This window comes from Methylobacterium sp. J-030 (assembly GCF_022829545.1).
Classification (GTDB): Bacteria; Pseudomonadota; Alphaproteobacteria; order Rhizobiales; family Beijerinckiaceae; genus Methylobacterium.
In genome coordinates, this window is record NZ_JAKSYM010000280.1 from 1 (window position 1) to 57,065 (window position 57,065).

The 57,065-nt window shown below is 70.1% G+C and carries 51 protein-coding genes and 1 pseudogene (1 of these 52 running past the window's edge); 23 read left to right on the forward strand and 29 right to left on the reverse strand.

Features of this window, described 5'->3' with window-relative positions; all coding sequences use genetic code 11:
- On the reverse strand, positions 1-323 hold a 323-nt coding region (locus MKK75_RS20310; RefSeq protein WP_244044323.1), incomplete at its 3' end, for a transglutaminase-like cysteine peptidase.
- Positions 324-575: 252 nt separating this feature from the next.
- On the opposite strand from MKK75_RS20310, the gene MKK75_RS20315 reads away from it, so the two are divergent.
- The 5 genes from MKK75_RS20315 (at position 576) to MKK75_RS20335 (ending at position 6,326) form a co-directional block, all read left to right on the forward strand.
- Positions 576-1,157: a c-type cytochrome, methanol metabolism-related gene (locus MKK75_RS20315; protein ID WP_244044324.1), complete on the forward strand. Its 582-nt coding sequence runs from the start codon at positions 576-578 to the stop codon at positions 1,155-1,157.
- A 152-nt stretch (positions 1,158-1,309) separates the two neighbouring features.
- Positions 1,310-2,515, forward strand: coding sequence for an FIST signal transduction protein (locus MKK75_RS20320; protein ID WP_244044325.1), 1,206 nt, complete (start codon positions 1,310-1,312; stop codon positions 2,513-2,515).
- On the forward strand, positions 2,512-3,858 hold the full coding sequence (locus MKK75_RS20325) for a hybrid sensor histidine kinase/response regulator (protein ID WP_244044326.1): 1,347 nt from the start codon (positions 2,512-2,514) through the stop codon (positions 3,856-3,858). The genes MKK75_RS20320 and MKK75_RS20325 overlap by 4 nt, the downstream gene beginning before the upstream one ends.
- Positions 3,859-4,058: 200 nt before the next feature.
- The gene (locus tag MKK75_RS20330; protein ID WP_244044327.1) at positions 4,059-5,462 is read left to right on the forward strand and encodes an MFS transporter; all 1,404 of its coding nucleotides are present in this window, start codon (positions 4,059-4,061) and stop codon (positions 5,460-5,462) included.
- A 66-nt stretch (positions 5,463-5,528) separates the two neighbouring features.
- Positions 5,529-6,326, forward strand: a complete 798-nt coding sequence (locus tag MKK75_RS20335) for an SDR family NAD(P)-dependent oxidoreductase (RefSeq protein WP_244044328.1) — start codon at positions 5,529-5,531, stop codon at positions 6,324-6,326.
- Between the two features lie 329 nt (positions 6,327-6,655).
- On the opposite strand, the gene MKK75_RS20340 is transcribed toward MKK75_RS20335, so the two are convergent.
- Positions 6,656-7,030 carry an SWIB/MDM2 domain-containing protein gene (locus MKK75_RS20340; RefSeq protein WP_244044329.1) on the reverse strand — a complete coding sequence of 125 codons (375 nt, stop codon included), beginning with the start codon at positions 7,028-7,030 and terminating at the stop codon, positions 6,656-6,658.
- 243 nt (positions 7,031-7,273) lie between these two features.
- On the opposite strand from MKK75_RS20340, the gene MKK75_RS35820 reads away from it, so the two are divergent.
- The 3 genes and pseudogenes from MKK75_RS35820 to MKK75_RS20350 form a co-directional block, all read left to right on the forward strand.
- Positions 7,274-7,396 carry a hypothetical protein gene (locus MKK75_RS35820; RefSeq protein WP_279594011.1) on the forward strand — a complete coding sequence of 41 codons (123 nt, stop codon included), beginning with the start codon at positions 7,274-7,276 and terminating at the stop codon, positions 7,394-7,396.
- Positions 7,397-7,444: 48 nt separating this feature from the next.
- Positions 7,445-7,942 carry a DUF2721 domain-containing protein gene (locus tag MKK75_RS20345; RefSeq protein ID WP_244044330.1) on the forward strand — a complete coding sequence of 166 codons (498 nt, stop codon included), beginning with the start codon at positions 7,445-7,447 and terminating at the stop codon, positions 7,940-7,942.
- 194 nt (positions 7,943-8,136) lie between these two features.
- Positions 8,137-8,490, forward strand: a pseudogene (locus tag MKK75_RS20350) (PRC-barrel domain-containing protein); the annotation flags it as partial.
- A 225-nt stretch (positions 8,491-8,715) separates the two neighbouring features.
- Here MKK75_RS20350 and MKK75_RS20355 read toward each other — a convergent pair.
- The gene (locus tag MKK75_RS20355; protein ID WP_244044332.1) at positions 8,716-9,126 is read right to left on the reverse strand and encodes a hypothetical protein; all 411 of its coding nucleotides are present in this window, start codon (positions 9,124-9,126) and stop codon (positions 8,716-8,718) included.
- Positions 9,127-9,435: 309 nt separating this feature from the next.
- Here MKK75_RS20355 and MKK75_RS20360 point away from each other — a divergent pair, with 309 nt between their 5' ends.
- The 5 genes from MKK75_RS20360 to MKK75_RS20380 all read left to right on the forward strand — a co-directional run bounded on the left by MKK75_RS20360 (position 9,436) and on the right by MKK75_RS20380 (position 16,135).
- Positions 9,436-10,119, forward strand: coding sequence for a PRC-barrel domain-containing protein (locus tag MKK75_RS20360; protein WP_244044428.1), 684 nt, complete (start codon positions 9,436-9,438; stop codon positions 10,117-10,119).
- Complete coding sequence (locus MKK75_RS20365) at positions 10,116-11,495, forward strand: MFS transporter (RefSeq protein ID WP_244044333.1); 1,380 nt, start codon at positions 10,116-10,118, stop codon at positions 11,493-11,495. Before MKK75_RS20360 ends, MKK75_RS20365 begins: the two co-directional genes overlap by 4 nt.
- 203 nt (positions 11,496-11,698) lie before the next feature.
- Entirely contained in the window at positions 11,699-13,468 is a 1,770-nt protein-coding gene (locus MKK75_RS20370) for an ABC transporter ATP-binding protein (protein ID WP_244044334.1), read from the forward strand.
- A gap of 249 nt (positions 13,469-13,717) precedes the next feature.
- The gene (locus MKK75_RS20375) at positions 13,718-14,647 is read left to right on the forward strand and encodes a glutaminase (protein WP_244044335.1); all 930 of its coding nucleotides are present in this window, start codon (positions 13,718-13,720) and stop codon (positions 14,645-14,647) included.
- A 78-nt stretch (positions 14,648-14,725) separates the two neighbouring features.
- Positions 14,726-16,135, forward strand: coding sequence for an MFS transporter (locus tag MKK75_RS20380; protein ID WP_244044336.1), 1,410 nt, complete (start codon positions 14,726-14,728; stop codon positions 16,133-16,135).
- 7 nt (positions 16,136-16,142) lie between these two features.
- On the opposite strand, the gene MKK75_RS20385 is transcribed toward MKK75_RS20380, so the two are convergent.
- Positions 16,143-16,592, reverse strand: coding sequence for a hypothetical protein (locus MKK75_RS20385; protein WP_244044337.1), 450 nt, complete (start codon positions 16,590-16,592; stop codon positions 16,143-16,145).
- A 79-nt stretch (positions 16,593-16,671) separates the two neighbouring features.
- Between MKK75_RS20385 and MKK75_RS20390 the strand changes: the two genes are divergently transcribed.
- From MKK75_RS20390 to MKK75_RS20400, 3 genes are all read left to right on the forward strand, one after another.
- Positions 16,672-17,202: a Uma2 family endonuclease gene (locus MKK75_RS20390; protein WP_244044338.1), complete on the forward strand. Its 531-nt coding sequence runs from the start codon at positions 16,672-16,674 to the stop codon at positions 17,200-17,202.
- A gap of 73 nt (positions 17,203-17,275) precedes the next feature.
- Entirely contained in the window at positions 17,276-17,830 is a 555-nt protein-coding gene (locus MKK75_RS20395) for a Uma2 family endonuclease (protein WP_244044339.1), read from the forward strand.
- A 52-nt stretch (positions 17,831-17,882) separates the two neighbouring features.
- On the forward strand, positions 17,883-18,896 hold the full coding sequence (locus tag MKK75_RS20400; RefSeq protein ID WP_244044340.1) for an adenosine kinase: 1,014 nt from the start codon (positions 17,883-17,885) through the stop codon (positions 18,894-18,896).
- 6 nt (positions 18,897-18,902) lie between these two features.
- On the opposite strand, the gene MKK75_RS20405 is transcribed toward MKK75_RS20400, so the two are convergent.
- The 12 genes from MKK75_RS20405 to MKK75_RS20460 form a co-directional block, all read right to left on the reverse strand.
- Complete coding sequence (locus MKK75_RS20405) at positions 18,903-20,585, reverse strand: methyl-accepting chemotaxis protein (RefSeq protein ID WP_244044341.1); 1,683 nt, start codon at positions 20,583-20,585, stop codon at positions 18,903-18,905.
- A 134-nt stretch (positions 20,586-20,719) separates the two neighbouring features.
- Positions 20,720-21,703, reverse strand: a complete 984-nt coding sequence (locus tag MKK75_RS20410; protein WP_244044342.1) for an NADPH:quinone oxidoreductase family protein — start codon at positions 21,701-21,703, stop codon at positions 20,720-20,722.
- Between the two features lie 55 nt (positions 21,704-21,758).
- The gene (locus tag MKK75_RS20415) at positions 21,759-23,846 is read right to left on the reverse strand and encodes a PAS domain-containing sensor histidine kinase (RefSeq protein ID WP_244044343.1); all 2,088 of its coding nucleotides are present in this window, start codon (positions 23,844-23,846) and stop codon (positions 21,759-21,761) included.
- Between the two features lie 463 nt (positions 23,847-24,309).
- Positions 24,310-24,888, reverse strand: coding sequence for a hypothetical protein (locus MKK75_RS20420; RefSeq protein WP_244044344.1), 579 nt, complete (start codon positions 24,886-24,888; stop codon positions 24,310-24,312).
- Between the two features lie 160 nt (positions 24,889-25,048).
- Entirely contained in the window at positions 25,049-25,489 is a 441-nt protein-coding gene (locus tag MKK75_RS20425; RefSeq protein WP_244044345.1) for a DUF421 domain-containing protein, read from the reverse strand.
- A 2-nt stretch (positions 25,490-25,491) separates the two neighbouring features.
- The gene (locus MKK75_RS20430; protein WP_244044346.1) at positions 25,492-26,013 is read right to left on the reverse strand and encodes a hypothetical protein; all 522 of its coding nucleotides are present in this window, start codon (positions 26,011-26,013) and stop codon (positions 25,492-25,494) included.
- A gap of 287 nt (positions 26,014-26,300) precedes the next feature.
- Positions 26,301-29,441, reverse strand: a complete 3,141-nt coding sequence (polA, locus tag MKK75_RS20435; RefSeq protein ID WP_244044347.1) for a DNA polymerase I — start codon at positions 29,439-29,441, stop codon at positions 26,301-26,303.
- Between the two features lie 22 nt (positions 29,442-29,463).
- Positions 29,464-29,823, reverse strand: a complete 360-nt coding sequence (locus MKK75_RS20440) for a DUF86 domain-containing protein (RefSeq protein ID WP_244044348.1) — start codon at positions 29,821-29,823, stop codon at positions 29,464-29,466.
- Complete coding sequence (locus MKK75_RS20445; RefSeq protein WP_244044349.1) at positions 29,804-30,100, reverse strand: nucleotidyltransferase family protein; 297 nt, start codon at positions 30,098-30,100, stop codon at positions 29,804-29,806. The genes MKK75_RS20440 and MKK75_RS20445 overlap by 20 nt, the downstream gene beginning before the upstream one ends.
- A 61-nt stretch (positions 30,101-30,161) precedes the next feature.
- Positions 30,162-31,574, reverse strand: coding sequence for a UdgX family uracil-DNA binding protein (locus MKK75_RS20450; RefSeq protein ID WP_244044429.1), 1,413 nt, complete (start codon positions 31,572-31,574; stop codon positions 30,162-30,164).
- A gap of 67 nt (positions 31,575-31,641) precedes the next feature.
- Positions 31,642-32,853, reverse strand: a complete 1,212-nt coding sequence (locus MKK75_RS20455; protein ID WP_244044350.1) for a putative DNA modification/repair radical SAM protein — start codon at positions 32,851-32,853, stop codon at positions 31,642-31,644.
- 76 nt (positions 32,854-32,929) lie between these two features.
- Complete coding sequence (locus tag MKK75_RS20460; RefSeq protein ID WP_244044430.1) at positions 32,930-33,460, reverse strand: regulatory protein RecX; 531 nt, start codon at positions 33,458-33,460, stop codon at positions 32,930-32,932.
- Positions 33,461-33,684: 224 nt separating this feature from the next.
- On the opposite strand from MKK75_RS20460, the gene MKK75_RS20465 reads away from it, so the two are divergent.
- The 3 genes from MKK75_RS20465 to grpE all read left to right on the forward strand — a co-directional run bounded on the left by MKK75_RS20465 (position 33,685) and on the right by grpE (position 38,679).
- Positions 33,685-35,106, forward strand: coding sequence for a TAXI family TRAP transporter solute-binding subunit (locus MKK75_RS20465; RefSeq protein ID WP_244044351.1), 1,422 nt, complete (start codon positions 33,685-33,687; stop codon positions 35,104-35,106).
- A gap of 67 nt (positions 35,107-35,173) precedes the next feature.
- Positions 35,174-37,966 (forward strand): [protein-PII] uridylyltransferase, encoded by a 2,793-nt coding sequence (locus MKK75_RS20470; protein ID WP_244044352.1) that lies wholly within the window; start codon positions 35,174-35,176, stop codon positions 37,964-37,966.
- A 101-nt stretch (positions 37,967-38,067) separates the two neighbouring features.
- Positions 38,068-38,679: a nucleotide exchange factor GrpE gene (gene grpE, locus MKK75_RS20475; protein WP_244044353.1), complete on the forward strand. Its 612-nt coding sequence runs from the start codon at positions 38,068-38,070 to the stop codon at positions 38,677-38,679.
- Positions 38,680-38,697: 18 nt separating this feature from the next.
- Here grpE and MKK75_RS20480 read toward each other — a convergent pair whose 3' ends face one another.
- The 4 genes from MKK75_RS20480 to MKK75_RS20490 form a co-directional block, all read right to left on the reverse strand.
- Complete coding sequence (locus tag MKK75_RS20480; RefSeq protein WP_244044354.1) at positions 38,698-39,075, reverse strand: hypothetical protein; 378 nt, start codon at positions 39,073-39,075, stop codon at positions 38,698-38,700.
- 178 nt (positions 39,076-39,253) lie between these two features.
- Positions 39,254-39,991, reverse strand: a complete 738-nt coding sequence (locus MKK75_RS20485; RefSeq protein ID WP_244044355.1) for an outer membrane protein — start codon at positions 39,989-39,991, stop codon at positions 39,254-39,256.
- Between the two features lie 37 nt (positions 39,992-40,028).
- Entirely contained in the window at positions 40,029-40,163 is a 135-nt protein-coding gene (locus MKK75_RS35825) for a hypothetical protein (protein WP_279594012.1), read from the reverse strand.
- Positions 40,160-40,486: a hypothetical protein gene (locus MKK75_RS20490; protein WP_244044356.1), complete on the reverse strand. Its 327-nt coding sequence runs from the start codon at positions 40,484-40,486 to the stop codon at positions 40,160-40,162. The genes MKK75_RS35825 and MKK75_RS20490 overlap by 4 nt, the downstream gene beginning before the upstream one ends.
- Positions 40,487-40,636: 150 nt before the next feature.
- On the opposite strand from MKK75_RS20490, the gene MKK75_RS20495 reads away from it, so the two are divergent.
- On the forward strand, positions 40,637-41,482 hold the full coding sequence (locus tag MKK75_RS20495; protein ID WP_244044357.1) for a DUF6502 family protein: 846 nt from the start codon (positions 40,637-40,639) through the stop codon (positions 41,480-41,482).
- Between the two features lie 11 nt (positions 41,483-41,493).
- Positions 41,494-42,795 carry a DUF5666 domain-containing protein gene (locus MKK75_RS20500; RefSeq protein WP_244044358.1) on the forward strand — a complete coding sequence of 434 codons (1,302 nt, stop codon included), beginning with the start codon at positions 41,494-41,496 and terminating at the stop codon, positions 42,793-42,795.
- A gap of 124 nt (positions 42,796-42,919) precedes the next feature.
- Here the strand turns inward: MKK75_RS20500 and ada are convergent, their stop codons facing one another.
- Complete coding sequence (ada, locus tag MKK75_RS20505) at positions 42,920-43,993, reverse strand: bifunctional DNA-binding transcriptional regulator/O6-methylguanine-DNA methyltransferase Ada (RefSeq protein ID WP_244044431.1); 1,074 nt, start codon at positions 43,991-43,993, stop codon at positions 42,920-42,922.
- 310 nt (positions 43,994-44,303) lie between these two features.
- Here ada and MKK75_RS20510 point away from each other — a divergent pair, with 310 nt between their 5' ends.
- The gene (locus MKK75_RS20510) at positions 44,304-44,921 is read left to right on the forward strand and encodes a class I SAM-dependent methyltransferase (RefSeq protein ID WP_244044359.1); all 618 of its coding nucleotides are present in this window, start codon (positions 44,304-44,306) and stop codon (positions 44,919-44,921) included.
- A 15-nt stretch (positions 44,922-44,936) separates the two neighbouring features.
- Here the strand turns inward: MKK75_RS20510 and MKK75_RS20515 are convergent, their stop codons facing one another.
- The 3 genes from MKK75_RS20515 to MKK75_RS20525 all read right to left on the reverse strand — a co-directional run bounded on the left by MKK75_RS20515 (position 44,937) and on the right by MKK75_RS20525 (position 48,929).
- Positions 44,937-46,445 (reverse strand): hypothetical protein, encoded by a 1,509-nt coding sequence (locus MKK75_RS20515; protein ID WP_244044360.1) that lies wholly within the window; start codon positions 46,443-46,445, stop codon positions 44,937-44,939.
- A 247-nt stretch (positions 46,446-46,692) separates the two neighbouring features.
- The gene (locus MKK75_RS20520) at positions 46,693-47,955 is read right to left on the reverse strand and encodes a glycosyltransferase family 2 protein (RefSeq protein WP_244044361.1); all 1,263 of its coding nucleotides are present in this window, start codon (positions 47,953-47,955) and stop codon (positions 46,693-46,695) included.
- 227 nt (positions 47,956-48,182) lie between these two features.
- Positions 48,183-48,929: a YebC/PmpR family DNA-binding transcriptional regulator gene (locus MKK75_RS20525; protein WP_244044362.1), complete on the reverse strand. Its 747-nt coding sequence runs from the start codon at positions 48,927-48,929 to the stop codon at positions 48,183-48,185.
- A gap of 204 nt (positions 48,930-49,133) precedes the next feature.
- Between MKK75_RS20525 and MKK75_RS20530 the strand changes: the two genes are divergently transcribed.
- Positions 49,134-50,192: an SDR family oxidoreductase gene (locus tag MKK75_RS20530; protein WP_244044363.1), complete on the forward strand. Its 1,059-nt coding sequence runs from the start codon at positions 49,134-49,136 to the stop codon at positions 50,190-50,192.
- Between the two features lie 12 nt (positions 50,193-50,204).
- Here the strand turns inward: MKK75_RS20530 and MKK75_RS20535 are convergent, their stop codons facing one another.
- The 5 genes from MKK75_RS20535 to MKK75_RS20555 form a co-directional block, all read right to left on the reverse strand.
- Positions 50,205-52,166, reverse strand: a complete 1,962-nt coding sequence (locus MKK75_RS20535; RefSeq protein ID WP_244044364.1) for a methyl-accepting chemotaxis protein — start codon at positions 52,164-52,166, stop codon at positions 50,205-50,207.
- 506 nt (positions 52,167-52,672) lie between these two features.
- On the reverse strand, positions 52,673-54,610 hold the full coding sequence (locus MKK75_RS20540; protein WP_244044365.1) for a methyl-accepting chemotaxis protein: 1,938 nt from the start codon (positions 54,608-54,610) through the stop codon (positions 52,673-52,675).
- A 460-nt stretch (positions 54,611-55,070) separates the two neighbouring features.
- Positions 55,071-55,853 carry an HAD-IA family hydrolase gene (locus tag MKK75_RS20545; protein WP_244044366.1) on the reverse strand — a complete coding sequence of 261 codons (783 nt, stop codon included), beginning with the start codon at positions 55,851-55,853 and terminating at the stop codon, positions 55,071-55,073.
- Positions 55,847-56,533: a ribulose-phosphate 3-epimerase gene (rpe, locus tag MKK75_RS20550; protein WP_244044367.1), complete on the reverse strand. Its 687-nt coding sequence runs from the start codon at positions 56,531-56,533 to the stop codon at positions 55,847-55,849. The genes MKK75_RS20545 and rpe overlap by 7 nt, the downstream gene beginning before the upstream one ends.
- 20 nt (positions 56,534-56,553) lie before the next feature.
- Positions 56,554-57,065, reverse strand: partial view of a phosphoribulokinase gene (locus MKK75_RS20555; protein WP_244044368.1) — the 3' portion only. The gene runs 349 nt beyond the window's last position; only the last 512 of its 861 coding nucleotides appear in the window; its start codon lies beyond the right edge, outside the window; it ends in the stop codon at positions 56,554-56,556.

The following is a 57,065-nucleotide window of genomic DNA, read 5'->3' on the forward strand; positions in this document are numbered from 1 at the left end:
ACCCGGCGGTTGACCGACACGATCGTCGCCCAGATGGCCGGCGTCAGGCTGATGCGCGCGGGCTCCGTGCGGTCGACCCCGCACTCGGCCGCGTAGCTCTGGCAGAACGTCACCCACGCCGCGATCGGCTTCGCCTCGCCCTGGATCCGGGCGCCGACCTCGGCGGGCAGGCTCGCCAGCGTCTGGGCCTCGGACGTGGCGGCGAAGCCGGTCAGGCCGAGGACCGCCAGGGCCAGGCCGCACGCGGCGCGGCGACCGCGGGAGAGCTGACGCGATGCAGAGCCGGACACCAGCCCCTGCACCTTGGTAACCGCGAACCGCATCGCCGTGTCTCAACCGTTAAGCTCTCGTTAACGAAAGCTCTCACGCCGGCGGCCCGGCGGCAATCCGCCGATTAACAAAAGGTTAACGCTGTGCGCAACGCGGATAAGGCGATCGATCCGCCGCGACCGGTCGGCCGCCCGGGCACCAGCGCGAAATCGTGATGACACCGCCGCGCGCCCGATCCGCCCGGGCGCCGTTATGTCCCCACCGCACCCGCGCGACGACGCCTGTGGGCGGAAGGAGGAACGTCGATGCGGTGTGAAGTCAAAGGGGTTGCCGGTGTCATCCTGGCCGGACTGGCAGCAGGGTCTCTCTGGACGTTTCCCGCCCACGCGGCGCCCCCGGCCGCGCCACCGGCTCCCGCCGCCGGTTCGGCGGATCTGAAGAGCGAGGGGCCGACCCAGCCCGCCAAGGTCCAGGACGGCCAGTACACCGACAAGAACGGCGACCCGACCTATCACGTGACCGACAACGGCAAGAAGGTCGATTGGTACACGATGTCGGGCTACCTCCGGTACAACGCCAACTGCATCGTGTGCCACGGACCGGACGGCATGGGCTCGACCTACGCGCCCTCCCTGGTCGATGCCCTGAAGGGCATGGACTACGCGCATTTCGCCGGCATCATCGTCGGCGGCAAGAAGGACGTGAACGCCTCCCAGGAGCTGGTCATGCCGGCCTTCGGCGATAACCGGAACGTCATGTGCTACATGCCCGACATCTACACCTACCTGCGCGCCCGCTCGGACGGCGTGGTCGGCCGCAACCGGCCATCGGAGCATGAGCCCAAGCCCGCCGCCTTCGAGAAGGCCGAGGATGCCTGCATGAAGTGACGCCCGGCGCGGCACACCCGCGATGGCTCGGCGGAACACCACCGTTGCACGAATCCATTGCGCGCGACATACTCACCGCGAGACGCTGAAGAGCGGGCGACAAGCCCGCCGAGGGGGTCCGCAGGGGGTGAGACGTGGCTCAGGGATCGGGTGTGCGCCGCCATCTGTGCGGCATCTGGACGGCCTGGACGGAGGCGGCCTCGGCCGGCGACGCGGTCGCCGATGTGACGCGGGCCATCGGTGACGCCGACCTCTCGCAGATCGTCGTGTTCTTCTCGGCCGATTACGACGCCGCGGTGCTGGCCCGGGAGCTGGAGAAGTGGTTCCCCGGCGTGCCGGTCTCCGGCTGCTCGATGTCGGGCGGCATCGCGCCGGCCGGCGGCCTCGACCGCGGTCTCGTGGTCATCGCGTTTCCGGCCGAGCGCTTCCGCATCGTCTCGACGGTGCTTGCCGCCATCGACCATCTCGACGTGGAGCGGACCGCCTCGGCGGTGCGGGCCCTGCGCCGGACCCTCGACCCGCTCGAGCCCTGCCGCGAGGGCGATCCGGCCGCGGCCGGCCGCCGCTTCGCCCTGTCGCTGATCGACGGGCTCGCCAATGCCGAGGAGACGGTGGTCTCGGCCATCGCCTGGGCCCTCGACGGCATCCCGATCGTCGGCGGCTCGGCCGGCGACGACCTGCGCTTCCGGGACGCGGTGCTGCTCCACGGCGGCCGGATCCACCGCAAGGCGGCGGTGCTGGTGCTGGTCGAGACCGATTTCCCCGTGGAGATCTTCAAGAGCGACAATTTCGAGCCGACCCAGACCAAGTTCGTGGTGACCGCCTCGGACGGCGAGCGGCGCGAGGTCCAGGAGCTGAACGCCGAGCCGGCGGCCCGGGAATACGCCATGGCGATCGGCCTCGACCCCGAGAACCTGTCGCCGATGAGCTTCGCGGCCTATCCGCTGGCCGTGAAGGTCGGCGGCGAGTATTTCTGCCGCTCGATCCGGCGGATGAACGAGGACGGCTCGCTCAGCTTCTTCTGCGCGGTCGACGAGGGCGTGGTGCTGACGCTGGCCGAGCCCCGCGACATCGTCGCCTCCACCCGGGCCGAGCTGTCCCGCCTCGACGCCCAGCTCGGCGGCGTCGACCTGATCATCGGCTTCGAATGCGTGCTGCGCCGCCTCGACGCCGAGAGCCGGCAGGTCCGCCACGGCATCACCGACCTCTACCGCCGCTACAACGTGGTCGGCTTCGAGACGTTCGGCGAGCAGTACCGGGCGATGCACCTGAACCAGACCTTCACCGGCATCGCCATCGGCAAGGGCCTCGCCGACAAGAGCTTGGCTGTCCCGGACCGGCCGCCGGTCGCGTCGTGACCCTGCATCCGAGCGGGCTGGAGACCGACGCGTCGCTGCGCCGGCGGATCGAGAAGCTCGAGCGCATCAACGCCGCGCTGATGTCCCATGTCGAGCGCAGCATGGACCAGCGGGGCAGCGCCTACTCGCTGTTCCAGACCGCGATCATGCTGGAGGGGCGCGTCCGCACCCGCACCGAGGAGCTGACCGGGCTGATGCACCGCCTGGAGCGCTCCAACGAGGCGCTGGCCGCCGCCAAGGAGGAGGCGGAGACCGCCAACCGCTCCAAGACCCGCTTCCTGGCGGCGGCGAGCCACGATCTGCTGCAGCCCGTGAACGCCGCCCGCCTGTCGATCTCGGCGCTGGCCGATCTCGACGTGCCGCCGGAGGCCCGCACCATCGCCGGCCAGGTGGAGCGGGGGCTGCAGACGATCGAGGATCTGATCAAGACGCTGCTGGACATCTCCAAGCTCGATGCCGGCATCGTCCGCCCGCAGGTGCAGCCGGTCTTCCTGCCCGATCTGCTGGCCGAGCTCGCCGAGAGCTTCAAGCCTTTCGCCGAGCGCAAGGGCCTGCGGCTCGCGGTGCGCTGCCCGGACCTGACCGTGGTCAGCGACGGGGTCCTGCTCCAGCGCATCCTGCAGAACCTCGTCTCGAACGCCGTGCGCTACACCGGCACCGGCGGCATCGTGCTCGCCGCCCGGCGGCGCGCCGGCGGGGTCCGGGTCGAGGTGACCGATACGGGCTGCGGCATCGCCGAGGAGGACCGCACCCTCGTGTTCGACGAGTTCTTCCGCGGCAGCGCCCGGTCGAGCAGCGGCGAAGAACCGGGCTTAGGGCTCGGCCTGTCGATCGTGCACCGCATGGCCCAGGCGCTGGACCATCCCCTGACCCTGGCCTCGCGGCCCGGCCACGGCACGCGGGTCACGCTCGCCCTGCCGCTGAGCGCGGTCCCGGCCGCCGCGGCGCCGCCCGCGCCGGTGGCGACCCGGCTCTCGGGGGCGCATGTTCTCGTGGTGGAGAACGATGCCTCCACGGCCGACGCCCTCGCCCGCCTCCTGCAGAACTGGGACGCCCGGGTCTCGACGTTTCGCGATCTCGCCGGGGTGCGCGCGGCCGTGGCGGCGGGGGCGGCGCCGCCGGACATCCTCGTGCTCGACTACCATCTGGATGACGGCGCCTGCGGGCTCGACGTCGCCGCCTACCTGTGCGGGCGCCGCCTCGATCCGCTCCCCGTGATCGTGACCACCGCCGACCATTCCGCCGCCGTGGAGGAGCGGGTCGCGGCGGCCGGCGCCGAGCTCGTGCGCAAGCCGATCAAGCCGGCGCAGCTGCGCTCGCTGCTGACCTACATGCTGGCTTGAGCGGCGCGAGGTTGATCGGCGGTGCCGCCGCGCAGCGGCTCCGGAACAAACCCCTCCGCGCCGTGACATAGAACACATCGCGCCCCTCGACGGTCCGCCCCGCCTGCGCGACAGGGAGCGGCGTCCGCGGCGCACCCGCACCCGGATATCCCCAGCCATCGACGTCACGGACATCCCGGACGCCGCAGGAGCGCGCGAGCATGGCGCAGGTCCCGCTCGGTTCAGGCGCCGCCAAAAGCGGCAGCCCGCAGGACGGACTGCCGCCGCGCGAGCGGATCCTCGCCATGACGGCGATCGGGCTCGCCATGACCATGGCGGTCCTCGACGGGGCCATCGTCAACGTGGCGCTGCCCGTCATGGCGAAGGACCTCGCGGTCAAGCCCGCGGATGCGATCTTCGTGGTCAACGCCTATCAGATCGCGGTGACCGCGAGCCTCCTGCCGCTGGCGGCGCTCGGCGACATCTTCGGCTTCCGGCGGGTCTACCTGCCCGGGCTCGCGGTGTTCGTGGCCGCCTCTTTGGCCTGTGCGGTGGCGCCGAGCCTGCCCCTCCTGATCGCGGCGCGGATCGTCCAGGGGCTCGGGGCTGCGGCGATCATGAGCGTCAATATCGGCTTCGTGCGCTTCATCTACCCGCACCGGATGATCGGCCAGGGGGTCGCCAACGTCGCGCTGGTGGTGGCGGTGGCCTCCGCGGCGGGCCCGACCGTGGCGGCCGCGATCCTCTCGGTGGCGACCTGGCCGTGGCTGTTCCTCGTCAACATCCCGGTGGGCCTGCTGGCGCTGACGGTGGCCTCGCGCACGCTGCCGGCGACGCCGGCGAGCGGGAGGCCCTTCGACGCCGTGAGCGCCGTCCTGAACGCCCTGACTTTCGGCCTGCTCATCATCGGCATCGACGGGCTGGGCGATCCCGGTGCGCGGGGCGTGGCGGTCGCCGAGCTGGCCGGCGCGCTGGTGATCGGGACGGTCTTCGTGCGGCGCCAGATCCGCCTGCCGGCGCCGCTGCTGCCGGTCGACCTGCTGCGGATCCCCGCCTTCGCGCTCTCGATGGCGACCTCCGTCGCCTCGTTCTGCGCCCAGATGATCTCCTACGTGGCGCTGCCCTTCTACTTCCAGGACGTGCTGCACCTCTCCAGCACCCAGACCGGCTTCCTGCTCACCCCGTGGCCGATCGCCGTGGCCGCGATGGCGCCGGTCTCCGGGCGCCTCGCCGACCGCTACCCGCCCGGGATCCTCGGTGGGATCGGGCTCGCCATGCTGGCGAGCGGCCTCGCCTGCATGACGCTCCTGCCCGCGGCGCCCGCCACCCTCGACATCGTCTGGCGCCTGACCCTGTGCGGCCTCGGCTTCGGCCTGTTCCAGTCGCCCAACAACAAGGTCATCGTCACCTCCGCGCCGCGCGATCGGGCCGGAGGGGCGAGCGGAATGCAATCGACGGCGCGGCTCACCGGCCAGTCGTTGGGCGCAGCCCTGGTGGCGGTGATCTTCGGCCTGACCCACGGGCTCGGGCCCGGCCGGGCCGTCACCCTGTCGCTGTCCTGCGCGGCGGCGCTGGCGGTGATCGGCGGCTGCGCCAGCGTCCTGCGGCGGAGTCGGGCCGGCTAGACGGCAGGGGCATGCGACCCGCGCTCGGCCTGCGCGTTGACGCGGCACCGCACACAGGAGGCATCGATGGACCTCGATCTCACCGGCCGGAAGGCCCTGGTCACCGGCTCGACCGCCGGCATCGGCTACGCCATCGCCAGGGAACTCTGCGATCTCGGGACCGAAGTCGGCATCAACGGCCGCACGCCCGAGCGGGTGGAGGCGACCCTGGCCAAGCTGCGGGGCGAGGCGAAATCCGGCCGGGCCTTCGCGGCGCCGGGGGACGTCGCCACCGCGGAGGGTGTCGCGGCCCTGGTGCGGACGCTGCCGGCTGTCGATATCCTCGTCAACAATACCGGGATCTTCGAGCCGAAGCCGTTCTTCGACATCCCGGATGCCGACTGGCAGCGCTTCTTCGACGTCAACGTGATGAGCGGCGTGCGCCTTTCGCGGGCCTACGCGCCCGGCATGGCCGAGCGCGGCTGGGGCCGGGTGATCTTCATCTCCAGCGAGTCGGGGGTGAACACGCCGACCGAGATGGTCCATTACGGGATGACCAAGACGGCGCAGCTCGCGATCTCCCGGGGCCTGGCTCAGACGGTCGCGGGCAGCGGCGTGACGGTCAACAGCGTCCTGCCGGGGCCGACCCTCTCGGAGGGCGTGGCGGAGTTCATGACGCAGATGGCCGGAGGGCGGGCCGACGCGGACCTCGACGCGATGGGGCGCGCCTTCGTGGCGGAGCACCGCCCGTCCTCGCTGATCCAGCGGCTTGCGCGGGTTGAGGAGGTGGCGAATCTCGTCGCCTATCTGTGCAGCCCCGCGGCGAGCGCCACCACGGGGGCCGCACTGCGCGTGGACGGCGGGGTCCTGCAGGGCATTGCTTAGGCCTTCGCGCGACCGAGCCACCTCTGACGCGCAGTCAGACAGCTCGAACGGCCACTTGGAACGGTCACCGGGGATTGTCCGGGACCACCGGCCGATGGCGGCACCCGTCACCCCACGCAACGCGCTGTCGACCGCCGAGAAACGCGAACTGGCCCGAACCGGCCCGGGGCAGCACGCCTCGATCCGATCGGACCTGCGGTTTCCCGATCGCGGGCATGCGTCGCCGCAACCCGGGAGATCACGGACGCCCGTCGTCTTCAGGCGGCGGCTCCAAGATGCTCCTAGAGCCGACAGTCCGGACGGGGGCCGGGCTTGGCTCTAGGGAGCGATTAGGCCTTCAGATGCGCCGCGAGGTGCTTGTTCATCTCGAACATCGAGCACTTGTCCTTGCCGAAGACCTTCTTCAGCTTGTCGTCGGCCATGATCTCGCGCTTGTTCTCGGGGTTCTGAAGGTTGTGCTTCTTGATGTAGTCCCACACCTTGCTGACCACCTCGCCGCGCGGCAGCGGGCTGGTGCCGACGATCGCGCCGAGCTCGGCCGAGGGCTTCAGCGGCTGCTGCAGGGCATTCGGCTTGGTGCTGGCGGACTTGGTCGCGGCGGGCTTGGCGGCCTTGGCCGGAGCGGCCTTCGCCGGAGCCGGCTTTTCCGCAGTCTTGGTGGTCTTGGCCGCCTTCGGTGCAGCCTTCTCGGTCTTTGTGGCCATTAACTTCCTCCGGTTCTCGGGCCGCAGGCCGGGGCATGATCGCCCCACGGCCGAGCCAGCATAGCAGCAACTAAGCGGTGCCGCTGCCGTTCCAAGGGGAAATCGCCTTCACGGGCGTCTCATCCACAAGGCACACGCGGAAATCCACATCGGAAGCGGCCGATCCGGGCCGGAGCGAAGATGATTCACCGATCCGGGTTGCGCGAAACCTGTTCTTAACAATCTTGCCGCTGATGTGCTTGCATGTTCGCCCCGGCCCTCACCCTCGCACTGCTGCTCGCCGCCGGGCTCGTCACGGCGCTTGGGGTCGGCATCCGCGCCGAGCCGGCGACCGCCGGCACCGAACCGGGCCGCGGCCTCGTCTGAGCCGCCGGGATTGCCCCGGCGCGCCGCCCGGTCCATCTGCCGGGCGCCATGACCGATCCGATCATCCCCACGAACCTCGCCACGGCCTTGGAAAGCACGGCGCACGTCGTCCAGGTCGCGCTCAGCCCCGTCTTCCTGCTGTCCGGCATCGCGACGCTGCTCAACGTGTTCGGCGCCCGGCTCGCCCGGGTGGCGGATCAGGCGGACCACATATCCGGGCTGCTCGCCGAGGCCGCGGACGCGGAGCGCCTGCGCCTGGGTCGGCGCCTTGACCGGCTGCACCAGCGCTCGCTGGCCCTGGACGCCGCCGTGTTCCTGGCGGCCCTCGGCGGCGTGGCGACCTGCGGCTCGGTGCTGACGCTGTTCGTCGGGGCGCTCCGCGACGCGACGGTGGCGACGCTGCTGTTCGGGCTGTTCGGCGCGGCGATCCTGTGCACGCTGTGCGCCCTGATCGCCTTCGGGTTCGAGATGCTGCTCGCCAGCCGAGCGGTCCGGGACCGGGTCAACGAGCGGCGAGCCCAGGCCGGCATGACGACGGATCCCTGAACCGGCTCGGCCCATCTCCTTCCGCCCCCGTACCGGGCGCGCCGCACGGGGAACCGGCCGCCCGCGTCCCGCTTGGTTCGCAGGACCCACGGGGTGCGGATCACCGCGCATCCGCCGCTCGGGTCCCTGGCCGGCCGCAGGTTTTCGTCGCAGAACCGGAGGCCGCGTTTGCGAAACCTGCTCAGGGAGCGACCATGCCGACGGACCTGCCCACCGAACGTGCCGTGAGGAAGCCCGGAACCCTGGAACTCGACCCCGCCGGCGAGGGCGTCGCCATCGACGAGACCCCCCGGCTGATCGGCTCGCACAAGGTCGAGGGGGCGGACGTCTACGACCAGACCGGCCGCCACCTCGGCGCGATCCACACCATCATGGTGGACAAGATTTCCGGACAGGTCGCCTACGTGGTGCTGGCCTTCGGCGGATTCCTGGGTCTCGGCGAGACCCATCACCCCCTGCCCTGGAAGGCCCTGAGCTACAGCACCGACCTCGGCGGCTACGTGGTCGACATCGAGCCGGGCGTGCTCGCGGGGGCGCCGACCCAAGGGGCGTGATCGGGCGCCTTCCTGCCTCGCCGGCAAAGGCTACGACGGCGTCACGCATCCCCTGGGAGACGAGCGCGACGCCGCCCTCTCCCCGCAAGCGGGGCGAGGGGTCCTCGGGGGCCCATCGTCAGCGCAGCGGACGACGTGCGACGCCGCAAGCCCGCAGAGGGGGGAGGGAGCGCGCGCGGCGGATATGACAGCCGGGACTGTCAACGGTGGCCCGCGTCCTCAGAACTTCCCGCCGAGGCCGACGCTGCCGCCGGGCGCCATCGTCGGCCCCATCGAGCCGCTGCTGCTGCCGCCGCCGCCGACCGCGCCGTTGCCGCCGTCGAGATCCTCGCGGCGGATGCGCCGCTCGCCCGCATCGGCCGAGCGCGTCGCGGCGCCGGCAGTCTTGGGGATCGCGAGTTGGCGCGTCGGCGCGGTCTGGAGCGGCTGTCCTTCGGCATCCACCGCGGCGTTGCGCGCCTCGCGGTTCGGCAGGGCGCCCCGCAGCGAGGGCGGGAGCCCGACCTCGGAGGCCGGCATCACGCCGCCGCCGCCGCCGAGCGCCTGACAGCCGGCCGTGAGGGCGGCGAGTGCGGCGCCGAGCGCAAGGCCGCGCAGGGCGGGGCACCTCGACGAGGGGAGGGTCGGCATCGTGTGGTCCTCGAAAGGGGCCGCGGTGATGTCCGCGGCTCGCGTGACTTATCGGCCGCTGTCTAATCCGGGGATGCGGCGAAAACCAGACGGCCGCGCCGCGGGTCCGGACACGGCGCCGGCCCGAACCTTGCGCCGCGGCGATCGGGATCCATAACTTCGCCCAGGTCCTGCGGCACGAGAGGCCTCCGCAGGCGAAAGCCCTGCCGGCGGCCGGCCCGGACCCGGCCGAGATGGTCGCGGTCGCACCGGCGTGCCGGCTCGGCCCAGCCCTTCCTCAGAGGACGCAGCGTGTTCAGAACCAACCGGATGATCGCGGCCGTGACGCTCGCCCTGTGGGCGTCGGGAGCCGCGGCGCAGGTCCAGGCGAGCGGGAGCGACGGCGCGTCCGGCCAAGCCTCGCCCCAGGTCCCCGCGGCAAATCCGGCCGCGCCGGCGGCCCCCGTTCCGGGTGCACCCGCCGCGACACCTCCGGCGCCCACGCCGCCGGCCGCCACGGCCGCGCAACAGCAGCAGGGCACGCCCGCCACGGTCCTCGACACGCAGGATTACGAGAGCCTGCTCGGGCGCAGCGTGCGCAGCGCCCAGGGCGACGAACTGGGACGCGTCATCGACATCATCATCGACAAGGAGGGGCACCCGCGGGCTGCGATCATCGATTTCGGCGGCTTCCTCGGGGTCGGCACCCGCAAGATCGCGGTCGACTGGCGGGCCCTGCGCTTCACGTCGGACGGCGGCAAGGAGCGCAAGCTTTCGGTCGCGCTGACGCGCAATCAGGTCCGCGTCTCGCCCGAGTACAAGTCGGGCGAGCCGATCGTGGTGCTGGGCCCCGCGAGCCCCGCCGCCCCGTCCGCCGAGGGTGATCAGGCCGCCGCGCCCGCCGCCGCGGCCGCGGCTCCACCACCGCCAGCCCCGACCCCTCCCGCCGCCCCGGTCCAGACCCCGCCCGCCGCCCCGCCCGCCGCCTCGCCCGAGAAGGCGCCGGATAAATGACGGTGGCCCGATTGAAGGTACGAACCGCCGTCTCCCCCCGCGAGCGCGAGATGCCCCGGCAGGATGTCCGCGCGCGGCCCAAGCGCCTGCAGGATCAGGTGACCGAGGTCCCGCGCGAGGCGGCGCCGGTGACCGGGGCCTCGATCGGCGAGCGTCGGATCTCGTCGGCGAGCCGCCATGGGCTCGACGCCTTCGCGTTCTTCGTCGCCAATCTGCAGACCGGCTTCGGGCCGTTCCTGGCCGTCTACTTCTCGCAGGCGAAGTGGACCCAGTCCGACATCGGCTTCGCCCTCACGGTCGGCAGCCTCGTCGCCCTGCTCGGGCAGGTGCCGGGCGGGGCCTTCGTGGACGTGGTCCGCTCGAAGCGCTTCGCCGCCGCGGTGGCGGTGACCGGCATCGCGGGCAGCGCCTTCGCGCTGGCGGTCTGGCCGAGCTTCCCGGTGGTCCTGCTCGCCATGGCGGCGCATTCGGCGGCGAGCTGCGTGCTGACGCCGGCCATCGCGGCGATCAGCATCGGTCTGGTCGGGCGCGCGCAGGCCGGCGAGCGCCTCGGGCGCAACGCCAGCTTCGCGGCGCTCGGCAACGCGCTGGGCGCCGCCGGGATGGGCGCCATCGGCTACTATCTGTCGAACGGTGCGGTCTTCTACCTGACGGCGGCGCTCGGCATCCCGGCGGTGATCGCGCTGGCGCGCATCCGCGCCCGGGACATCGACCCTTTGGTGTTCAAGGAGCCGTCGAGTCCCCAGGCACCCGCCGCCGGACAGGACGGGATCCGCACGCTGCTCACCAACCGCGGGCTCCTGTGCTTCTCGGCCTGCATGGTGCTGTTCTTCCTCGCCAACGCGGCGATGCTGCCGCTGGTCGGCAGCGTCCTGACGCTCCGGGCGAGCGAGACCGCGACCGCGCTGGTCGCGGCCTGCATCATGGTCCCGCAGGCGGTGCTGGCGGTCAGCGCTCCCGCGGTCGGGCGGGCGGCCGAGCGGTTCGGCCGCTATCCGGTGCTGCTGTTCGGCTTCGGCGCGCTGCCCGTGCGCGGCCTGATGCTCGCCTACACCACCAACCCCTACGGTCTCGTCGCCATCCAGGTGCTCGACGGGATCTCGGCCTCCGTGCTCGGCGTGATGGTGCCGCTCATCGTCTCGGATCTCACCCGCGGGACCGGACGCTTCAACCTCGCCCTTGGCGCGGTCGGCACCGCGATGGGCATCGGCGCCGCCCTCTCGACCTCGCTCGCCGGCGTGATGGCCGACCGTCTCGGCAGCCACAGCGCCTTCCTCGGGCTCGCCTGCGTGGGCTTCGCGGCCTTCATGCTGGTGGCGCTGATCATGCCGGAGACCCGCCAGTCCGAGGGCCAGCCGGCGGAGCGTGCCGCCTGAGAACCGCGGCACCAGTTTCGCTTCTCGTGTTTCCAGCCCGCTCAAGCGGTGTTCAGGTTTGACGGATAAAAGCGCACGGGAGGTGCGGACCGGTGCAACATATGGCAACGCTCTCGCGTTGCCGTCGCGGGTCAGACTGCGCCCGCGCTGCACTCCGCCTTACCCGTAAGCCAGAGCCGCGCGAATACGGAATGGTCACCGCGATGGAAGAGCTGCACCGATACGCCGAGAGGCCCTTCGCCTTCGTCGCGCGGTATCTCCGCCGTCGCTGGGTGCCGCATCTGGTCATCCTCGTCTCGGTGCTCGGCGCCGTCGGCTTCTCGGTCTCCACCGACTACGCCCTCAAGGGCGTGGTCGACGCCCTGACGAAGGGGCCCGGCGCGGGCAACACGCTGGTGTGGAGCGCCCTGACGGTCCTGATCGCCTTCATCGCCGCCGACAACATGCTCTGGCGCGTGGCCGCGCTGACGGGCGCCTTCACCTTCGTGGGCGTGACCGGCGACATCCGGCGCGACCTGTTCCGGCACATGACCGGCCACTCCCCGACCTTCTTCTCGGACCGCCAGCCCGGCACTCTGGCGTCCCGCATCACGGCGACCTCGAACGCGATCTTCACGGTCGAGAACATGTTCGTGTTCAACGTGATGCCGCCCACCGTCGCGGCCTTCGGGTCGATCGCCTACATCGCCACCGTCAGCACCACGATGGCGGGGATCCTGGCGGGCGTGTTCGCCGCGGTGGTCGTGCTGATGTTCAAGATGGCCTCGGCCGGCAAGCCCCTGCACCACGACTTCGCCGCCAAGGCGGCCTCGGTCGACGGCGAGATGGTCGACCTCGTCGGCAACATGTCGCTCGTGCGCGCGTTCTCGGCGTTCAAGCGCGAGGGCCAGCGCTTCGAGGGCACCATCGCCACCGAGATGCGGGCGCGGCGCTCCTCGCTGCTCTACCTCGAGAAGCTGCGGATCGTGCACGCGGTGCTCACCGTGCTCGCGGTGTTCGGCCTGCTCTACTGGGCGATCCAGATGTGGGAGGCCAAGGAGGCCACCAACGGTCAGGTCGTGCTGGTCTGCACGCTGGGCATCCGCATCCTGGCCGCCACCCGCGACCTCGCGGTGGCTCTGGTCGACGCGACGCAGCACACCGCCCGCCTGTCCGAGGCGCTGCACACGCTGCTCCAGCCCCACGACCTCGTGGACCACCCGGAGGCCCAGCCGCTCACCGGCCAGGGCGCCAAGATCGAGTTCGACCACCTCGCCTTCAACTACCCGGACGGGCGCCCGGTCTTCACGGATTTCGACCTCGTGATCGAGCCGGGCCAGCGGGTGGGGCTCGTGGGCAAGTCGGGCGGCGGAAAGTCGACCCTGTTCTCGCTGCTCCAGCGCTTCTACGACGTGCAGAACGGGGCGATCCGGATCAACGGCCAGGACATCCAGCGGGTGACGCAGGAATCCCTGCGCGAGGCTATCACGGTGGTCCCGCAGGACGTCTCGATGTTCCATCGCTCCCTGCGCGAGAACATCCGCTACGGACGGCCCGACGCCACCGACGAGGAGGTCTGGCAGGCGGCCGGGGCGGCCCATTGCACGGACTTCATCAAGGCGCTGCCGGAGGGGTTCGACACGATCGTGGGCGACCGCGGCGTGAAACTCTCGGGCGGCCAGCGCCAGCGGATCGCCATCGCGCGGGCGATTCTGAAGAACTCGCCGATCCTCCTCCTCGACGAGGCGACCTCGGCGCTCGACGCGGAGTCCGAGCAGGCGATCCGGCACGCGCTCGCCAACCTGATGAAGGGCCGGACCGTGATCGCCATCGCGCACCGGCTCTCGACGCTGCAGGATTTCGACCGGATCGTCGTGCTGGAGGGCGGCCGGATCGCCCAGGACGGCTCGCCCGACAAGCTGACCCACCTGGACGGTTTCTTCCGCGAGCTGATGAAGAAGGAATCCATGGCGGGGGCGCTGGCCGCCGCGTGACGCATCTCCCTCAAGCCCGCACGCCGTCATCGCGAGCGCAGCGAAGCGATCCAGGGCGGCGCGAGGCCGCCGAACGCGGTTCCGCTGGATGGCTTCGCTCCCCTCGCGAAGACGGTGGCGGACCGGTCGGCCCTGTTTCCACGCCCGACCCGCGCTGCTAGATCGGCCGGCGGCCGGACCGGACCTTGCATCGCCTGAGACGTCGCCAGCCGGTCCGGTTCCGACGCTTCTCGACGCCCGAGCCTCACCGTGCCCGATCTCGCCCACGTCATCCGGGAGATCTCCGAGGAGATGGCCCAGCGCTCCGACCGGGGCACGGTGGCCGACTACATCCCCGAACTCGCCCGCATCGACCCGAAACGATTCGGCATCGCGGTGATCGACGCCGGGGGGCAGGTCCATACCGGCGGCGACAGCGAGACGCCGTTCTCGATCCAGAGCGTCTCGAAGGTGTTCACGCTGACCCTGGCGCTCGGCATGGTCGGCGACCGGCTGTGGAAGCGGGTCGGCCGCGAGCCGTCCGGCAACCCGTTCAACTCCATCGTCCAGCTGGAACGGGAACGCGGGGTGCCGCGCAACCCCTTCATCAACGCTGGCGCCATCGCGGTGACCGACGTGATCCTCTCCGGCCACGAGCCCCGCGAGGCCCTCGGCGAGATCCTGCGCTTCATGCAGTTCCTGGCCCAGGATGCCGCCATCGCCATCGACGAGCGGGTGGCGGCCTCGGAGAAGCGCACGGGCTTCCGCAACACCGCGCTCGCCAACTACATGAAATCCTTCGGGGTCATCGACAATCCGGTGGACTACACCCTCGGCGTCTACTTCCATCACTGCGCCATCGCGATGACCTGCCGCCAGCTCGCCACCGCCGGGCGGTTCCTGGCCCATAACGGCCGCGACCCGTCGACCGGCTATTCGGTGGTCTCGGTGGAGCGGGCGCGCCGCATCAACGCGATCATGCTGACCTGCGGCCACTACGACGGTTCCGGCGAGTTCGCCTATCGGGTCGGCCTGCCCGGCAAGAGCGGCGTCGGCGGCGGCATCCTGGCGGTGGCACCGGGCAAGGCCTCGATCGCGGTCTGGTCGCCCGGCCTCGACGCCGCCGGCAACTCCCATCTCGGCCGCGTCGCCCTGGAGCGGCTGACCCAGCGGATGGGCTGGTCGGTGTTCGGGGCGTGACGGTCCGCTTGCGCCGTGGGATTTTCCGCGGCACTGCGCCGGGGCGCCGATCCGGCGCCTGAGGGGAAACGCGGCAGCATGGCGACGCTCACGGCGGCACGGGTCCCGGCCGACGCCCTCGATCCCGGCAGCCTCCTCGCCCGCCTCGACCGGTTGCCCGCCACGCGCACGATCTGGCGGCTCGTGGCCCTCCTCGGCCTCGGCTTCTTCTTCGAACTCTACGACCTGCTGTTCACCGGCTATGTCGCCCCGGGCCTCGTCAAGGCGGGCATCCTAACGCCGACGACACCAGGCCTGTTCGGGGCGAGCGGCGTCGCGAGCTTCGTGGCCGCCCTGTTCACCGGGCTGTTCATCGGCACCCTGCTGTGCGGCTGGCTCGCGGACCGGTTCGGGCGCCGGGCGATCTTCACGGGGTCGCTGCTGGCCTACACGGCGGCCAACCTCGTGATGGCCTGCCAGCACGAGGCCTTCGGCCTCAACCTCTGGCGGCTCGTCGCCGGGATCGGCCTCGGGCTGGAGATGGTGACGATCGGCAGCTACCTCTCGGAGCTTGTGCCGAAGGCGGTGCGCGGCCGCGCCTTCGCCCTGTGTCAGGGCATCGGCTTCACCGCGGTGCCCGTGGTGGCATTCCTGTCCTACCTGCTGATCCCGACCGCCCCGCTCGGGATCGACGGCTGGCGGTGGATCGTGCTGATCGGAGCCTCGGCGGCCCTCGTGGTCTGGTGGCTGCGCGCGGGCCTGCCCGAGAGCCCGCGCTGGCTCGTGGCGCGCGGACGGCTCGCGGAGGCGGACGCCGTGCTGCGGCGGCTCGAAGCGCAGGTCGCCGCGGAATCCGGGCACCCACTGCCCTCGCCCGCCGCGCCGGATCCGGTGGCGCCGCGCGGCGCGTTCCGCGATCTCTGGGTCCCGCCCTATCGGCGCCGGGCGCTGATGATGGCCGGCTTCAACGTGTTCCAGACCGTGGGCTTCTACGGCTTCGCCAACTGGGTGCCGACCCTGCTGGTGGCACAGGGCATCACGGTGACGTCGAGCCTCGCCTACACGGCGCTGATCGCGCTCGCCGCCCCGGTCGGGCCGCTGATCGGGCTCCTCATCGCCGACCGGTTCGAGCGCAAGCACGTCATCGTGGCCGCCGCCCTCGTGTACATCGCCTGCGGGCTCGCCTTCGCGCGCACCACCGGGGTCGAGGCCATCGTGGCGCTGGGGATCGGGCTGACGCTCGCCTCCAACGTCATGTCGTACAGCTTCCACGCCTATCAGGCCGAGCTGTTCCCCACCGGCATCCGAGCCCGGGCGGTGGGCTTCGTGTATGCGTGGAGCCGGTTCTCGGCGATCTTCACCGGCTTCGTGATCGCCTTCGTGCTGCGCGAGGCGGGCACCCCGGGGGTGTTCCTGTTCATCTCCGCGGCGATGCTGGCGGCGGGGCTGCTCGTCGGGCTCCTCGGCCCAAGGACGCGGGACGTGGCGCTGGAGAAGATCGCGGGTTGAGGATGGCTCACTCGGGCGGCGGGCCGAAGCGGTCGCGGTAGCGGCGCGCCCGCGGCAGGGCATCGTGGAGGAACTGGCCCGGCTCGCGCAGCCACAGGCCCGCGTGACACCGGGAGCGTTCCTCCGAGACCAGGACATCCGGCGGCAGCGCGATCAGCTCGGCCTCCCAGCCGGGCCACCAGTGCCGTGCGCGGGCGAAGCTGTGGGCGATGTAGCGCTCCCGGGCGCTATAGCCGTGATAGTCGAACACCCAGGCCTCGGTCGCCACCACGATGTGGTTGCCCGTGAAACCGGGCGCCGGCTTGAACCAGAGGACGGTCATATCCGGCCTGCCGTAGCGTTCGAGGAAGGCGTGGGCCAGGATGTAACAGGCGCCGCAGGCGAAGAAGACGCGGTCGGGCAGGTTCCAGCGCTTGAGCAGGTCGCGCTTCGCACCGGGGGTTCTGGGCCGATACATAGGCTCTCCGACCAACTCGACTTGGCCCAAAGCCGAATCGTGCTAGCCTGACGCCATGGTCGCACAGCCGAAGCCTCGGATGACGGTCGATGAGTTCCTCGTGTGGGCCGAAGGCCGACCGGGGCGCTACGAGCTCGTCGATGGCGAGATCTTCGCAATGTCACCCGAGCGGGCGCGGCACGGCCTCGTGAAGTATGCGGCTCAGACTGCCCTGCACCGGGCGATTGGGCAGGCCGGGCTCGCTTGTCACATGCTGCCGGACGGGATGACGGTCCGCATCGATGCGACGACGACATTCGAGCCGGACGCGCTGGTCTATTGCGGGCCGTTGATCGACCTCGACGCCGTGGAGGTGCCGAACCCGGTGATCGTGGTGGAGGTGCTCTCGCCCGGGACCAAGTCCGTTGATACCGGGACCAAGCTGATCGGCTATTTCAAAGTCGCGAGCTTATGCCACTATCTAATCCTCGATCCCGTTGACCACATCGTCATTCATCATCGTCGTGGAGCGGTGAAAGGCGTCGAGACCGACATCGTCTCGGAAGGCATCCTCCATCTCTCTCCACCGGGTCTGCAGATCGCCGTGGCCGAGCTGTTTATCGAGGTCTGATGCCGACGCTCGGCCGGCCGACACAATCGAATTGGGCTGATGGGCCATCATGATCGCACAGCCGAAGCCTCGGATGACGGTCGATGAGTTCCTGGTCTGGGCCGAAGGCCGACCGGGGCGTTATGAACTCGTCGATGGCGAGGTCTTCGCGATGTCGCCCGAGCGCGTCCGGCATGCCGAAGTCAAGGCGTCCGCCTATCTGGCGCTTCGGTCCGCCCTGACCCTCACAAACCTCCCGTGCCGCGCGCTGCCTGACGGCATGAGCCTGCGCATCGATCGCACGACCATCTTCGAGCCGGACGCCCTGGTCTATTGCGGCGCGCGCGCCGACCCGGACGCGATCGAGATCACCAATGCCGTCATCGTGGTCGAAGTGGTCTCGCCCAGCACGGCCTCCGTTGATTCAGGCCGCAAGCTCGCGGGCTATTTCAGTCTCGCGAGCGTGGCGCACTACCTGATGATCGATCCGGTCAAGCGCGTGGTCATCCATCATAGGCGCGGCACCGAAGGCCAGATCATGACCCGCATCGCCACCGAGGGCACCCTCGACCTGGCCCCGCCCGGCCTCACCCTGCCCGTCGCCGACCTGTTCGCCGATCTGCCGCCCCCCGCCGATCCCGCGGCTTGATCCGATCCGAGGCGGATGCCACAGCGGCGCGAACCCGAATCAGGACGCCCGGATGACAGATTCCCTCGATCTCCTCGTACTCGGCAACGCGATCGTCGACGTGATCGCCCGCGCGGACGACGCTTTCCTGGCCGCGCAGGACGTCACCAAGGGCGCCATGCAGCTCATCGACGAGCCCCGGGCGGAGTCGCTGTTCCAGGCCATGGGGCAGACGACGATCGTGTCGGGCGGCTCGGGGGCGAACACAGCCGTGGGCGCGGCGCTCCTCGGCGCGAAGACCGGCTTCGTCGGCAAGGTGCGGGACGACGAACTCGGCGGCCTGTTCGGCCACGACCTGAAGGCCACCGGCGTCGGCTTCACGGTTCCGGCCGCGACCGCGGGGCCGGCCACGGCCCGCTGCCTGATCCTGGTGACGCCGGACGGCGAGCGCACCATGAGCACCTATCTCGGCGCCTGCCAGGGCCTCTCGCCCGACGACGTCGACAAGGCCCTCGTGAGCGCCGCCAGGGTCGTCTACCTCGAAGGCTACCTGTGGGATCCGCCGGCCGCCAAGGACGCGTTCCGCAAGGCCGCCGAGATCGCCCACCAAGCCGGCAACGCCGTGGCGCTGACCCTGTCGGACGCCTTCTGCGTCGGGCGATACCGCGACGAGTTCCTGGGCCTGATCCGCGATGGCAGCATCGACATCCTGTTCGCCAACATGGGTGAGCTTCAGAGCCTCTACCAGACCGACGATCCCGAGGCCGCCGTCGCGGCGCTCCGCGACGAGCGCAACGCCCGAGGCCGGCATCTGCTCGGCCTCGTCACCCGCTCGGCCGACGGCGCCCTGGTGGTGCAGGGCGGCGAGGTCCGCGCCGTCGCGGCGAGCCCGGTGGGCGCGGTGGTCGACACGACCGGGGCGGGTGACCTGTTCGCGGCCGGGTTCCTGGCCGGCCACGCAAAGGGCCTCGACAACGTCACCAGCGCCCGGCTCGGCACGCTGGCGGCCGCCGAGGTGATCCAGCACATCGGCGCCCGCCCGCAGACGGATCTGGTCGGCCTCGCCAGGGCGCGCAGGCTGCTCTGAGCCCGCTCAGGCCGCCCGCACGGTCGCGAGGAAGTGCGTGACCTCGCGGCCGAGATGCTCGGAATGCTGCGTAAGTTCGGACGCCGCAGCGAGGACCTGATCGGCCGCCGTCCCGGTCTCCCGCGCGGCCTCGGCGACGCCCGTAATGGTGCCGGTCACCTCGCCCGCCCCCTGCGCCGCCTGCGCGACGTTGCGGACGATCTCCTGCGTGGCCACACCCTGCTGCTCCACCGCGGCGGCGATCTGGGTCGTGACCGCGCGGATCTCCTGGATCCGTCCGCCGATCCGGCCGATCGCCGACACGGCCTCGCCGGTCGATCCCTGGATCCGGGCGATGTGTTCGCTGATCTCGTCGGTCGCCTTGGCGGTCTGCCCGGCCAGCTCCTTCACCTCCGCGGCCACCACCGCGAAACCGCGGCCCGCCTCCCCGGCCCGGGCGGCCTCGATCGTCGCGTTGAGCGCGAGAAGGTTCGTCTGCGCGGCGATGGTGGTGATCATCGTCACCACGTCGCCGATCCGCGCCGCAGCCCCGCTCAGATCCTGCACCAGATGGCCGGTGGCGTCGGCCTCCGCGACGGCCGCCTGGGTCAGCGCGGTGGAGTTCGACACCTGCCGGCCGATCTCGTGGACCGACGAGCCCAGTTCCTCGGCCGCGGAGGCCGCGGTGTTGACGTTGCCGGCGGCGGTCTCGGCCGCGCTGGCGACCCGCTTGGACCGGTCGGCCGTCCCGGACGCCGTGGTGGTCATGGCCGCGGCGGTGCGCTGGAGTGCCGAGGCCGCCGCCGAAACCGTGCCGATGATGCCGCCGACCGCATTCTGGAACGCGTCCGCCATCTGGTGCATGCCCGCCCGGCGCTGCGCATCGGCACCGGCGCGGGCCTGCGCGGCTTCCGCCTCCAGGGCGCGGGCCCGGATCAGCCCATCCTTGAACACCTGGACGGAGGCCGCCATGACGCCGATCTCGTCGCGTCGCCCGGTGCCGGTGACCGCCACGGCGAGATCGTCCGCCGCGAGGCGACCCATGATGTCCGACAGGGATCGAATCGGCCGCGCGACCAGGTACCAGACCGCCCAGAGCCCCGCGCCGGTGACCAGCAGGCCGGCCAGCAGCAGACCGATCGACGCGGTCCAGGCGGTCCGATAGGCCGCGTCGGCCCGTTCCGCGGACAGCCTCGTGCCCTCGGCGTTGACCCGCGCAAGCTCCGCGAGCGCCTTGAACGTATCGACCAGCGGTTGGCGCGCCGGGGCGATGGCGGCGCGGGCCGCATCGCGGTCCCCATGCTGGAGGGCGGCGACGATCGGGGCGCGGGCCGCGAGATAGCCTTGCCAGCGCTTCTCGAACACGTCCCAGAGTGCCGCCTCGCGGGGGGAGCCGATCAGGGTGCGATACCGCCGGAACGCCTCGGGGATCGTCGCGTCTATCTCGACGAGTTCCTGATCGAGATCCTTGTTTTCGCCCGCCTCGACGGCCACGACCTTACGTATGGTCGTCGTGTGATAGCGAAGGACCAGGAATTGAAGCGCGTTCAGTTCGGTATCTTTCCGCATCCACGTCTGACGGATCTCCGCGGCGGACGATTCGACGGATGCGATCTGTGATAAATTCTCGCAGGCCGTCGCGATCAGCAACAGAAAACCGATTAAAGATGGCAACGCCAATTTGAAAGTTACGCCCCGAAGCCAAGTCATCGCTCTTTCTCCAACGCATCCGCGCCGAAGCCTCGGCATAAGACGATGACAGCGAGCCGTAAACTGTACGTTTGCTGCGCGGCGGTCGATGCAGGGCTGCCCCTCGATTTCGCCGGCCGTCCGCGCCCGGCCGATCAGGGCCGCAGCAGCACTTTCCCCATCGCCGCCCGGCGGGTCAGCAGTCCGAACGCCTCCGGAAACTCCGCCAGGGGAAAGGTGCCGTGCACCTGTGCGGTGAGCTTGCCCGCGGCGACCCAGTCGAGCAGCCGACGCTTGTCGGCCCGGTGCGCCTCCGGCTCGCGCTCCAGGAAGGCGCCCCAGTGGACGCCCTGCACGTCGAGTTCCTTCAGGAGGATCAGGTTCAGCGGCAGCCGCGGGATGGCGCCGGCGGCGAAGCCGACCACGAGGTAGCGCCCGCGCCAGCCGAGCGCCCGCAGGGCCGGCTCCGCGAAGGCATCGCCGACCGCGTCGTAGACCACGTCGACCCCGCCGCCGGAGATCCGGCGCAGCTCGTCCTTGAGGGTCGCCGGATCGTAGACCAGGCCCGCCTCGGCCCCGTGTTCACGGGCGACCGCGAGCTTCTCCTCGGACGACGCGCAGGCGATCACCCGGGCGCCCATCAGCCGGCCGAGTTCCACGGCGGCGAGGCCCACGCCCCCGGAGGCGCCCAGCACCGCAAGCCACTCGCCCGGCTGGAGGCGTGCCCGGTTGGCGAGCGCGTGGAGCGAGGTGCCGTACGTGATGGTGAGCCCGGCCGCCTGCTCGTCCGGCACCGCGTCCGGCACGGGCGTGAGCCGGCGGGCGTCGATGGCGATCCGCTCGGCGCAGCAGCCGTGCCCGGCATGGACGATGACCCGGTCGCCGACCGCGACACCCGAAGCCCCCTCCCCCGCCCCTTCGCCCAGCGCCTCGACCACGCCGACGCCCTCGCCCCCCGGTGAGAACGGCAGGGGCGGCTTCACCTGATAGCGGCCGGCCACGATCAGCGTGTCGAAGAAGTTGAGCGCCGCCAGCCGCATCCGCACAAGGGCCTGGCCCGGCCCCGGGACCGGATCGGGCCGCTCGGCGATCTCCAGATGGTCCGGCCCGTCGAGCCGCGTGCACAGCAGCGCCTTCATGGCGTCTCGTCCTCCCTCGCGTAGTGCGCCGATGAGGCCCGAACCGGCGCCGCGGTCAAGCCGTCCCGATCATTTCCCGGATGCGGGCGCCCAGCACCTCGACCACGAACGGCTTGGTCATCACCTGCATGCCGGGGGCGAGCTGGCCGTGGCCCAGCACCGTCGCCTCCGCGTAGCCGGTGATGAACAGCACCTTGAGCCCCGGCCGCGTCTCGCTGCCCGCCTCGGCCATCTGGCGCCCGTTCAGGCCGCCCGGCAGCCCGACATCGGTCACCAGCAGGTCGATGCGCACGTCGGATTGCAGCACCTTGAGCCCGGCGACGCCGTCCGACGCCTCGATCGCCGTGTAGCCGAGATCCTCCAGTACCTCGCTCACCAGCATCCGCACGGTCGGCTCGTCATCGACCACCAGCACGGTCTCCCCCGGGGCGGCCCGGGGCGGCGCGCCGAGCGCGGCCTGCGGATCCTCCTCCGGCGCCGCGCCGCCGTGCCGGGGCAGGTAGAGGCAGACATCGGTGCCCCGGCCGACCTCCGAGTGGATCCGGACCTGCCCGCCCGATTGCTGGGCGAAGCCGTAGATCATCGACAGGCCGAGGCCGGTGCCCTGACCCAGCGGCTTGGTGGTGAAGAACGGCTCGAACACCCGCGCGACGATCTCCGGCGGCATGCCGGTGCCGGTGTCGGAGACGCAGAGGGCGAGATACTGCCCCGGCGGCAGGTCGCGGCGCCGGGCGGCGTCCGAATCGAGCGACGCGTTGGCGGTCGCGATGGCGATCCGCCCGCCCTCCGGCATCGCGTCCCGGGCGTTGATGCACAGGTTGAGCAGCGCGTTCTCAAGCTGCGGCGGGTCGACCAGGGCCGGCCAGAGGCCGGGCTCGCCCGTGACCTCGACCGCGATGGCCGGCCCCACGGTGCGGCGGATCAGCTCCTCCAGGCCGGCGACCAGCCGGTTCACGTCGGTGGGCTTCGGATCCAGGGTCTGGCGGCGCGAGAAGGCGAGCAGGCGGTGCGTGAGGGCGGCGGCGCGCCGGGTCGCGCCCTGGGCGGCGTTGATGTAGCGGTCGACATCCATCATCCGGTTCTGGCTCAGCCGGGTCTGGATCAGCTCCAGCGAGCCGGAGATGCCGGCGAGCAGGTTGTTGAAGTCGTGGGCGAGGCCGCCGGTGAGCTGGCCCACCGCCTCCATCTTCTGCGACTGGCGCAGGGCCTCCTCGGCGGCCGCCAGGGCGTCGGCGCGCTCGCGTTCGGCGGTGAAATCGCGCCCGACCGCGTTGACGATCCCCTCCCCCGGGCGGGCCGCCCAGCTGATCCAGCGGTAGCTGCCGTCCCGGTGGCGATAGCGGTTGTCGAACCGCGCGAGGCGCTCGCCCGCGGCGAGCTGCCCGGCCCCCGCGGCGGTGCGCGCCAGATCGTCCGGATGGACGAAATCCATCAGGTTGGTGCCGATCAGCTCGTCCGCCTGCCAGCCCAGCACCTCGGTCCAGGCCGGGTTCACCGCGGTGATGGTCCCGTCGAACAGGCAGCGCAGCATCATGTCGGAGGAGAGGGTCCACAGGGCGTTGCGGTCGGCGGTGCGCTCCGCGACCTGCTGCGCCAGGGTGGCGTTGAGGCTGCCGAGTTCCGTGAGCGCGGTCTCGAGCTGGGCCCGGCTCTCGGTGAGCGCGGCGTCGGCCAGCACCCGTCCGGTGGTCTCGTTGGTGAGGATGAACAGCCCGGCGACCCCGCCCGCGGCATCCAGCACCCGGGAGTACGAGAAGGTCCACCACGTTTCCTGGGCGCCCCGGTCGGTGTCGAGCCGCCACGGCAGGTCGACGAAGCGCTCCGGCTGTCCCGCCAGGGCGGCGTCGATGATGGGCTTGGCCTGATCCCAGGCATCGGCCCAGACCGCGTCGAACCGCGCCCCCATGGCCCAGGGGAGCCGCGGCCCCAGCAGCGGAAAGTAGGTGTCGTTGAAGAAGAAGTGGAGATCGGGCCCCCAGGCCAGGATCATCGATTCCGGCGAGTTGAGCACGAGCGACAGGGCGGAGCGGAACTCCGCCGGCCAGGTCTCCGGGGGGCCGAGGGGATGGCCGGTCCAGTCGCGCGCGCGGATCATGCGCGCGGCTTCGCCGCCGCCGGCGAGGAAGGCGAGGGGGTCGGTCACAAGTGATGAGCGGTACACGTCATGGGCGTATGGCGTATGACTGCCTTTGGCGGCATCTCCAAGATGCTGCTCGCGGTTCAAGGATGTCGTTGCCGGGCGCCATCTTTGCGAGCCGAGCGAAGCAACCCGGGGCAGCGGGACATTCGTGAGTGTGGCGCCGACTGGATGGCTTCGCTCCGCTCGCAAAGTCGGTCGGGCGCAGCTTCGATCCAAGCCGCTTCCCAGAGCCTGAATCCAATCAGCTGAAGCGTGCGATCACTGCTCGCGACCCGACCCAGTCGCGGGGAGCGCCGTTTGCGTTTCTCCAAAGCGGTCGTTCGTCGGACCTACGGCAACTTCGGCTCGGGGTGGATTTCTGCCAGTCCGCTTTCGCGGGCAGATGCATTGAAGCAGACCTAGCTGCGGGGACCACTCACAAGCCATGGCGGCCATTCGGCGCTAAAGCTTATTGGAGTGAACCTTATCAGCGATCCGCTGACACGCTGGCATTGCGCTCGGCCCATGACCGAAACCGGCCGAACCCCCGCGTCGAAATGGAATTGATGCCCTCGGCTTGATCTGAACTGAACTGATCCGTGATCCGCTTCTGCTCGTTCACGGAGGCATCAAACATAGCCTTTAGATCAACCGTGTATTGGATGTTCACCCCGTCTGCCTCGTGTTCGCTGCGCGAGATGAGGCCATTCCAGCCACCTGGGCTGATGGACAGTCGATCAGTCCCAATCCATCGCACAAGAGGCTCATCGTCCTCTTGTCTGAATATAATGACTTCATCATTTGTATGTCGGTCATTCCCGCGTAGGGCTACACGATAGCTGTTCGATGCTCCACCTGGAGGTCCACAGAAAGAATGATAGATGCGCGCCAAGTGCCGCTTGTCCGGTGACGCTATATCCGAAGCGATGGCTCCTGGTTCGCACCACTTATCATCACAGACAATCAATGAGCAGGTACCGCGCACTATGACGTAGAGAAATGCGGCGAAGAATAGCGCTCCTGCGAGTGTTGCGAGCGCCAGGGTCCTGATAGCCGCTTTCAGCACCCGCAAATCCCTAGCGTGTGGCCTTCGCCTCCCGCCCCGAGCCAACTTTGCCGGACAGTTGATTAAGGGCGGCTTTCGGGATGCGCCAGTTGCGCTCCGCGCGGCCGACAAGGGTCGGTAGCAGGCCGTCCGCTCCGCCGGCGGGGCAGCTTCGAGGTAGTCAGTCCTTCTCGATGACGGACACCTTGCCGTCCCGCTCCACGATGGCGACGGCGACCTTCTCCAGGTCGTCCAGTCCCTGCTGGCGCGCCGCAGTGCGAACGTCAGCCTGCTGCATCCGCAAGCGTCGCATGTTGGTCTCGTCCCAATCGCCGTCGCGGTAGACCACGATAGGGGTGCCGTCGACGATTCGTTCGAACCAGACGAAGCGCAGCTTCAGCCACGACACCGAGACGTGCATTAGCCCCACGGCGAACAGTGCACTCATTGCCCCAGTGAACGAGTGGTCATCACCCAGGATGGCGCTGACGCTCAGGCCGCCGAACAAGAATAGCACAACCATGTCGATGGGTGCCTGCTGGCTGGCAGTGCGCCGCCCAATCAGCCGGATGACGAACAGGACGATAAGGTAGGCGATCGCAGCCTTCAGGACGGTGTTCATGGCTACGGCACCGCGTACTGAGACCAAGACAGCATCTCGCCGGCATCGAGGCGGGCGGTGAGGTTCACCCCGCCGCGAAAGGCCGGCGAACCGGTGAACCGAATGAGCGCGTGGCTCTGGCCGGCCTGCACCGGGAACACCAGGCGAATGCCACCGCCAGCGACCTCCCAGGTCGCCGGCCGGGGCGTGATGCTCTCTAGGCCGAACTGGTCGACAAGATCCTTGGCAATGGTGACCGCGACCTTGTCGCCGCCCGGCGGAACCCGGGTATCGAAGCGGATGATCGTCGGCGCCCCGAAACGTACCACTGGCTCATAGCGGATGCTGATAGACCCATCGGCATTGGTGAGGCTCCGCTCGCTGAACGGTCCGTGCCCTAGCAGGCCGGCGGCGCAGACCAGCACGAAGCCGAGCATGGCGAAACGCCCTGCCAACTCGGCCTTCCGCCACCGCTCCTCGAAGGCCGGGTAGAACCCATTCGCGATCTCCTGCGACATCGGCGGGTCGTCGTGGATGACTTCCAAGGCGGTCTCACTTCCTTCCCGCCAATTAGGCCCCAGAGCCAGTTGCGCTGTCGAGACTCCAAGAGTGTTGGCTAGGTCGGGTTCCACCCCAGCAGCCGCTCGGCTGCGAAAAGCATCTGAACGAATGGCCGCTTTCGGGAAGCGCCGAACACGGTCTGCCCGGCCGGGTTGGGTCGTAAGCGTGCACTGGGGCGATATCCACTTCCGTCGATTACTGCCCGGAAGGAGACCGGCGGAAAACCACCCATCTCGGACATCGCATTGCCCAAGCAGATTAAATTCCAACCCTAATGCGCCTCCTGCCAGTTCCCCGCCGCCTTGGCCTCCACCACCAGCGGCACCCGTAAAGTCAGCGCCGGCGCCGGCGCCTGCTCCATCACACCGGCGATCACCGGGATCGCCGCGTCCACTTCGTCCTCGGAGACCTCGAACACCAGCTCGTCGTGCACCTGCAGCAGCATCTGCGCCCGGAGCTTCTTGGCTGCCAGCGCCGCCTCCATCCGCGTCATGGCCCGGCGGATGATGTCGGCGGCCGAGCCCTGGATCGGCGCGTTGATCGCCTGCCGCTCGACGCTGGCGCGCTCGGACGGGTTGTTGGAGCGGATCTGCGGATAGTGGCACACCCGGCCGAACAGGGTCGTGACGTAGCCCTTGTCGCGGCAGCTCCGCTTGGTCGTATCGATGTAGTCGCGGATCCCCGGGAACTGCTCGAAATACTGCTTGATGAACGCCGAGGCCTCCTCGCGGCCGATGCCGAGCCGGTCGGCGAGGCCGAAGGCCGAGATGCCGTAGATGATGCCGAAATTGATCGTCTTGGCCCGGCGCCGCAGGTCGGGGGTCATCTCCTTGAGCGGCACGCCGAACATCGCGCTGGCCGTCGCCGCGTGGATGTCGATCCCGTCCGCGAACGCCTTCCGCAGCTCCGGGATGTCGGCCATGTGGGCGAGCAGCCGCAGCTCGATCTGCGAGTAGTCGGCCGAGATCAACCGGTTGCCGGGCGCGGCCACGAAGGCGCGGCGGATGCGCCGGCCCTCCTCGGTGCGGATCGGGATGTTCTGGAGGTTCGGCTCGGAGGAGGACAGCCGCCCCGTCGTGGTCGCCGCCAGCGAGAACGAGGTGTGGACCCGGGCGGTCTCGCGGTCGGCGTGGGTCTGGAGCGAGTCAGTGTAGGTGGATTTCAGCTTCGAGAGCTGCCGCCACTCCAGGATCTTCTTGGGCAGCTCGTGGCCGGCCTGGGCCAGTTCCTCCAGCAGGGTCGCGGGCGTGGCCCACTGGCCCGAAGGCGTCTTCTTGGCGCCCGGCAGGCCCATCTTGCCGAACAGGATGTCGCCGATCTGCTTCGGCGAGCCGACGGAAAACTTCTCGCCGGCATCGTCCTGGATCTCCTCCTCCAGGCGCACGAGGATCTGCGAGAAGTCGCCCGAGAGGCGGCTCAGCATCTCCCGGTCGACCCGGATGCCGCGCTGCTCCATCCGGGCGATCACCGGCAGCAGCGGCCGTTCCAGGGTCTCGTAGACGGCGACCCGGCGCTCGGCGACGAGGCGCGGCTTCATCATCCGCCACAGGCGCAGCGTCACGTCCGCGTCCTCGGCCGCGTAGGCGGTGGCCTTGTCGATGGCGACCCGGTCGAACGTCACCTTGTTGCGGCCGGTGCCGGCCACGTCCGAGAAGGTGATCGGCTGATGGCCGAGATGGCGGCGGGCGAGCTCGTCCATGCCGTGGCCGCCCTTGCCGGCGTCGAGCACGTAGGAGATCAGCATCGTGTCGTCGAACGGCGCGATCTCGATGCCGTAGCGGGCCAGCACGACCCAATCGTATTTCAGGTTCTGGCCGACCTTCAGGACGCCCGGATTCTCCAGGAGCGGCTTCAGCCGACTGAGCGCCGCCTTCAGCGGGATCTGGCCCGGCACCGGCTCGGCCACGTCGGAGGAGGTCGCGCCCTCGCCGAACAGGTCGGTGGCGTCGGCCTGGACCTTCGCGGCCTGGATGTGGGCCAGCGGGATGTAGCAGGCGCGGCCGGTGGCGGTGGCCAGCGAGACGCCGACGAGGCCGGCCTTGTGGGCATCGAGGGCGTCGGTCTCGGTGTCGACCGCGATCACCCCGGCTTCTCCCGCCTCGGCAATCCAGGCGTCGAGCTGCTCCAGGCTGGCGACCGTCTCGTAGGCGGCGGTGTCGAACGGCGCCACGGCTTCCGCGGCGCGGGCCGCCACCACGTTGCCGGGTGTCGCCTCCACGGGGGCCCGGGGCTTGGCGGGGGCGTCCGGCAGGTCGAGATCGGCGAAGGGGTCGACCTCGCCGCCCTCGGGGGGAGCCGCGCCCGGCGGGCGCTCCGAACCGGCCGCCGCGGTCTCGGGGTCCGGCGGCACGGAATCGCCGAAGAACGGCACCGGATCGCCATTGCCGGAGGATCGCGCGCCGGGCAGGAGGCGCGGATCGGGCTTCACCGCTTCGGGATCGACGTGCAGCATCTGGGCGATGCGCCGCGTCAGCGTATTGAACTCCATCGCCTTCAGGAAGCCGACGAGCTTTTCCGGATCGGGCGCGGGCACGCCGAGATCGTCGAGCGCCACTGGAACCGGCACGTCCTCGATCAGCGCCACGAGTTTTCGCGAGAGCTTGGCTTGCTCGACATTGGCGAGCAGCATCTCCCGGCGCTTGGGCTGCTTGATCTCGCCCGCCCGCTCCAGCAGGGACTCCAGGCTGCCGTACTCCTTGATCAGCGCCGCGGCGGTCTTCAGGCCGATGCCGGGCACGCCCGGCACGTTGTCGGAGGTATCGCCGATCAGCGCCAGCGCGTCGCCGATCTGGTTCGGCTGCAGGCCCTCCCACTTGGCGATGATCGCCTCGACATCGAGGTTGCGCTCGGGCCGGTAGCCGGGCTTGCCCTTGGCGCCCGATTCGAAATCGTAGAACCGCACCTGCGGCCCGACGAGCTGCATCAGGTCCTTGTCGGAGGAGACGATGATCACGCCCGCCCCCCGTGCCTCGGCCTGGCGGGTGTAGGTGGCGATCAGGTCGTCGGCCTCGTAGCGCTCCAGTTCGACCGCGTGGAGGCCGAAGGCCCGCACCGCGTCGCGCATCAGCGGCATCTGGCGCTTGAGGTCGTCCGGCGCGTCCGGGCGGTGGCCCTTGTAGTCCGGGAACATCTCCTTGCGGAACGAGCCCTCGGACTTGTCGAAGACGATGCCGAGATGGGTCGGCATCGTGCCGGCGGCGCCGTCCTGCAGGAACTGCGCGATCTTGGTGCAGAACAGCCGCACGGCGCCGGTGGGCAGCCCGTCGGAGGGGCGCGAATTGTACTTCTGATCCTGGTTGATCGACTGGAAATAGGCCCGGAAGATGAACGACGAGCCGTCGACCAGGATCACCTGATCGCCGGGGCCGACCGGTTTGGTCTCGGGGCTCGCGTCGGGCTTCGCGTCGGTCATGGGCTCAGGCGGCTCGGGGCGATCAGGGGTCGGGCGCGCGGTCCAGCTCAACGCGGCAGGCCGCGACGAGAACGGGCAAGCGCTCGTGGACGGTCCGCCAGACGATGTCCAGCTTGACCCCATGATAGCCGTGACGAAAGACATTCCCGATGGTGGCGATGTCGCGCCAGGGCACATCCGGATGGCGCTCGCGCATCGCGTCGGTGAGGCGCCGGCTCGCCTCCGAGACGATCTCCAGGCAGCGCACCACGGCGTAATTGGTCCGCAGGTCCGCCACGAAGGCCTCGAACGTCATGCCGGCGATAAAGCGCTGGGCGGCATCGGCGTTGTCGATGATGTCCTCGCAGGCGGCCAGCGCCCGTTCAGAAGGCGGAAACGGCATCGACCTCGGCCTTCTGACGCACGCGCGGCTTCAGGCTTTCCCGATCGGCCACGTCGACCGGAACCGGGAACAGATCGTCGATGAAGCGGCACAGGCCCGCATACGCGAAGAGGTCGCGGACGCGCTCCGGGTCGATCTCGATCATCACGTCGAGATCGCTATCCGCCTGTGCCTCGCCACGGGCGACGGAGCCGAACAATGCCGCGTGCAGCACCCCGCGGCGGCGCAGCTCCGCCTCGTTGGCGCGCAGGATGTCGAGGGCAGCGAGCTTGTCCATTGTGGTGGGACCACAGAGAATCGGCTCCGATCAGCATAGCAGAACCGAGCGCCGTAAAGGATCACGCCGCCAATTCCTGCCCCAGCGCCTCCACCCGGCGCAGGTCGTCCACGAAGGCGGCGTAAGCCTCCGCCTTCGCCTCATCGGGCAGGCGCAGCAGGTAGGAGGGGTGGACGGTGATGAACCCCTGGAAACGGTTGTCGTGGCGCTCGAACCGGAACGGGCCGCGCGCCCGGGTGATCGGCACCGCCTTGCCGGTCAGCGCCAGCACCGCGGTCGCGCCGAGCGCCACCACGAGCTTCGGGGCGACGAATTCGAGTTCCCGATCGAGCCACCAGCGATAGTGGCTGACCTCGCCGGCCGTCGGTTTCTGGTGGATGCGCCGCTTGCCGCGCTCCTCGAACTTGAAGTGCTTGACCGCATTCGTGAGGTAGCTCGCCCCCCGGTCGATCCCGGCCTCCGCCATGGCGCGGGAGAGGAGCTGGCCGGCGGGCCCGACGAAGGGCCGGCCCTGCCGGTCCTCTTGGTCGCCCGGCTGCTCGCCCACGAAGGCGACCGTTGCACCGACCGGCCCCTCGCCGAGCACCGCCTGCGTGGCGCCCGGCACCAGCGGCTCGGTGCGGCGGATGATGGCATTCAGCGCGTCGAGGGTCTTGGGATCCTGGTCGGCCATCGCGGCGACGGCGCGGGTGGGTTCGCGGCGTGTGGGCAAGGTCGGCTCCCTCTCGATCATCGCGTCGGTGCGCCCGGCCGCCGCCCGGACCAGGGCCGGGATCGCGGCGGTCTCCGGCATGTTGTGCCAGTACTTCTTCGGCATCTCGGCCCGCATGGCCTTCAGGTTGGTGCGGGCCGGGTTGAACGTGCTCTCGTAATAGGTCTGCCAGCCGGCCTCGAACCCGTCGCCCTCGGGGAGTTTTCCGCGGTCGCCCGGAGGCCCGAAGGTGAGAAGCTCGGTGTCCCAGTGCGCCGAGCCCTCCGGCGTCAAGATCGACCAGCGCATGCCGCGGAAGCGCGCGACGAAGAAGGGCGCGGCCGCCTCCAGGATGTGATGGTCGGGTTCGAACCACGCCACGTAGTGCTCGCCGCCGCTGTCCACGGCCCGGCGGAAGCGCAGGAAGGCGTGCATCTTGTGAAGGTCGCGCCCGATCGCCTTCGCCATCCGGTGCAGGCGGTGGATCAGCGGATCGCTGCCGACCTCCATCAGGTGCCGCTCGCCGTGGCAGACGCGCCAGATCAGGGCGTAGAGCAGGCCGTAGCGCTCCGGATCCCGATGGGGAATCACCTGCGGGATCAGGGCGGCGACTTGCTTGGGCAGGACGAGTGGCGCGGCGGGAGCGGCGTCCGCGTCGGTGCCGAACAGGCCGGGCGCGTCCGTCACCGACCACGTTACGGCCTCCGGTGGGACGCCCTGCGCGACGAGGCTTCGGACCGCGCGGCGGAAGCCGTCGAGATCGGCGCCGGGGCGTAAGCTGATCGCGCGCGGCGCGTGCGCCTCCCCTCCCTCCTCTGCGGGGGAGGGAGGGGTGTGGTTCCGAGCTTCATCAGAATAAACTCAGCTGCGCCGCCGGCTCGACCAGCCGCGTGCGCAGGTCGAGCCGGTCGGTCAGCCCCACCGGCCGATGATCGGCGGCGACGAGAAACGGCCGCGCCCGCTTCAGTCCCGAGGTCAGCCGCGCCACGTCGTCGAGGCGCAGGGTCGCGTGGCGGCGGGCGGTGATGATCTTGTCGACCGCCCGCGCGCCGAGGCCCGGCACACGCAGCAGCCATTCCCGGTCGGCCTTGTTCACGTCAACCGGGAATTTCTCGCGGTGCTTCAGCGCCCAGGCGAGCTTCGGATCGATGTCGAGGGCGAGCATGCCGCCCTCCGAGGCATCGGCGACCTCATCGGGGGTGAATTCGTAGTACCGCAGCAGCCAGTCGGCTTGGTACAGCCGGTGCTCGCGCTGGAGCGGCGGCGGCTTCGGCGGCAGGATCGCGGACCCGTCCGGGATCGGGCTGAAGGCTGAGTAATAGACCCGCTTCAGGCCGACGCTGCCGTAGAGCAGCGCGCTCTTGCGGATCAGCGCCTCGTCGGTGGTGGCGTCCGCACCGACGATCACCTGCGTCGAATGCCCGGCCGGCGAGAAGCGCCGCTTCTCGGCCTTGGCCTGAACGATGCGCTCGCCGATCTGCGCCATCGCGCCCTGGATCGCAGCGCCATCCTTCTCGGGGGCCAGACGCTCCAGGCTCGCCTCAGTGGGCAGTTCCACGTTGATCGAGAGGCGGTCGGCATAGAGGCCGGCCTCCTCGATCAGCCAGGGGCTCGCCTCGGGAATCGACTTGAGGTGTATATAGCCCGCAAAGCCGTGGTCGCGCCGGAGCGACTTCGCCACTCGGGTCAGCAACTCCATCGTGTGGTCGGGCGACTTGATGATGCCCGAAGACAGGAACAGGCCCTCGATATAGTTACGCTTGTAGAAATTGAGCGTGAGGTTGACGACCTCCTCGACCGAGAACTTCGCCCGCGGCACGTTCGAGGAGCGCCGGTTGATGCAGTAGGCGCAGTCGAACAGGCACCAGTTGGTCAGCAGGATCTTGAGCAGCGAAACGCAGCGGCCGTCCGGCGTGTAGGCGTGGCAGATCCCGGCACCGGTGGTCGAGCCGAGCCCGTCCTTGCCGGCGGCCCGCTTCGGCGCGGCCGAGGAGGCGCAGGAGGCGTCGTACTTCGCGGCATCGGCCAGGATGCGCAGCTTCTTGGCGAGGGTCTCGTCCATCGAACAGACAATGAACGAGCGCCCTAAAGGTGCAAGGCGGACCGGTGCGCTGCCCCTGTCCGCGATGCCGCACCCATCAGCGCGGATCCATCGGATCCTTAATGTCCCCATCGACCACCCGGCGGGCAAGATCATAGGAAAAGCCGGCGCGCGCCAGGGCGGCGAGGTCCCGGTCGCGGTAGGTCGCCCGCAGGTCCGGCCGGCGATACGGCCCGAGGCGCCGCCGCTTGGCGTAGGCCCGGGCGGCCTGATCGTCGATCGCTTCTCCGTCGGGCAACGCCTCGCGCTCGGCCTGCAGGGCGGCCTCGACCACGTTGCGGGGGATGCCCTTGGCGGCGAGCTTGGCGGAGGCGCCCCGACTCGACGTCCCGCGGCGGCGCAGCGTGGCGAGGCGGGTATCGGTGAAGCGGGCATCATCCACGAGGCCGGCCGAGACCGCCCGCGCCACCGTGGCGGCGATCAACTCGGCGAAGGGCGCCGGATCCTCGCCGCGCAGCCGCGCCCGCTTCTCCACCCGCCGCGCCAGGGTCCGGCGCAGCATCTCGGTGGAGGCGCTGTAGCGTTCGAGGTAGTGCAGCGCCGCGCGTTCGAGCCAGGCCGGGCTGATCGGCTTCGGGGGCGGGGCTGCGGCGTCCCGGCCCTCCGGCCCGGATCCTGCAACGATTGTTCGTTTCACTGGTTCTTCACGATCTCGACAGGTTTGCGTTTCATGACTCGGGTATGGAACGCGCGCAACGCGACAGGCTCGGCCATGGCCGGAACCACCGTCCTTCGCCCGACCGCCCGGGACCCTGGTGGCGGACACGGCTCCATGCCGCGGCGGCGACACTGATGCGCCGCGAGTGGCTCCTGGTCCTGGTGGCCGTGGGCCTGGCCGCGGCTGCGGCCGCGATCGTCTATCTGTCGCGCCCGAACACCCTCACGGTGGCGGTCGGCCCCCAGGACGGGCCGGAGGCAGCCTTGATCGAAGCCTACGCCAGCGCCCTCGACCGGGCGCGCGAGGATGTGCGTCTCAAGGTCGTGCGCTACGGCGACGTCCGCGACAGCGCGCTCGCGCTCCAGCGGAACAAGGCCGATCTCGCGGTGGTCCGGCCGGACGTGTTCCTGCCAGAGAACGGCCTGACGCTGGCGATCCTGCACGATGAGGCCCTCGTCATCGCGGCGCCCGACGCGGCCGATATCGACGACATCCCGGCCCTGGCGCGCAAGCGCCTCGGCATCGTCGTGCGGCACAGTGCCGACCTGCCCTTCCTGACGAACCTGCTCTCCTTCTACGACCTCGTGCCCGACAACCGGGGCGAGGCGGCCCCCGAGGACAACGCCGCCGCCGAGGAAGCGGAGGCCGGCCACGTGGTGGTGGTGCCGCTGAAGGTCGGCGAGGTGACGGCCGCGCTCAACGACAAGCGCGTCGACGCGGTCGCTGTCATCGCGAGCCCGGCCTCGAAGACGGCCGCCGCAATGGTGCACGCGGTCGAGCTCGGCTCGCCGGAGCACAAGATCGGCTTCGTCTCGATTCCCGACGGCGACGCGATCCTGCAGCGCTTTCCCGAGCTGCAGGCGGTGACGATTCCGGCCGGGACCTTCGGCGGACGGCCGAAGCGTCCCGACGAGGAGATCAAGACCGTCGGCGCCTCCTACCGCCTGATGGCCCGCGGCACGGTGAGCCGGGTCGCGGTCGCCTCGGCGACCCAGCACCTGTTCGAGTGGCGCTCGCGCCTCGCCGCGGCGGCGCCCGTCGCCAAGCTGATGAAGGCGCCCGACTTCGACACGACGGTGGCGGCGACCTCGGCCCGCCTGCCGAACCACCCCGGCGCGGTCGACTATTTCGAGCGTGAGCAGCAGACCTTCCTCGACCGCTACGAGGACTACATCTACCTGTTCGCCTTCTTCGGCGGCACGATCGGCTCGGGCTTCGCGTGGCTCGGCCAGCGGCTCGCCCGCAAGCGCCGGGAGCGGGTCGACTACGTGCTCGATCGCCTCCTCGCCATCATGGGTGAGGTGCGGGCCGCGACGCAGAGCGAGGCGCTGGACGCCCTCGCGGTCGAGATCGACGGGCTGGTGGCCGACGTGGTCTGCTACGCGCGGGAACGCAGCATCGACGCCCGCACGGTCAGCGCCCTGATCCTGGCGGTCGACGGGGTTCACGCGGCCATCGCCGACGCGCGGCGGCAGACCGGTCACGCGGAGTCGCGCAGGACCACCCGCAGCCGGACGGCGCGGCTCCTGGCGCTCGACCTGCCGGCGGCGGAGTAGTGTCACGCGCGATCGCGCGGCCGCGCCGCATGGCTGGCGGCGTAGGGATATCGTGCTAACGGGAGCCATGTTCGATCCCGTCGCCGCCCTCGCCACGGTCCTCGAGAACCTCGATCGCGAGGCCCGCGAGCCCACCAAGCTCCGGGCTGCCCTGGTCCCGCACCTGCGCCGGGTGATCGAGGAGGGCCACCGCGCCGCTGAGGCGCAGCTCCTCGCGGACCGCAACGGGCTGCGCTGCGCCCAGACGCTCTCGAACCTCACCGACGCGGTGGTCCGGGCGATCCACGACGCCGTGGTCTGGCGGCTCTACCCGAACGACAATCCCTCGACCGGCGAGCAGCTCGCCGTCGTCGCGACCGGCGGCTACGGCCGGGGCACGATGGCGCCCGGCTCGGACATCGATCTGCTGTTCCTGCTGCCCTACAAGCAGACCGCGTGGTCGGAGAGCGTCGTCGAGGCGATGCTCTACGTGCTGTGGGACCTGAAGCTGAAGGTCGGCCACGCGACTCGCTCGGTGGAGGAGTGCCTGCGCGAGGCGCGGGCCGACATGACGATCCGCACCGCGCTCCTGGAGGCGCGGTTCCTGTTCGGCTCGCGGATCCTGTTCGAGGAGCTGGTGACGCGCTTCGACGCCGAGCTGGTGGTCGGCTCGGCCGCCGAGTTCGTGGAGGCGAAGCTGCGCGAGCGCGACCTGCGCGTCTCGAAGGCCGGCTCGTCGCGCTACCTCGTGGAGCCCAACGTCAAGGACGGCAAGGGCGGCCTGCGCGACCTCAACACCCTGTTCTGGATCGCCAAGTACACCTACCGGGTGCGCGATCAGGCCGAACTCGTCAGCGCGGGCCTGTTCACCCCGGAGGAATACGCGCTGTTCGAGCGCTGCGAGGAGTTCCTGTGGCGGGTGCGCTGCCACATGCACTTCGTGACCAAGCGCGCGGAGGAGCGCCTGTCGTTTGGCCTGCAGCCGCGGATCGCCGAACGCTTCGGCTATGAAGCCCGGGGCGGCCTCTCGGGCGTCGAGCGGTTCATGAAGGCGTACTTTCGCTTCGCCAAGGATGTCGGCGACCTCACCGCCATCGTGTGCGCGGAACTGGAGGCGCGCCACGCCAAGCGCACGCCGGTGCTCGACCGCTGGATCGGCCGGTTCCGCGACCGGTTCCGCGCCACCGCCATGGAGGCGGAGGATTTCTGGATCGACCACGGCCGGGTCAACCTGCGCGCGGAGGACGCCTTCGAGCGCGACCCCGTGAACCTGATCCGCCTGTTCTGGCTCGCCGACCGGCACAACCTCGCGATCCATCCGGACGCCAAGCGGCTCGCCAGCCGCTCGCTGCGGCTGATCAACCCATCGCTGCGCGGGGATCCGGAGGCCAACCGCCTGTTCCTCGATCTCCTCACCTCGCGCAACGCCCCGGAGGAGGCCCTGCGCGAGATGAACGAGGCGGGGGTGCTCGGCCGGTTCATCCCGGATTTCGGCCGCATCGTCGCGATGATGCAGTTCAACATGTACCACCACTTCACGGTGGACGAGCACCTGCTGCGCACGGTCGGCGTGCTGGCCGACATCGAATCGGGCCGCTCGCAGGAGACCTACCCGCTGGTCTCGCGCCTCGTGCACACGATCCACAACCGCACTGCGCTCTACGTGGCGATCCTGCTGCACGACATCGCCAAGGGCCGTCCGGAGGACCACTCGATCGCGGGCGCGGCCATCGCGGAGAAACTCTGCCCCCGCTTCGGCCTCACCCAGGCCGAGACCGAGACGGTCTGCTGGCTCGTGGAGCATCACTTGCTGATGTCGATGACCGCCCAGAGCCGCGACCTGTCGGACGCCAAGACGATCGAGCGCTTCGCCGCGAACGTGCAGAGCCTGGAACGTCTGAAGCTGCTGACCATCCTGACGGTCGCCGACATCACGGCCGTGGGCCCCGGCGTCTGGACCGCCTGGAAGGGCACCCTGATCCGGACGCTCTATGACGAGACCGAGGTCTACCTGTCGGGCGGCCATTCCGAGATCGCCCGGACCGACCGGGTGCGCCTCGTCCAGATGGGCCTGCGGGAGCGGCTGACGGGCTGGTCGTCGGAGGAGTTCGACGCCTACGCGGCCCGGCACGGGCAGGCTTACTGGCTCAAGGTCGACGGTCCGCGCCATCTCAAGAACGCGCTGTTCCTGCGCGAGACGCTGAGCGATCACCGCACCAGCGCCACCGACTTCGCCCTGGACCCCGTGCGGGGGGTGACCGAGATCACGATCTACTCGCCCGACCACCCGCGCCTGCTCGCCATCGTCACCGGCGCCTGCGCGGCGGCCGGCAGCAACATCGTCGATGCGCAGATCTTCACCACGACGGACGGGTTCGCCCTCGACACGATCGTGATCTCCCGCGCCTTCGAGCGGGACGAGGACGAGCTGCGCCGGACGAAGCGCATCACGGCGTCGATCGAGCGGGCGCTGAAGGGCGAGATCCGCATCGCCGACCTCGTGGCCGACAAGCATCCGCCCACGACCACGCGCGCCAAGACCTTCCCGGTGCCGCCGGACGTGATCATCGACAACGCCCTGTCGAGCCGGGAGACCGTCGTGGAGGTCACCGGCCTCGACCGGCCGGGCCTGCTCTACGAGCTGACCACCGCGTTCGGCCGGCTGTCGCTCAACATCACCTCAGCGCACGTGGCGACCTTCGGCGAGCGGGCGGTGGACGTCTTCTACGTCACCGACCTCACGGGCACGCGGGTGACGCAGCCCGACCGGCAGGCCGCGATCCGCGGCGCCGTGATGGACGTGTTCGCGGGCGACGTCGCCGCCCTCAAGGCCGAGGGCCTGGAGGCGCTGGTGGCCGCGCCGCCGCCGCGCGAGGCGTGAGCAACGGGTTGATTTCGCTGGCCCAGGGCCAGATATCAGCGCCGGCTCCGCCTGCCCGAACTCACCTCCCGGACGACTGAAACACGATGACGAGCAACGACATGCCCCAGGATGACCAGCGCCAGACCACGGTCGAGGCCGGTGCCGGTGCGGCCCAGGATCCCGCCTCCGCGGGCCACGGCGCCGAGGCATCCGTCGATCCGATCGCGGAGACCTTGGCCCTGCTCACCGCCGAGCGCGACGAGTTGAAGGACCGGACGCTGCGCACGCTCGCCGAGATGGAGAACCTGCGCCGCCGCACCGAGCGCGAGATCGCCGACGCCCGCACCTACGCGGTCACGAACTTCGCCCGCGACGTGCTCAACGTGGCCGACAACATCCGCCGCGCCCTCGACAGCGTCCCGGCCGACGCGAAGGCCACGGCCGACGGGTCGCTGAAGGGCCTGATCGACGGGATCGAGCTCACCGAGCGTGACCTCGCCAAGACCCTGGAGCGCCACGGCGTCAAGATCGTCGAGCCGCAGGGTCAGAAGTTCGATCCGAACCGGCACCAGGCCATGTTTGAGGTGCCGAATCCGGAGGTGCCCGCCGGCACCGTGGTGCAGGTTGTGCAGTCGGGCTACGTGATCGGCGACCGGGTCCTGCGCCCGGCGCTGGTCGGCGTGGCGAAGGGCGGTCCCAAGGCGGCCGCCAACCCGGCCGACGCCGCCTGATCGGGCCGGCGGCGCGCCCTACTGGCAGGGCAGCGCCGCCACGAAGTCGGCGATGAACTGCGCCGTCTCGCGGGTATGGGTCGAGGCGTTCGGGCTGCGGGCGACCGCGCCCGCCTCCACTTCGAGCTGGCGGTTGCAGGCGCAGGCCGTCAGGGTGCCCGACAGCGGATCGGCCGAGCAGACATCGTGGTGCGCACAGGCGCGGTCGAGCGCGTCGATAGGCCTGTAGCCGGGGCCGCGGTTCCCCGGCCCGCAGAAATTGCCGTAGATCAGCACGGCGCCCCGTCCGGTCGTCGGCCCGGGCGGGATGATCTCCAGCGTCTGCGCCCAGGCGAAGGTCGTGAGGCCGACGACGAGAAGCGTCGTCGCTGTGACGTGCAGGCGTAAAGTGTTCACGGCCGATCCTGTCGGAAATGCCCCCGACACCGCGCGGTGACGCCCGCGCGGCATCCGGCACCGGAGCCTTCAGACCAGCCCTGACACGCACGACCGGCCGATGAATCTCCGAAGCCGAACGTCACGCATAGCGACTCAACCTGGCCGAGTAGTCAAGGTCCACCGCAACCAATACTGATTAGAACCGATAGTTCACCCCGGCCCTGACCAGAGCGAAGCCGGAATCCTGTTTGCCGGCACCATAATACGCGGGGACACTGGCGCTGTAGTCAGTCGTCCCCGTGAAGCCGCGGCCGAGATGGAGGTACAGGGCTTCCACCTTGGCCGACAGCTTCTCGGTGAAGGCGTACTCGATGCCGCCACCCGCGGCATAGCCGGTCCGGTCGGTCCCGGGCAGCGTGTAGGGGTAGGAGGCCGCATAGGTCGAGCGGGAGCCACCGCCATACGCGAAGCCGCCGGTCCCGTAGATCAGCACGCGGTCGAAGGCGTAGCCGAGACGGCCTCGGACCGTCCCGAAATAGTCGAGGCTCGGACGGACGCTGTAATAGGGCGTCGTCCCGAGATAGGCGGCGTCCGCCTTGGCGAAGGCCGTGCCCTGGATGTCGGTCTCGACGCCGATCACGAAGCCGGAGCCGGGCGTGAACTGATAGGTGTAGCCGATCTGGCCACCGCCCGCGAAGCCGCCGGACCGGCTGCCGCCGGTGACGGTGCCGTAGGTCGGGTCGGTGAAGCCGCCGCTGCCCGTGCCGAAGGCGTAGCCGGCGTTCACACCGGCATAGAAGCCCGTCCACGTGAAGGCTGGCGGCAGCGGGAGCGGCGGGGGCGGCGCGCGGCGGGGCAGATCCGCGGCCTGGGCGCCGAGCGCGACGCAGCCGGCCGCGGCGCCGAGGAGCGCGGCACGAAACGATGTCGTCATGGGAGTCTCGCGTGTGGGGCGGCTCGAAGCCGCGGGGTCAGAGGGCCAGGAGCAGCAGGCCGACCACGGTCACCGAGAGGATCAGGCAGAGCGCGAGATCGAGGACGGGCGCTCCGCCGCAGATGGGTGGCGGCCGGACGTCGTCGCGGCCGGCCTCGGACAGGGCGATCACGACCGGACCTCCCCGCGCGCCATCATGTGCAGTGCCGTCCTGTCACGCTTCGAGACACGTGCGGGCGTGCCTGCCCGTTGTGGTGCCGCCGCCCCGTCTGAGGGGTTGACGGGAGCGGCGGCCTGCTTCGCCTTCGGTTCACTGACGCGATGGACCGTATCCGCGACAGCGATACCGAAGGCTGGCAGCGCAAGGGCGGCGAGGACGCACAGGATGCGCCCGAGCCGCGGCATGGGGTTGGCCGCGCGGGACCCGACGGCCAGTTCCTCGATCCTGAGGGGTGGCAACGCATCCCCGGCGTGAATGCGCGTGTCGGCCGTCATGCAAGATCTCCGCGGTCCGTGTGGGAAATTTGACCACGCCAGAAACTTACGTGTGCAAAAATCCCACGTCAACTCGGAAACCGTGTTTCCGGGTGTGCAGGCGCACGTTGTGGGATTGTCTCCCACGCAACATGCGGTAACGATGGCCCCATGTCCGAGACCGTCGACACACCGCGAGAGGGCGCAGCGCTGCACGCGCCGCTGGCACGGCTCCTGCGGCCGCTCGTGCGCCTGCTGGTGGCGCGCGGCATCACCTTTCCGGCTCTCAACGACCTTCTGCGCGAACTCTACGTGAACGTGGCCGAGTACGATTTCGCCCTATCCGGCAAGGAGCAGACCGACAGCCGCGTCTCCCTGCTCACCGGCATCCACCGCAAGGAGGTGCGGCGCCTGCGCGGGGCCGGCGCCCCCGTGAGCGCGGTGCCCGCCGTCGTGTCGCGCACGAGCCGGATCATCGCTCGCTGGATCGCCGACCCGGCCTTCACGGATCCGCAGGGCCATCCCCTGCCGCTGCCGCGGAATGCCGAGGATGACGCACCCTCCTTCGAGACCCTGGTCGCCGGGGTGACGCGCGACCTGCGCCCCCGGGCGGTCCTGGACGAGTGGCTCGACCGCGGCCTCGCCTTCACGGACGCGCAGGACCGGATCGTGCTGGCGGAAGCCGCCTACGTGCCCCGCGGCGACGGCGCCGAGGGGCCGCAGCTCTACTATTTCGGCCGCAACCTGCACGACCATATCGCGGCGGCCGTGGCCAATATCGTCGGCGACACGCCGCGGTTCCTCGAGCGGGCGGTCCACTATGACGGGCTCTCGAAGGAGCTCGCGGCCAAGCTCGAGGCGCGGGCCCGCGAGATCGCCATGGAGGCGCTGCAGCAGGCCAACCGGGAGGCGCACGCCGCCTGCCAGACCGATCCGGGCGGCGATCACCGCTGGAATTTCGGCCTGTACGTCTATGCGGAGGCCGGGCCGCCCGCGCGCTCCACGGACGGACGCTGAGAGGCCGCCCGGTGCGAACCCTGCCCAACCGCCGGTTCGTCCTGCGCCTCCTCGCGGGCGCCGCGACGCTGCTGCCGGCCCGAGTCCAGTCGCAGGAGGCGCCGCGCGATCAGGGCATCGGCGGCACCGGCATGATGCGGACCGACGCGCCGCGCGATAACCCGCTCGGCGAGGGCGACCGCGGCATCGGCGGCACCGGGGTGATCGGCACGATCCGCCGCTTCGGCTCGATCGTCGTCAACGACCTGCGCATCGGCTATCCGCCGGAGGTGGAGGTGCGCATCGATGGCGCGGCTGCAAGTGCGGCCGACCTGAGGATCGGGCACGTCGTCCATGTCGTCGCGCGGCCCGAGGGCGGAGGCCTCGCCACGCGCCGCATCGACGTGACCAGCGAGGTGGTGGGGCCCGTGGAGGCGGTCGCGCCGGGGCGGATGATCGTGCTCGGTCAGCGGGTCTCGACCGCGGGCCTCGGCGGGGACTGGAAGCCCGGCGCGCGGGTCGCGGTGAGCGGGCTGCGGCGGCCGGATGGGGTGATCGTGGCGAGCCTCATCGAGCCGCGGGCGGCCGGGCCGGACCGGGTCGCCGGGCCGGTCCGGCGCGGGGAGGACGGCACCTCGATGATCGGGGGCCTGCGCGTGACCGGGGCCGACGCCCTGCCCCCGGGCAGGCGCGCCCTGGTGACGGGCTCGGCGGCGGACGGCGCCCTGCGCGCGACCAACGCCGCCCAGATCGGCCTGCCGTTCCCGCCCGGGCTGAAGCAGGTCTCGATCGAGGCCTATATCGGCCGCGCGGGTGCGGGTCTCGATGTCGGCTCCGGCTACCGGGTCACCGGCCGGCCGGGGGCGAAGGTGCCGCGGCAGGGGAGTGTCCGCGCGGTGCTGACCGCCGGCATCGCCCGGGACGGCGACCTGACGGTGGAGCGGCTGCGGATCGAGAACCGCATCGCCCCCGAGCCGCCGCAGCGCGAAACCCCGGGCTTCGAGCGGGAGCGCGACCGCCTGGATCTGCGCAGCCTGCCCGACGAGCCGCCGGGGCGCCTCGGCGGGGAGCCTGGCGGGCGGGCGGGAGACATCGGCAGCTCCGGCGCCCCGCGGGGTTTCGGCATCGATACCCGGCCCGGGGGCGGGCCGATCTCCGGCACCGAGGGACGGGGCGGCTTCGGGGCGCCACGCGGGGGGCCGGGCGGGGGACCGGGCGGGCCACCGCCCGGCGGCCCCGGCGGGTTCGGCAGCCCCGCCGGGGGTCCGGGGGGCTTCGGCGGGCCCGGCGGCGGGTTCGGAGGACCGGGAGGGCCACCGGGGGGCCGTCGTTAGCGCGTTTCAGGTGCCGCAGTGCGGATCCTCCACGCACCCTCCCCCCTCTGCTGGGACGGGAGCGTCGCGGAACGGATCGCTTCCGTTCTCGAACCGGGTCCGGCCCCCGCGCAACGGATCGGCTTCAGCCCTTCGCCTCGCGCTGAAGCAGATCGCGCTTGCGCGCCACGCCCCAGCGATAGCCGGACAGCGCCCCGTCCGAGCGCACCACCCGGTGACAGGGGATCGCGACCGCGATCGGGTTCGCGCCGCAGGCCTGGGCCACCGCCCGCATCGCGGCGGGGAGCCCGATGGCCCGGGCGATCTCCCCGTAGCTCGCGGTCGAGCCCACCGGGATGCGCCGCAGCGCCTCCCAGACCCGCTGCTGGAAGGCGGTGCCGCGGATGTCCAGGGGCAGGTCGAGGCCGCATCCCGGCGCCTCCACGAGGCCGATGACCCGCGCCATCCAACCCTCGAAATCCGGATCGCCGCCCACGATCTCCGCCCCCGGAAACCGGTCCTGGAGATCCTGCAGGAGCGGCTCGGGCGTGTCGCCAAGCAGGATCGCGCAGATGCCCTGATCGGTCGCCGCGACCAGGATCGCGCCCAGGGAGCAGGCGCCGATCCCGAACCGGATGCGCATCCCCGCCCCGCCCTTCCGGTAGAGGGACGGCGCCATGCCGAGGCGCGGGGCGCCCTCGGCATAAAATCGGCTCGCCGCGCCGTAGCCGGCCTCGTACAGCGCCGCGGTGACCGAGCCTGCCCCCGGCAGCCGGGCGGCGATCCCGGCGGCCCGGCGGGCGGCGGCGTAGGCCCGCGGCGTTACGCCGGTGGCCGCCTTGAACACCCGGTGGAAGTGATAGGCGCTCATCCCCGCGGCCCGGGCGAGTTCGGCGAGCGACGGTTCGGTCTCCGCCGACTCGATCAGCCGGCAGGCCCGGGCGACCGCCTCGGCCCGGCGCTCGGCGAGGCCCGGCGCATCGGGGCGGCAGCGCCGGCAGGGGCGGAAGCCGGCGGCCTCGGCCTCGGCGCAGGTCCGGTGGAAGCTCACGTTCTCGGGCCGGGCGGTCCGCGACGGACAGCTCGGCCGGCAATACACGCCTGTGGTGCGGACTGCATACACGAAGGTACCGTCCGCCCGGGCGTCACGGACGGCGAGGGCCGCCCAGCGCTCGGCGTCGGGATCCGCCGCCGGATCGGGGCTCGGAACGAAGCGCATGGCGACGGCACTCTGAGGCATGGTGGAGGCGGTGTGGAGGGGCATGACGGGCACGACCGGGCTCGAAGGACGATACCCCATCCTGGCCGCCGGCCGCAGGGCCGGCATCCCGCCCCTTGCTGCCGAACTCACCGCGGCATCGTCTAAGATCCGGCACGACACTGTAAAGCCGGCGGCGCGGCCCGGGCGACCGCCGCACGCGGGTGACCGTGGCGCGGAGGACGAAATATAGCCCGCGTGCATCATCTTTCGGACGGTATTGAGCGTATGACAGGGCACCGTAGCGCTGCGGTGTCGAGGGAGCCGGCCTTTGAAGGCGTTGATCGGAAAACTACACGGCGATCTGATCTTCGACCGGCGGACGCGCGTCCTGGCCGAAGCCCTGGCCGGCCTGCTGCCCCGTGACGCGACCGTCCTCGACGTCGGATGCGGTGACGGAACCATCGCGGGGCTCTGCCGCGCGATCCGCCCCGATATTCACATCGAGGGTATCGACGTCCTGGTGCGGGCGAACACGATCATCCCGGTGCGCCCGTTCGACGGAACGACCTTGCCGTTCCCGGATCGATCGTGGGATGTCGTCACCTTCATCGACGTCCTGCATCACACCGAGGACCCGAGTCAGCTCCTCCGGGAGGCCGCCCGCGTCGCCCGACAGGCTGTGATCATCAAGGACCATCGTTCGGAGAACAGGTTCGACCACCTGACGCTCGCGCTGATGGACTGGATCGGCAACGCCCCCCATGGCGTCGCCCTGCCCTACAACTACCAATCCTCGAAGCAGTGGAGCACCTTGTTCGACGACGCCCGCTTATCGGTCGACACGGCGAGCACGGATGTTCCGCTCTACGTGTTCCCGCTCAATATGGTTTTTGGACGGAAGCTTCACGTCCTCACACGTCTTCGGCCTGATGGCGCCGGCGCATAGCCGGGGCATCGGCGCTCAGCTTGATATCGGGTCCCGCACCTGAGCCCACCTGTTCCGCCAGAGCCGGGCGGCGATCAGGAAAGCCAGAAGGGGGATCAACCAGATCACGCGCGCTTGGTAGCGCGCGAAGATGCCGGACGCGGCGCCGCAGATCAGCGCGTTCAGGATCACGCCCATCGGTATGAGGACGACGGCCCCGGCGAGCGGGGGGAGCCGATCGGATCGGTTCCATCGTGCGCGCGCGAAGAGGCCGAAGCACCGCGTCTTGAGGACGGCCCAGACGATGAGGATCCATGCCAGCATCACGATCACGATGTGAAGCACCGCAACGAACAGGGGATTGGCTCTCACCTCACAGGTGTCCGGTGCCGCTTCGCACGATTTCATGTCGGGGATGATCCGCAGGATGGCCGTTCGATGCCACCACGGAAACTGCAGGAAGCGCGCCGGCGACTTCATGGGCTCCCAGACATAGAAGGTCATGAGCTGCTGCAGCCCATTGTGCAGAATGCCCGTGAGAACGGCGGCGGGATCACGCGCAACAACGGCGCGTACGAACGCCGCCTCCTCGTTTCTCAAGCTGTCCCTGACCGCGTAGTCCGAGACGGAAAACACGCCCTTCGCAGGATCCTCCGACCAGAGGATCTCATCTTCGCTGGCGAAGGGTCGATCGGCGAACCGGCACAGGGTCGGGCTGGCGCCGTTCGGACAGATGGCCGCCAGATAGGCGCGGCCCGGCCCATCGGCGAGGAGGCGGGCCATGAGGAAGGGGGGCGTGCGCTGCGCGACGCCGGCATCCGCCTGGTAGAGCGCGCCGAACGCCCAGGTCATGGACAGAGCCACCAGGATCGACAGGGCGAGCCCTCCCGCGCGGATCGCGATGACCGTTCGTGGCGTCCTGCACGCGGCCAAGATCGCGAGCGCGAGGGTCGATAGGGCGACGGCGAGCGCGACGTTGGCGGCATGAAACGTCAGGCTGGCCACGAGCAGCCCCCACAGCATGACGCGCTCCGCGACGGGAAACCGCTCCGGGCAGAAGGCGAGGATGGTCACCGCGATGATCAGCAGGCCCGCGTAGAGGTCCGGCATCGCGAAGGCTGCGAAGAACGGCAGGCTCGTGCCGAGGCCGAGCGTCAAGATCACGCTCTGATAGAAGACGGGTAGAGCCGCCGGCAGCAACCCGCGGATCAGGACGCCGATCGACCACGCCGCCAGGAGTGCCTGGCCCGCGGCGAGCAGCCACAACGTTCCGAAACGGACCGCGAGGACGAGGACAAGTCCGTAAAACGGCGATCGACCGCCCGCGACCGTCGCCGGTGTCCTGTCGCGCATCGCGCGCGAATCCGGCATGACCGAGGTCGGATCGGTCAGGCGGTTCTCGTCGAGGTCCGGCTGCGCGATGCCCAGCCGCCAGGCAAGATATTCGCCTTGCGAATAATACCAGGCCGTATCGGTGAAGACCGATGGCCGCCCATTGGCTGCCGCGACGGCAAACAGGATCGCACCGGCGAGGAGGATGTGCATCCACCAGGCTCTGCGATCGCCCTGAGCCGTGGCATTGCTCGCAACCTGACGGCCTCGCGCGACGGCACCCGGAGATGCGGCTGTCATCATGATCGTGTCCTCCGGCGCGGAGCGCCGCGACACCCGCCGGGAGCCGCGCCCGATCGCAGGGTGATCCGGACCATCGCCGAGGCCTCGCCCTGACGCGCGGCCTTGCGCCGAACCATTTTCGGGCTCGGCAGAAGGCGCTCCTGGCAAGGCGCCCGTGTCACGCCGCCGACTTGTGGGGTTCGCGAGCCGCGGCCTCCATCTCCGGGGCTTTGACCTGAAGGAATTCAGCCTCGTTGCCGCCGATCACGGCCAGCAGGAAGCCGCCGAGCGCGTTCTGAGCACCGACCACCAGGAGCGTCGTTCCGGCCACCGCGGGCAGGACGCTGCCGATCGGCCCGTAGCTGTGCCGGGACCAGTACCAGATCACCAGCGCAAGGATGGTCAAGCCGGCCATGCCGGTGATGAGGCCGGCCGCCAGCATCGTTTCCAGGGAAACCCAGGACGTCCACCGCATGGGACGCCGACGCGGACGACGGTAACCTTCACGGACACCGTAGAGGTGCGTGGCCGCGGCGAACAGGCTCAGGTTGTGGGCCAGCCCCAGCATCGCACCGGCCAGGATCACCCAGTAATTGCCGAGAACGAACGTCCGCTCCGCACCCAGGGCCAGGGCGACCGCCGCCAGCAGCAGGATGGCAAGACCGCAGCTCGCCAGCAGGGCGGCGGGCGCAGCGAAGATCCCGGTCGGGCTCAGCATCAGCAGATACCGCAGGTGACGCCAGCCGTCCCGCCACGGGCGAAGGTGCGAACCGCGGCCGCGACGATCGCGCGACAGGGTCGCCGGACGCTGGGTGATGCGCTCGCCCTTCAGCGCCGCCTTGATCACCATCTCGCTGGCGAACTCCATGCCGCTGCCGCGCAGGTTCAACCGGCGGTGGCAGCCCTTCGTCAGGGCGCGCAGGCCGCAATGCGCATCCTCGATGCCGGCGCGGAACAGCAGGTTCAGGATGCCCGTCAGCACGGGATTGCCGATGTAGCGGTTCTTCCACGGCATGGCACCGGCCGCGATGCCCCCCTGAAAGCGCGACCCCATGCAGAGATCCGCACCGGAGCGCAGGGCACTCACCATGGCGACCGCGTCGCGAAAATCGTACGATCCGTCCGCATCGCCCATGACGAGGTAGCGGCCTCGAGCCGCCCGGAATCCGCCGTTCAGCGCCGCCCCGTAGCCACGCTGGGAAACCACGACCACGCGGGCGCCGGCAGCGGACGCGACCGTGCGGCTCTCATCGAGGCTGCCGTTGTCGGCGACGATGATCTCACCCTTCAGGGCCTGCGTCTCGCTGAGCTGATCCAGGGCGGCGCGCGCCGTCGCCAGGGCGGCCGGCAGGGCCCGTTCTTCGTTGAGGCACGGAATGACGATCGAAACGTCGATCGGGCTCGCGCTTCCGGCGCTTGAAGTCCAGTCGTCCCGACTCATGGAAACCGTCCGAGCTGCTCATCGGACACGCTACGGAACGAGAACCTGCGGTTTGGTTAACCAAAACCGGTATCGGCCGACGTTTGATCGGAAGCCCGTGAGATCTGAGGGCGTTTATCGTGAACGAACGGCACGGGCCGACCATGCCGGCCGCAGTCGCGAACCTGCTCCCGGACAAGGACGGCCCCGGCCTGCCCCCGTGGGGAACCGCCCGCCCGGAACCCGGCTCAGGCCTGAAGCTTGGCCATCAGCGCATCCGACAGGGCGAAGTTCACGTAGACGTTCTGGACGTCGTCCTGATCCTCGATCACCTCGACGAGGCGGATCAGCTTCTCGCCGGTCTCGTCGTCGACGTCGATCGTGTTCTGCGCCTTCCAGATCAGGCCGGTGCGGCTCGGTTCGCCGAAGCGGCCTTCGAGGGCCCTGGCGACCTCGCCGTAGGAATCCTGGGCGCAGATCACCTCATGCCCGTCCTCGCCCGAGTTCACGTCGTCGGCGCCGGCCTCGATAGCAGCCTCCAGCATCGTGTCGGCGTCGGCCACGGAGGCCGGGAAGGCAATCACGCCGACCCGGTCGAACATGAACGCCACGGCACCGGTCTCGGCGAGGCTGCCGCCCGATTTGGTGAAGGCCGAGCGCACGTCGGAGGCGGTGCGGTTGCGATTGTCGGTCTGGGCCTCGACGATGAGCGCGGCGCCGCCGGGCCCGTAGCCCTCGTAGCGGATGTCCTCGTAGTTCTCGCCGTCCGCGCCGGCAGCCTTCTTGATGGCGCGCTCGATGTTGTCCTTGGGCATGTTTTCCGCGCGCGCCGCGATGACGGCGGCGCGCAGGCGGGCGTTCATCGCCGGATCGGGCGTGCCGAGCTTGGCCGCCACGGTGATCTCCCGGGCGAGCTTGCCGAACACCTTCGAGCGGACCGCGTCCACCCGGCCCTTGCGGTGCATGATGTTCTTGAACTGGGAATGGCCTGCCATGGCGTGTCGGACTTTGTACGTTGGCGCGGCGGGCGTGCGGGAGCCCGCCGACGCGGCTGCGAGGTCGCCGCGTTATAGGCCGCCCGCTTTCGACGAAGCAACGCGGCCGCGGAGCCCGCGCATTGCGCTTCGTGATCGGGCACCTGCGGAAAGATTGCCGCCATCGGACGTTGCCGCAGGGACTTTCTGTGACCTGGGGACCTGATGTCGAGCCGGAACGGACGCAACACGGTGATGGTGGCGGGCGCGAGTGCGGGCGTCGGACGCGCGGTCGCCCACGAATTCGCCCGGCACGGCTGGAATGTCGGTCTGATCGCGCGGGGCGAGGCGGGGCTCCAGGGCACGATCCGCGATGTCGAGGGGGCCGGCGGCCGGGCGCTGGCCTTCATGGCGGACGTGGCCGATGCGGACGCGGTCGCGCAGGCGGCCGACGAACTCGCCGAGCGGTTCGGCGGCATCGACGTCTGGGTCAACAACGCGATGGTGACGATCTACGCGCCCGTGCAGGAGACGAGCCCGGAGGAGTTCAGGCGAGCCACCGAGGTCACCTATCTCGGACAGGTCCACGGCACGCTCGCGGCGCTCCGCCACATGGTGCCGCGCGACCGGGGCACGATCGTGCATATCGGCTCGGCGCTGGCCTATCGCTCGATCCCGCTCCAGGCGAGCTACTGCGCCGCCAAGGCGGCCGTGCGGGGCTTCGTCGACAGCCTGCGCAGCGAGCTGCTCCACGACGGCAGCCGGGTGCGGCTGACGATGGTGCAGTTGCCCGCGGTGAACACGCCGCAATTCGATTGGGCGCGCTCGCGGCTGCCGCGCAAGCTCGAGCCGGTGCCGCCGATCTATCAGCCCGAGGCCATCGCCCGCCACGTGTATCGCGCGGCCCACGATGCACCGCGGGAATTGTGGATCGGCGCTTCGGCCTGGAAGGCGATCGTCGGCAACATGCTGATCCCGGGCTGGATCGACGGATACCTCGCCCGGCACGGCTATCGGGGGGAGATGACCAGCGTGCAGGCCCAGAAGAACCGCCCCGACAACCTCTACGACCCGGTCGACACCGATCCCGGGGCGCATGGCCGCTTCGACGCCCGATCGACCGCCCACGTCGCGGCGGCCGACCCGCGCTGGCTCAAGCTCGGACTTGCGGCGGCTCTGGGCGTCGTCGCGGGCACGATGCTGTTCGCCACCGAGGCGCAGGGGCGTCGGGAGGGGCGCAGCGCGGCGCGCGTCCAAGGCCCGCGGAGCCGCGTCGCCCGGTAGGTCGGCACGCCCTTACGCCGCCCGCACGGTCGCCAGGAAGCGCTGGACCTCGGCCGAGAGCTGGTCCGCCTGGCGCGCCAGCTCGGAGGCCGAGGCCAGGACCCCCGTCGCCGCGGTCCCGGTCGCCTCTGCCGTACCGGCCACGACCGCGATGGTGCTGGTGACCGCGCTCGTGCCGACGGCGGCCTGCCCGACATTGCGGACGATCTCCTGGGTGGCCGCACCCTGCTCCTCGACCGCCGCCGCAATCGACGCCGCCACCGTGTTGATCTCGCGGATCCGGCCGGCGATCCCGCCGATCGCCGACACAGCCTGGCCGGTGGCACCCTGGACCTGGGCGATCTGCTGGCCGATCTCGTCGGTGGCCCTGGCGGTCTGCTCGGCCAGCGCCTTGACCTCCGCGGCCACCACGGCGAAGCCCCGGCCGGCCTCGCCGGCCCGGGCCGCCTCGATCGTGGCGTTGAGCGCCAGCAAATTGGTCTGGGCCGCGATGCCCGAGATCATCCCCACGACCTCCCCGATCTTGGCCACGCTCGCGTTCAGCGCCTGGACGAGCGTGGCGGTCTGACCCGCCTCGTCCACCGCCGCCCGCGCCAGATCGGCCGAGCCGGACACTTGGCGCCCGATCTCCTGTACCGAAGTCCCAAGCTCCTCGGCGGCGGCCGCGACGGTCCCGACATTGGACGCCGCCTGCTCGGCGGCGGCCGCCGCGGTGGTGGACTGGGCCGCCGTCTCGTCCGCGGAGGCCACCATGGTCTGGGCGGTGAGCTGAAGTCCGCTCGCCGAGGACGAGACCGTCTCGACGATCCCGCCGGCGGCGCGCTCGAACGCGTCGGCCATCTGAAGCATGGCCGCCTTCCGCTCCGCGTCGGCGCGGCTCCGGGTTTCAGTCGCCTCCTCTTCGAGGGCGCGCGTGCGAATCAGGTTGTCCTTGAACACCTGCACCGCGCCCGCCATGGCGCCGAGTTCGTCCGAGCGCCCGACGCCGGGCACCAGCGCATCGAATTGCCCCTCGGCGAGCCGCCGCATGGCGCCGGCCAGCCCGTGGATGCCCCGGATGACGCGACGTTGCACCACCAGGATTGCCGCCACCGCGAGCCCGAGTTCCAACAGGATCACGGCTGCGGCCGCGCAGAGGTCCCGATAGGCCTGATCAGCCACCTGCTTGGCCTTGCCGGCCGCGAAATCGAGGACGGCGACCGCCGCGCCGGCGATCGCCTGCTGACCGGCGACGACACCGGCGTCCCATTCCACGCCGGGGATCTCGACCTTGCGTCCCGCCGCAACGGCGGCCACGAGGGCCTGCCGCATCGTGGCCATCCGGCCACCGAAATAGAGCGCATCGACGCGCTCGTAATGCGCATGCAGGAGCGCGGCAGATCCTCCAATCCCGACCGCGCGCTTCGCGAGCTTCCAGGCTGTCATCGCCTCGGTATCGGCGGTGTTCAACCGGATCCAGTCCGTCGTCGTAGCGGCGCGACCGGTTGCCAGGAGTTCGCTGACAGTCGCGGCGCTGCGACCGGCGCTCGTCCGGGTGACCCATGTCGACGTCCGGGCGTCGAGGAGGATGCCGTAGGCCGGGTCAAGGGCCTGGATCTCCGCCTCCGTGGCGTCCGAGGCGGTTTCGAGGGCTGTGAGGAAACGGTTCCCGAACTCGTCCAGGGTCTTGCGCAGCGACGGATCGCGTGCCGCCAGCGGCTGGTCGAGGGCCGCATCCACGGCCGGACGCAGCCGCCGCCACTCGCTCACGAAGGACTGGAGTTCGCCGCTCCCGGCTCGCAGCTTGTCGTTGAGTACTTGGCCGAGGGCCGAGATGCCGACATCGGCAGCCTTGTCGAACGGCGCGCGGCCGTCGAGCGCCGTCTTCCGATGGATGCGGTTGGCATCGGGCTCTTCAAGGAGCGCGGTCATGGCCCAGCCCCGCTCGACGCGCAGGTGCGTCAGGCTCGCGAAGAGATTGCGGTCGATCGCCATATAGTCGGCAACCTGATCGGCAATGGCCGACTTTGACCAGCTTTCGCTGATGCGCGATGTCGCAAGACCGATCGCGCACGCACTGATGAGGGCGACGATCGAGAATATGACGAATCGGATCGATAGAATTCTCATCGTATGAGTTCGCAACTTTAGTGAAAATCTGAGAAATTCTTACAGAAATCTCATCGCAGCGCGCGCGTCAAGAGGAAAAAAATCTAAGGTTGTTATCCGATATAGTCAGGTCGATACGCAAGATAAGTACTATTCCATATAAAATACTATCAGCTTGATGTTAGATAAAGTATAATTTCCCCGTATGGCCGAGGATTTACGGGACGGATGCCTGGCGCTCGGCTGGTAGAGTTGCGTCTGGGCTGGGTAGCCCGGTCAAGCCAACAGTGTCGCGGGCCCGAGGCGCGCGGCACCGGCGGGCCGACGAGCGCACACGTGAGGAGCGCCCCGTCGCGGACCGTTGGGTTAGCCCGAGGGACCGCCCGGACCGCTCACGCCGCCCGCACGGTCGCCAGGAAGCGCTGGACCTCCTCGGCGAGGTGCTCGGCTTGGCTCGACAGCGCGGTGGCCGACGTCAGGACATCCCGGGCGCCGAGGCCGGTCTTCTCCGCCGCCCCGGCCACGCCCGCGATCGTGCCGGTCACCGCGCTCGTCCCGGACGAGGCCTGCTCCACGTTGCGGACGATCTCCTGGGTGGCCACACCCTGCTCCTCGACCGCCGCCGCGATCGTGGTCGCCACGGTGCTGATCTCCCGAATTCGTGCTGCGATCCCGCCGATCGCGGAGACCGCCGCACCGGTCGCACCCTGCACCTGTCCGATCTGCTGGCCGATCGCGTCGGTGGCCTTGGCGGTCTGCTCGGCCAGCGCCTTGACCTCGGCGGCCACCACGGCGAAGCCCCGGCCGGCCTCGCCGGACCGGGCCGCCTCGATCGTGGCGTTGAGCGCCAGCAAATTGGTCTGGGCCGCGATGCCCGAGATCATCGACACCACGTCGCCGATCTTGGCCATGCTCGCGTTTAAGGCTTGAACGAGCGCGGCGGTGTGATCGGCTTCATGCACCGCGTTGCGCGCCAGATCCGCCGAGCCCGAGACCTGCCGGCCGATCTCCTGCACCGACGCGCCCAGTTCCTCGGCCGCGGCCGCAACGGTGTCGACGTTGGACGCCGCCGCCTCGGCGGCGGCGGCGACCCGGGTCGAACGGTTCGCGGTGTCGGCCGCGGCCGTCGCCAGCGATTGCGCCGTCGCCTGCAGGGCCCCGGCCGAGGTCGAGACCGTGCCGACGATCGCGCCGGCTGCCGCCTCGAACGTGTCGGCCATCTGGTGCATCGCGGCGCGGCGCTGCTCCTCGGCCCGGCGCCGGGCCTCGGCCGCCTCCTGTTCGAGATCCCGGGTCCGGATCAGATTGTCCTTGAACACCTGCACGGCGCCGGCCATGTCGCCGATCTCGTCGTTGCGCTGCGTGCCGGGCACCAGGGTTTCGAGCCGCCCATCGGCGAGACCGCGCATGGCGCCGGCCAGTTCGAGGATCCGCCGCACGACGCGGCGCTGCACCACCAGGACTGCCACCACCGCAAGCCCCAGCGTGAACAGGATCACGGCCGCGGCCGTGACGAAGTCCTGACGGGCCCGGTCGGCCGACGTCCTGGCCCGGTCCATGCCGGCCTGCGTCACCGTGTCGGCCGCCTCCGTCACCGCGTTCTGGGCGGCGCGGAACGCGGTGCCCCATTCCGAGCGGGGAAGAGAGACGAGATACTCATCCGCCACGGTGGCGGCGATGGATTGCCGTATCTCGGCCAACCGACCGCCGAACAGGCGTGCCTTTGCGCGCCCGTACGCAGCCTTCACCGTGTCGCCCAGGCCGCCGGCGTCGATCATGCGCTCGGCCATTTGCCAGGCCGTGCGGGCCTCCGTGTCGGCGGTGTTCAGCCGCGTCCAGCCCTCCCAGGTGGCGGGCCGTTGCGCCGCGACGAGTTCATCCTGCACGTTGGAGGCACGTCCGGCGCTCACCCGGGCAAGCCACGTTGCCGCCCGGGCATCGAGGTAGATTCCGAAGGCCGGATCGAGCAGCCTGATCTCCGCTTCGGTTGCGTCGGACGCGGCTTCGATCACCGTCAGGACGCGACCACCCAACCCGTCCAGTGTCGCGGGCAGGGCCGGATCGCGGGCGGCGACCGGCTGATCGAGGGCGGCATCCACGGTCGAGCGCGCGCGTCGCCACGTCTCCAGAAGGGACCGGAACTCCGCGCTTCCGAGGGCTGGCGCGGTCTCGGATACGCGGCTCAGACCGTCGAGCGCGCGCTCGACAGCCGTGTCGAAGGGCTCGCGACTGTCACGGACGATGTCACGATAGGTTCTGTTGACGGCGGGCTCCTGGGCGAGTGCGGAGATGCCCCATCCGAGTTCCGTTCGGAACTGCGTCAGGCTCACGAACAGATCCCGGTTGATCCCCATGTCCTGAGCGACGCGTTCCGCCGCATCCGACCGCGATTTGCTTCTGACCACTTGCAAGGCTGCGAGAATGATGGCGCAGGCGCCGATTGATGCTATAATAGATATGATTATAAATTTGATCGACAATCTTCGCATGATTTCCCGTCCTTGAACTGCGTCGAGGCCGAACAATCTTTGAGTGCCTTCTGCCGGATCGGACGCCAGCCAAATTCAAGAATGCACAGTTCCAAGTTGGAAACTCAACGCAATTTTTCTGCCAGATGTCCGAAGACATGGCCTCACACGAAATCAGGAGATATAGTTTTAATATCTTTCTCAATGCAGGTCGGAATGCAGCCTACCCAAATTCCAGCTCGAAGATATGTGTCGTCTGTTCCAGCATTGGCTGCGACCACCCATACGCAGCGCCCTGCATCGCCGCGTGCAGCGTTGCGGCCTATGGGCGGCGATCCGCGGCCGGAACCGCACCCACGTCGAGAACCCCGTGCCACCGCATGAGCCCGGCGAGGTCCACCACCCCGCCCGGCCATTCGAGCCCCGCAATGTGCCGGTGCGGGTGCCCGGGTTCGCCGAGGTCCGAGACCGCCGAGAAGGCGCCGTCGAGCGCGTGGCTGTCGGTGTAGCGGCTGCGGGTCGCCAGCACCGGTAGGCCGGCGGCGCGGGCCGAGCTGATCCCGGCAGCCGAATCCTCGAACGCGACGGCCTCCGCGGCGGCGACGTCCAGGCCGGCGAGCGCCAGGAGGAACACGTCCGGGGCCGGCTTCTTGCGGTCCGCCGCGTCGCCGGCAGCGATCACGTCGAAGGGCGTGTTTCCGGGCGGGAAGTTGACCGCCAGCAATCGATCGACGTTCGGTCGGCTGGTGGTGGTGGCGACGGCCAGCCGGAGGCCGGCCGCCCGGGCCTCGGCGATGAGCCGGGCGATCCCGGGGCGCAGCGGCAGCCGGTTCTCGGCGACCAGCGCGCCGTAGGCCGCGGTCTTGCGTGCATGGATGTCCGGGGCAAGGGCGTGAAGCGCTTCGGCCTCGGCCGCGTGCTGCGTATCGATGAAGTGGGCGAGGCGCTCCTTGCCGCCCATCACGGTGAGCAGGTCGGCGTAGAGCGCCGCGTCCCAGCGCCAGGGCAGCCCGACCTCCGCGAAGGCGCGGTTGAACGCCTGCCGGTGCAGATCCTCGGTCTCGGCGAGAGTCCCGTCGACGTCGAAGATCAGCGCCCTCAGCACGACAGGTCGCGGCCGGAGGCGCCCTCCGCGCCGTCCCGGATCGCCGCGATGCGCTCCGCGTAAGCCGCCGGCCCGCCGCCGAAGACGGCGTTGCCGGCCACGAAGGTGTCGGCGCCCGCCCGGCTCGCGGCCTTGACGGTCTCGGGATCGATGCCGCCGTCGACCTGGATGCGGATGTCGCGCCCCGCCACCATCGCGCGCACCCGCGCGACGGACTCCATGCAGCTCTTGAGGAAGCTCTGGCCGCCGAAGCCGGGGTTGACGGTCATCACCAGCACGAGGTCCACGAGGTCGAGCACCGGCTCGACCATGGCGGCCGGGGTGCCGGGGTTGATCGCGACGCCGGCCCGCTTGCCGAGATCGCGGATCGTCTGGAGCGAGCGGTGGATGTGCGGCCCGGCCTCGGCATGGACCGTGATGCCGTCGGCGCCGGCCGCCGCGAAGGCCGCGAGGTACGGGTCGGCGGGGGCGATCATCAGGTGCACGTCGAAGTATCTTTGGGTGTGCGGGCGCAGGGCCTTCACCACCGGCGGCCCGAAGGTGATGTTGGGCACGAAGTGGCCGTCCATCACGTCGAGATGGATCCAGTCCGCCCCGGCCGCGTCGACGGCGCGGGTTTCCTCGGCGAGCTTCGAGAAGTCGGCGGAGAGGATCGAGGGGGCGATGACGGGTGTGAGCATGGGCGACTCTCGGGATCGGCTCAGGCCAGACGTCTGCGGCGCTCGACGAGCTGCATGATCATCGGCGTCAGGATCAGCTGCATGGCGAGGTCGAGCTTGCCGCCGGGGATCACGATGGAATTGGCCCGGCTCATGAAGCTGTCGTGGATCATGGAGACCAGATAGGAGAAATCGATCCCCTTCGGATCCTTGAACCGGATCACCACCATCGACTCGTCGGCGGTGGGGATCCAGCGGGCGATGAATGGGTTCGAGGTATCGACCGTCGGCACCCGCTGGAAGTTGATGTCGGTGAACGAGAATTGCGGGCAGATGGTCTGCACGTAGTCGGGCATGCGCCGCAGGATCACGTCGGTGACGGCATCCGTCGAGTAGCCGCGGAACGAGCGGTCCCGGTGCAGCTTCTGGATCCACTCCAGGTTGATCACCGGCACGACGCCGATCTTCAGGTCGGCGTAGCGGGCGATGTCGACGTCCTGGTCGGCCACGCAGCCGTGCAGGCCCTCGTAGAACAGCAGATCGGAATCCGGGG

What these genes read in the sequence shown, in the direction of transcription:
- MKK75_RS20330 (WP_244044327.1), top strand. Translation starts at nt 4,059, where the DNA reads ATGGCGCAGGTCCCGCTCGGTTCAGGCGCCGCCAAAAGCGGCAGCCCG.
- MKK75_RS35820 (WP_279594011.1), top strand. Translation starts at nt 7,274, where the DNA reads ATGTTCGCCCCGGCCCTCACCCTCGCACTGCTGCTCGCCGCCGGGCTC.
- MKK75_RS20495 (WP_244044357.1), top strand. Translation starts at nt 40,637, where the DNA reads ATGTCCGAGACCGTCGACACACCGCGAGAGGGCGCAGCGCTGCACGCG.
- MKK75_RS20525 (WP_244044362.1), bottom strand. Translation starts at nt 48,929, where the DNA reads ATGGCAGGCCATTCCCAGTTCAAGAACATCATGCACCGCAAGGGCCGG.
- MKK75_RS20400 (WP_244044340.1), top strand. Translation starts at nt 17,883, where the DNA reads ATGACAGATTCCCTCGATCTCCTCGTACTCGGCAACGCGATCGTCGAC.
- MKK75_RS20340 (WP_244044329.1), bottom strand. Translation starts at nt 7,030, where the DNA reads ATGGCCACAAAGACCGAGAAGGCTGCACCGAAGGCGGCCAAGACCACC.
- MKK75_RS20455 (WP_244044350.1), bottom strand. Translation starts at nt 32,853, where the DNA reads ATGGACGAGACCCTCGCCAAGAAGCTGCGCATCCTGGCCGATGCCGCG.
- MKK75_RS20440 (WP_244044348.1), bottom strand. Translation starts at nt 29,823, where the DNA reads ATGCCGTTTCCGCCTTCTGAACGGGCGCTGGCCGCCTGCGAGGACATC.
- MKK75_RS20335 (WP_244044328.1), top strand. Translation starts at nt 5,529, where the DNA reads ATGGACCTCGATCTCACCGGCCGGAAGGCCCTGGTCACCGGCTCGACC.
- MKK75_RS20530 (WP_244044363.1), top strand. Translation starts at nt 49,134, where the DNA reads ATGTCGAGCCGGAACGGACGCAACACGGTGATGGTGGCGGGCGCGAGT.
- MKK75_RS20360 (WP_244044428.1), top strand. Translation starts at nt 9,436, where the DNA reads ATGATCGCGGCCGTGACGCTCGCCCTGTGGGCGTCGGGAGCCGCGGCG.
- MKK75_RS20345 (WP_244044330.1), top strand. Translation starts at nt 7,445, where the DNA reads ATGACCGATCCGATCATCCCCACGAACCTCGCCACGGCCTTGGAAAGC.
- MKK75_RS20490 (WP_244044356.1), bottom strand. Translation starts at nt 40,486, where the DNA reads ATGACGGCCGACACGCGCATTCACGCCGGGGATGCGTTGCCACCCCTC.
- MKK75_RS20425 (WP_244044345.1), bottom strand. Translation starts at nt 25,489, where the DNA reads ATGAACACCGTCCTGAAGGCTGCGATCGCCTACCTTATCGTCCTGTTC.
- MKK75_RS20355 (WP_244044332.1), bottom strand. Translation starts at nt 9,126, where the DNA reads ATGCCGACCCTCCCCTCGTCGAGGTGCCCCGCCCTGCGCGGCCTTGCG.
- rpe (WP_244044367.1), bottom strand. Translation starts at nt 56,533, where the DNA reads ATGCTCACACCCGTCATCGCCCCCTCGATCCTCTCCGCCGACTTCTCG.
- MKK75_RS20405 (WP_244044341.1), bottom strand. Translation starts at nt 20,585, where the DNA reads ATGACTTGGCTTCGGGGCGTAACTTTCAAATTGGCGTTGCCATCTTTA.
- MKK75_RS20380 (WP_244044336.1), top strand. Translation starts at nt 14,726, where the DNA reads ATGGCGACGCTCACGGCGGCACGGGTCCCGGCCGACGCCCTCGATCCC.
- MKK75_RS20385 (WP_244044337.1), bottom strand. Translation starts at nt 16,592, where the DNA reads ATGTATCGGCCCAGAACCCCCGGTGCGAAGCGCGACCTGCTCAAGCGC.
- polA (WP_244044347.1), bottom strand. Translation starts at nt 29,441, where the DNA reads ATGACCGACGCGAAGCCCGACGCGAGCCCCGAGACCAAACCGGTCGGC.
- grpE (WP_244044353.1), top strand. Translation starts at nt 38,068, where the DNA reads ATGCCCCAGGATGACCAGCGCCAGACCACGGTCGAGGCCGGTGCCGGT.
- MKK75_RS20485 (WP_244044355.1), bottom strand. Translation starts at nt 39,991, where the DNA reads ATGACGACATCGTTTCGTGCCGCGCTCCTCGGCGCCGCGGCCGGCTGC.
- MKK75_RS20535 (WP_244044364.1), bottom strand. Translation starts at nt 52,166, where the DNA reads ATGGCGATCGACCGCAATCTCTTCGCGAGCCTGACGCACCTGCGCGTC.
- ada (WP_244044431.1), bottom strand. Translation starts at nt 43,993, where the DNA reads ATGCGCTTCGTTCCGAGCCCCGATCCGGCGGCGGATCCCGACGCCGAG.
- MKK75_RS20410 (WP_244044342.1), bottom strand. Translation starts at nt 21,703, where the DNA reads ATGAAGGCGCTGCTGTGCACGCGGCTCGACGGGCCGGACCATCTGGAG.
- MKK75_RS20315 (WP_244044324.1), top strand. Translation starts at nt 576, where the DNA reads ATGCGGTGTGAAGTCAAAGGGGTTGCCGGTGTCATCCTGGCCGGACTG.
- MKK75_RS20370 (WP_244044334.1), top strand. Translation starts at nt 11,699, where the DNA reads ATGGAAGAGCTGCACCGATACGCCGAGAGGCCCTTCGCCTTCGTCGCG.
- MKK75_RS20470 (WP_244044352.1), top strand. Translation starts at nt 35,174, where the DNA reads ATGTTCGATCCCGTCGCCGCCCTCGCCACGGTCCTCGAGAACCTCGAT.
- MKK75_RS20365 (WP_244044333.1), top strand. Translation starts at nt 10,116, where the DNA reads ATGACGGTGGCCCGATTGAAGGTACGAACCGCCGTCTCCCCCCGCGAG.
- MKK75_RS20515 (WP_244044360.1), bottom strand. Translation starts at nt 46,445, where the DNA reads ATGCACATCCTCCTCGCCGGTGCGATCCTGTTTGCCGTCGCGGCAGCC.
- MKK75_RS20395 (WP_244044339.1), top strand. Translation starts at nt 17,276, where the DNA reads ATGACGGTCGATGAGTTCCTGGTCTGGGCCGAAGGCCGACCGGGGCGT.
- MKK75_RS20445 (WP_244044349.1), bottom strand. Translation starts at nt 30,100, where the DNA reads ATGGACAAGCTCGCTGCCCTCGACATCCTGCGCGCCAACGAGGCGGAG.
- MKK75_RS20390 (WP_244044338.1), top strand. Translation starts at nt 16,672, where the DNA reads ATGACGGTCGATGAGTTCCTCGTGTGGGCCGAAGGCCGACCGGGGCGC.
- MKK75_RS20465 (WP_244044351.1), top strand. Translation starts at nt 33,685, where the DNA reads ATGCGCCGCGAGTGGCTCCTGGTCCTGGTGGCCGTGGGCCTGGCCGCG.
- MKK75_RS20520 (WP_244044361.1), bottom strand. Translation starts at nt 47,955, where the DNA reads ATGAGTCGGGACGACTGGACTTCAAGCGCCGGAAGCGCGAGCCCGATC.